The sequence below is a fragment of the Streptomyces sp. PA03-5A genome (genome assembly GCF_033792725.1).
Lineage (GTDB): Bacteria > Actinomycetota > Actinomycetes > Streptomycetales > Streptomycetaceae > Actinacidiphila.
In genome coordinates this window covers 229,383-285,692 of record NZ_JARAVL010000004.1, presented here as the reverse complement: position 1 = coordinate 285,692, position 56,310 = coordinate 229,383, and the positions used below count along the sequence as shown (strand labels likewise).

Here is a 56,310-nt window from a genome sequence, read left to right as displayed (position 1 = left end):
GCGGCGGTCGAAGTCCGGCCAGAGGACGTCCTGGAAGACCATCTCGGCGTAGGCGGACTGCCAGATCAGGAAGTTGGAGGTGCGCTGCTCGCCGGAGGGGCGGACGAACAGGTCCACGTCCGGCATGTCCGGGTGGTACAGGTACTTGGCGAGGGTCTTCTCGTTGACCTTGGAGGGATCGAGGCGACCCGCCTTTATGTCCTCGGCCAGGCGCGCCGCCGCGTCGGCGATCTCGGCGCGACCGCCGTAGTTGACGCACATGTACAGCGTCATGGCGTCGTTGTCGCGGGTCATCTCCTCCGCGACCTGGAGCTCCTTCACGACCGACTTCCACAGCCGGGGCATGCGCCCGGCCCAGCGGATGCGGATGCCCATCTCGTGCATCTCGTCGCGGCGGCGGTGGATGACGTCCCGGTTGAAGTTCATCAGGAAGCGGACCTCGTCGGGCGAGCGCTTCCAGTTCTCCGTCGAGAAGGCGTACAGGGAGAGGTTCTTGACCCCCAGCTCCAGGCAGCCCTTGAGGACGTCCAGCACGACGGTCTCGCCGACCTTGTGCCCCTCGGTGCGGGGCAGGCCGCGCTCCTTGGCCCAGCGGCCGTTGCCGTCCATCACGATGGCCACGTGCTGGGGGACCAGCTCACCTGGGATCTTCGGGGGCTGCGCGCCGGACGGGTGCGGGTCGGGAGCCCGGTACTCGCGCCGGGGACGGCTCAGAATCCCGCGTACTGCCATGACCTTGCTCTCCACTTCCTGTGCCTCACGAGTTGGTGCTGCCGGGGGCCCGCCGGGTACCGCTACTTCTCGATGAAACGCAGACTGCGCAAGCCGCGCTCCAGATGCCACTGCAGATACGCCGCGACCAGTCCGCTGCCCTCCCGGCAGTGGCGCGGTTCGCACGCGTCGGCGGTCTCCCAGTCCCCTCCGAGCAACGCGCCGAGGAGTTCCAGTGACTCCAGTGAGGGTACGACGCTTCCGGCCGGGCGGCACTCGCCGCATACGACTCCTCCCGCGCCGACCGAAAAGAACCGATTCGGGCCCGGCATCCCGCACTTCGCGCAGTCCCCGAAGCTGGGCGCGTAGCCGTTGACCGCCAGCGAGCGCAGCAGGAAGGCGTCGAGCACCAGCCGCGGGTCGTGCTCACCGTCGGCGAGCGTGCGCAGGCCGCCGACCAGCAGCAGGTACTGCTGCACCGCCGGTTCGCCCTCGTGGTCGGTGAAGCGCTCGGCGGTCTCCAGCATCGCCGTGCCCGCGGTGTAGCGGGCGTAGTCGGTGACGATGCGGCTGCCGTAGGGGGCGATCGTCTCACCCTGGGTGCACAGCGGCAGGCCGCGGCCGATCAGCTCGCCCCCGCGCGCGAAGAGCTGCACGTCCACGTGGGAGAACGGTTCCAGCCGCGCCCCGAACTTGGACTTCGTCCGCCGCACGCCGCGGGCCACCGCCCGGACCCGGCCGTGCCGTCGGGTGAGCAGGGTGATGATCCGGTCCGCCTCGCCCAGCTTCTGGGTGCGCAGCACGATGCCGTCGTCGCGGAACAGACTCATGCGCCCATTGTTCCGTACGCGGCGACCGGACCGGCCCGGGTCGTACGCTACGGCCCATGTCGATCACAGCGACCGTCGCCGTGCTGCTCATAGCGGCCCTCCACCTCTACATCCTGGTCCTGGAGATGTTCCTGTGGACCACCCCCCGCGCCAGGGGAGCCTTCGGGACCACCGCGGAGTTCGCGCAGGCGAGCAAGGCACTCGCGGCCAACCAGGGGCTCTACAACGGTTTCCTCGCCGCCGGGCTGGTGTGGGGCGCCGTGGCCGCCGACCCGGTGGGCTTCCAGGCCACGGTGTTCTTCCTCATCTGCGTGGCGGTCGCCGGGCTGTACGGCGCCGCGACCGCGAGCCGCCGCATCCTCTTCGTGCAGACCGTGCCGGCCCTCGTCGCCCTTGCCCTGGTTCTGGTGGCCCGCTGATGGACTCCGTCACCCACCACATCACCGCGACCGGCCCCGACGGCACCGCCCTGGAAGTGCTGTACGGCTACGCGGACCGCGGGCGGCGGATGCTCGAGTGCCGGCACTGCGCGTGGCGCGAGCAGATCACCGGGGGCGGCGCCAGGGGCAAGGCGCTGGCCCACCTGTCGCAGGCCCACGGAGCCGGCGGGGCGCCGGCGATGGCCGCGGACACACGGACGCTGGGCGCGACGGTGTGGACCGTGCTCGCCTGCTTCGGCGTCGCCGCCGCGATCCTGCTGTGGGCGGTCAGCCGCTGAGCCCCGCCGTCCCGCCGGGCGCGACCAGCCCCGACTCGTAGGCCGCGATCACCAGCTGGGCGCGGTCGCGGGCGCCGAGCTTGCCCATGATCCGGCTGACGTGCGTCTTGGCGGTGAGCGGGCTGAGGCCCAGCGCCTCGGCGACCTCCGTGTTGTTCAGGCCCCGCGCGACGAGGGTGAGCACCTGCCGCTCCCGTGCGGACAGCGCGGCGAGGCGTTCCGGGGCCGGCCCGCCCGGCGGCGGGCCCTCCGGGAGGCGCAGCACCCGGGCGATGAGCCGCGCGGTCGGCCCCGGCGAGAGCAGCGCCTCGCCCGCGGCGACCGTGCGGATGGCGTCGAGGAGTTCGGCGGGGCGGGTGTCCTTGACGAGGAAGCCGCTGGCCCCGGCGCGCAGCGCGGGGACGACGTGGTCGTCGCTGTCGTACGTGGTGAGCACCAGCACCCGGACCCCGGCCAGGTCATCGTCGGCGGCGATCAGCCGGGTGGCCTCGATGCCGTCGAGGTCCGGCATGCGGATGTCCATGATCACCACGTCGGCACGGCCGGCGCGGGCCGCCGCCACGGCTTCCCGCCCGGTGGCCGCGTGCCCGACGACCTGCATGTCGGGGGCGGACTCGACGAGCATCGCGAAGGCCTCACGGACCAGGGTCTGGTCGTCGGCGAGCAGCACGCGGATCACGCCGGGCCCCCCGCGAACGGCAGAACGGCGGCCACCTGGAAACCGCCCTCGGGCCGGGGTCCGGCGGTCAGCGTGCCGCCGACGCTGCGGGCGCGCTCGCGCATGCCGATGAGGCCGTAGCCGGCGGCGGGTACGGTCTCCGCCGGGCCGGCGTCCGCGGGGGGCCTCGGGGGTGCCACGGCACGCCAGGGCCGCCATCGGGCGTCGGGGCGGTCCGGTTCGTGCTCGGCCTCCGTCCCCGGGCAGGGGCCGTCGTCGGTGACGGCGATCCGCAGGGCGGTGCCGCGGTCCGGGTCGGTGCCGAGTTCCACCCCGACCCGGACCGAGGTGCCCCCGGCGTGCCGTACGGCGTTGGTGAGGGCCTCCTGCACGATGCGGTAGGCGGCCGCCCCGATCGCCGGGGGCACCCCGTCGGCGCCGGCCGCGACGGCCAGCTCCACCCGGGCGCCGGCGGCCTCGGCGGAGCGGGCCAGGTCGGCCACGGCCGCCAGGCCCGGCAGCGGGCCGCGCTCGTCGTCGCCGCGCAGCACCTGGAGGGTGGCGCGCAGTTCGGCGCGGGCGTCGCGGCAGGTGCCGGCGATGCTGTCGAGGGCGCCGGCGACGGCCGTGCGGTCCAGCCGCTCGGGGTCGGCGAGCAGGACGTGCGCCGCGACCGAGGTCTGCACGCCGATGAGGGTGATGCTGTGGGCGAGCAGGTCGTGCAGGTCGCGGGCGATCCGCAGCCGCTCCTCGGCGACGCGCCGGGCCGCCTCCTCCTCGCGGGTGCGTTCGGCGCGTTCGGCGCGCCCGACGATGGCGGCCACGTACTTGCGGTGGATGCGGACCGCCTCGCCGGTCAGTGCCACCGCCACCACCCAGCCGCCGCTGCGCAGCATGTCGGTCGCCGCGTGCCGGTCGGGTGTCGCCGACATCACCCCGACCATGATCGCGACGACCGCCGCCACGGTGAGGTACGTCCGCGGCGGCGGCCCGGCGACCGCGAGCGAGTAGATCGCCACCATGCTGGCCGGAACCACGGCCAGGTGGAGGTTGTCCATGGCGTGGTACGGGGCGACGGCCGCGACCGTGACGAGCATCACGGTCATCGGCCACCGCCGCCGGGCGGCCAGCACCAGCGCGGTGACCACCAGCAGCGCCCAGCCCGCCGCGTCCGGGCGGTGCCCCTGTCCGGACGGCAGGAGGGCGCCCATGGCGCTCTGGAGCGCGAGCACGCCCAGGGCGAGGGCGGCGTCCTTGTGCGCGCGGACGGCGGGCGGGAGGGGCGGCGGCTTCGGCACGGGTCCATCTTCCGTTACGGGGTCGGCGGCGTGACAGACCGGTTCGCGGGCCGGTTCACGGGCCCGTACGCGGCCGGCTCAGCCGGCCCGGCCACCAGACCCGCTCGCGCAGCGCCACGCTCGCGGAGGTGACCAGGTAGGTGCGGACGAGGAAGGTGTCCAGCAGGACGCCCACGGCGATGACGAAGCCCATCTCGACCAGCGACACCAACGGCATGTTGACCAGGACCGAGAAGGTGGCCGCCAGCACCAGCCCGGCCGAGGCGATCACCCCGCCCGTGGTCCGCAGCGCGGTGACGGCCGCGGCGGCCGGCGCGGCCCCCGCCAGCGACTCCTCGCGCATCCGGTGCATGAGGAAGATGCCGTAGTCGACGCCGAGCGCCACGAGGAAGACGAAGGACAGCAGCGGCAGCCCCGGGTCCGTGCCCTCGAAGCCGAACAGCGGCCCGAAGACCAGCCCGCCGATGCCCAGCGCGGCGCCCCACACCGCGATCACGGCCACCACGAGCAGCAGCGGCGCGACCAGGCTGCGCAGCAGCGCGACGAGGATCAGCAGCACGGCGGCCAGGACGAGCGGCACGACGACCCGGCGGTCGCGGGAACTGGTGCCGGCCAGGTCGGCCTGCTGGGCACTGGGCCCGCCGACGTGGGCGCCGTAGGGGCCGTCCAGCTCCGCGCGCAGGGCGTGGATGGTCGCGGTCTCGCCGGGCGACTCGGGCGGCGCCTTGGCGGTCACCGACACCTCCGTCCAGCCGCCGCCGCTGCGCCCGCGTTCGGCGGACGCGACGCCTTCGGTGCCCCGGACCGCGGCCAGCACCTCACCGGCCCGTCCGGTGGGCGCCATGACGGTGATCGGCTGGGCGGAGCGGCCGGGGTCGGCCTCGGCGAGGATGCGCATCGCGGCGACCGACTCCGGCGCGCTGGTGAAGGCGTCGTCGTTCTTCAGGCTGCCGGGCAGGGCCAGGGTCCCGAGCGCCAGCGCCCCGAGCAGCACCGCGCCACCCGCGAGCACGGCCGGCGGACGGCGTGCGGCCGAGCCGCCCATCGCCGCGAACAGGCCGCGCGGACGCGGCACTTCGCTGCCGTACGCCGGGACCAGCGGCCAGAAGACCCGGCGGCCCAGCAGCACCAGCAGCGCGGGCAGCAGGGTCGTCATGGCGACCAGCGCGCACAGCACGCCGACCGCGGCGATCGGGCCCATGCCCCGGCTGCTGTTGAGGTCGGCGGCGAGCAGGCACAGCAGGCCTGCGGCCACCGTCGCGGAGGAGGCCAGGATCGCGGGCCCGCAGCCGCGCAGCGCGGCGCGCATGGCGTCGTACGGGCGCGGCACGCGCCGGAGTTCCTCGCGGTAGCGGGAGACGAGCAGCAGCGCGTAGTCGGTGCCGGCGCCGAAGACCAGGATGGTCATCACGCCCTGGCTCTGGCCGGTGACGGTGATGCCGAAGGCCTGGTGGAGTCCGTAGACCCCGGCCATCGCGGCGGCGTCGGCCACGCCCGCGACGAGCAGGGGCAGCAACCACAGCAGCGGGCTGCGGTAGATGAGGATCAGCAGGACGGCGACGACGGCCACCGTGGTCCACAGCAACGGCCCGTCGAGGGAGGAGTAGACCTCCTTCATGTCGGTGTTGAGCGCGCCGGGGCCGCCCACGTGGGCGGTCAGCCCGTCGCCGCCCTCGGCCCGGTCGCGGACGTCGGTGACGAAGGCGTTCCTGGCCGCGTCGTCCTGGCCGGGCTCGGTGCTCGCCACGGGGTACATCAGTGTGTCGCCGTGCGACAGGACGGCGTGCGGCGTGCCGCCGGTGAGCCGGTGCGCCCGCGCGATGCCGGCGATCTGGGCGGCGGCCTTGTCGCGGTCGGCAGCGGTCAGCCCGCCGTCGCGGTGGTAGACGACCACGAGTTCGGTGGCCTCGCCGCCGGGCAGCGCGTCCTGGAGCCGGGCGACCTGCGTGGAGTCGGCGCTCACCGGGAGGTAGTCCACGGCGCGGTTCTGCTGCGCGTCGGCGAGCTTGCCGGCCAGCGGGCCGGCCAGCGCCAGCACGGCGATCCACAGCGCGAGCACCGCCCACGGGATCGCGCGGGCGCCCCGGTTCCTCCCCCGTCCTCGGGTCGGCGGCGGCGCGGCGGCCGGTGTGGTCTCAGTGGTCGGGGCCCCCATCATGGGCCTCCCTCCGGGCCGGTGGTCTGGTCCTGCCCAGACTTCCGGTGCGGGGGCGCCTTTTCGTCGGGCCCGGGACCGAGGCCGGCGTTACTGCCCGGGGTGCGGTGCGGGCCCCGTTACTCCCCGGGGAGTACGCCCGGCGGTGGCGATCAGGGGCGGCCCGTCAGGACGGCGTGCGGGCCGCGGCCTCCAGGATGCGTTCGGTGTCCTCGCCGACGAGGCCGAGGCAGCGGCCGACGGCGCCGAGGACCTCCCGCTCGGCGGGCAGGTAGGGGCCGTCGGCGAGGGCGATGAGGGCGCCCTGGACCAGGATGTGCTCACGGCCCTGGGGGGCGAGGTGGCGGGAGAGGGGGCCCAGGGCCTCGTGGAGCTCGATGGACAGCCAGCTGCCGCAGCCGTCGAGGGCGTCCGCGAGCCCGTCGGCGTCCGGGGCGTCGGAGGCGCCGGGGAAGCGGCCCTCGTCGGCGACGATCGCCGCGAGCAGGCCGAGCAGCTGGTCCTCGGTGCAGTCGGTGAACCCGGCCGAGCGGACCGCGCCGACGGCGGCCTCGCGGGCGCCGCGCCCCATGGCGCCGCCCGCGGTGAGCACGGCGAGGGCGACGGTGTGGACGGCATCGCGGAGCATGGCGGAGAAGACGGTGGTGGTGGGCTGCTCCAGGACCTCGGGGCCGCGGTGGGCGCGGCACACCACGCACTCCACGACCGTGCCGGCCGAGCCGCGCGGCAGGAGGGGCAGGCCCAGCAGGGTCAGCCGCCGGGTGCCGGTGCGCCGCCGGTAGCCGCGGTCGCCACCGCAGCCGGCGCAGAAGAACTCCCCGTCACCTTCGGTGTGCCAGACCGTCCGCACGCCCAAGATGCACAAGCCCTTGATGTGGAGCACTTCGCACCCTCCGGCCGCCATCCCGATTACCCCGGTTCGTCCCTTTACGCGCCGTACGCGTGGGTAACGCTCCGGCAACGGCGCCGTAATGACGTGATGTTAGCCACATGGGCGGCGCGTAGTCAGTACCACGTGAGGGCCGAATACGAGAACCGGCCACGGCGCCCGCTCGGGCGCCGTGGCCGGTTCACCGTGCGTGGTGACTAGCGGGCCGCGCGGTTGACGGCGGAGACGACCGCCTTCAGCGAGGCGCGCGTGGTGTTGGCGTCGATGCCGATGCCCCACAGGACCTGGCCGTCGATGGCGCACTCGATGTACGAGGCGGCCTGCGCGCTGGCGCCCTCGCTCATGGTGTGCTCGGTGTAGTCCAGCAGGCGGGCGTCGACCCCGACCGAGGCCAGCGCGTCGAAGAACGCGGAGATCGGGCCGTTGCCGGTGCCGGTCAGGACCGTCTCGGCGCCGTCCACGACCGCTTCGACGGTCAGGGTGTCGGTGCCGTCGCTGCTGGTCGAGGTCTGCGCCGACCGCAGGGCGACCCGGCCCCAGGCGTTCTCCGGGGTGGGCAGGTACTCGTCCTCGAAGATCGCCCAGATCTCCTTCGGCGTGACCTCGCCGCCCTCGGCGTCGGTCTTCGCCTGGATGATCTTCGAGAACTCGATCTGCATGCGGCGCGGCAGGTCCAGCTTGTGGTCGTTCTTCAGGACGTACGCGACGCCGCCCTTGCCGGACTGCGAGTTCACACGGATGACGGCCTCGTAGGAGCGGCCGACGTCCTTGGGGTCGATCGGCAGGTACGGGACCGCCCACTCGATGTCGTCGACGGTCCGGCCCTGGGCGGCCGCGTCGGCCTCCATGGCGTCGAACCCCTTCTTGATGGCGTCCTGGTGGGAGCCGGAGAAGGACGTGTAGACCAGGTCGCCCACGTACGGGTGGCGCGGGTGGACCTCCATCTGGTTGCAGTACTCGGCGGTGCGGCGGACCTCGTCGATCTGGGAGAAGTCGATCATCGGGTCCACGCCCTGGCTGAACAGGTTCATGCCCAGGGTGACCAGGTCGACGTTGCCGGTGCGCTCGCCCTGGCCGAACAGGCAGCCCTCGATGCGGTCGGCGCCGGCCATCAGCGCCAGCTCGGCGGCGGCCACGGCCGTGCCGCGGTCGTTGTGCGGGTGGACCGACAGGCACACGTACTCGCGGCGCGACAGGTTCCGCGACATCCACTCGAAGCGGTCCGCGTGCGTGGAGGGCGTGGAGCGCTCCACGGTCGCGGGCAGGTTCAGGATGATCTCGCGGCCCTCCTCGGGCTGCCAGACGTCCATCACCGACTCGCAGACCTCCAGCGCGAAGTCCAGCTCGGTGTCGGTGAAGATCTCCGGGCTGTACTGGTAGCCGAAGACGGTCTCGTCGCCCAGGATCTTGTCCGCGTACTCCATGACCAGCCGCGTGCCGTCCACGGCGATCTGCCGGATCTGCTCCTTGGAGCCGCGGAAGACCACCCGGCGGAAGGTCGGGGCGGTCGCGTTGTACAGGTGCACGGTCGCACGCGCCGCGCCGCGCAGGGACTCCACGGTCCGCTCGATCAGTTCCTCGCGGGCCTGGGTCAGTACGGAGATGGTGACGTCGTCGGGGATCGCGCCCTCTTCGATGATGGAGCGCACGAAGGCGAAGTCGGTCTCGCCCGAGGCGGGGAAGCCGACCTCGATCTCCTTGTAGCCCATCTTCACCAGCAGGTCGAACATCGCGCGCTTGCGGGCCGGCGACATCGGGTCGATCAGCGCCTGGTTGCCGTCCCGCAGGTCGGTCGACAGCCAGCGGGGGGCCTTGGTGATCCGCCGGTCCGGCCAGGTGCGGTCCGGGATCTCCACGGCCTCGTACGGCTTGTACTTGTGGACCGGCATCGCGGTCGGGCGCTGGCGCACCGTCGCGGCGGTGATGGGCGTGGGGCGGCCGACGGCGTTCGGGGTGGACATCTGCGGGGGTGCTCCTCGGTTGCGGCTGTGGAGGCGGCCGACCGGCGCTGGTGCAACGCCAAACCCCGCGGGGAGGGAGTCGACCTGGACTACAGGCCCTCGCCGCGGCAGCTAAGAAGAAGCAGCCCGAAACGCATGATGCTGTCGACCATAACCGAGCCCCCGGGGACCCTGCAGCCGCTGCGGCGTTCTTCTCAGTATGCAAGACCGCCCGTGATGACATGAAAAACGTACAACTTCCCCCCTTTTCGTGGATCATGGTCACACCTAGTGACAGACAGTGAGCACCGTGCCACATTGCCCTGCATGGAGCAGACACCTGTTTTCTGCACGATCGTGCCGCCGCACGTCCTCGACAAGGTCGCCCGCAACGAGGACCGCGCACTCGCCGAGCCCGCCCGCCGCACCCTGGAACGCGACGCCGCGGAGCGCACCCGCCGCCGGCTGACCACCGTCATCGGCGCCCTCCCGGTGATCGGGGCGGAGCCGTCGGACCGGCCGCACCGCACGATCAGCGACGCGCAGCACCGCACGGACCTGCCGGGGCGGAAGGTCCGCGGCGAGGGCGACCCCGCACCGGCCGACGACACCGTCAACCGGGCCTACGACGGACTGGGGGCGACCTTCGAGCTCTTCCTGACGGCGTACGGCCGCCACTCCATCGACGACGCCGGGCTGCCGCTGGACGCCACCGTCCACTACGACCGCGACTACAACAACGCCTTCTGGAACGGCGAGCAGATGGTCTTCGGGGACGGCGACGGGGAGATCTTCCTCGACTTCACGCTCCCCCTCGACGTCATCGGCCACGAACTCAGCCACGGCGTCACCCAGTACACCGCCAACCTCGACTACTTCGGCCAGTCCGGCGCCCTCAACGAGTCGATGTCGGACGTCTTCGGTTCCCTCATCAAGCAGCACGCGCTCGGCCAGACCGCCGAGGAGGCCGACTGGCTGATCGGCGCCGGACTGCTCGCCCCGCGCGTCACGGGCGTGGCGCTGCGCTCCATGAAGGCCCCCGGCACGGCCTACGACGACGACGTCCTCGGCAAGGACCCGCAGCCCGGCCACATGGACGCCTACGTCCGCACCTCGCGGGACAACGGGGGCGTGCACATCAACTCCGGCATCCCCAACCGGGCGTTCCACCTGCTGGCCGTCGCCCTGGGCGGCAACGCCTGGGAGCGGGCCGGGCTGATCTGGTACGACGTGCTGACCGGCGGCGCGCTGTCGCCCAGGGCGACGTTCGCCGAGTTCGCCCAGGCGACGGTCGCCTCGGCCGCCGGGCGCTTCGGTGAGGGCGAGGAACACGCGGCGGTGGTGAAGGCGTGGTCGGAGGTCGGCATCCCGACCGCCGTGAACGGTACCGACGTGCCGCGCCAGTCGCCGGTCCCGGAAGGTGCGCGACCGCCCGCACAGGGGTAGACGTCCGCCATGCGCATACAGGTGATCCGCTCCGGCGGTTTCGCGGGGATCGAGCGCCGGGCCGTGCTGGACACCGCCGGCCGCCCCGACGCCTTCCGTCTGCACGCCCTGGCCCGCGACGTGCTCGCCGCGGGCCCGGCCGCGCCCCCGCAGGGCGTACCGGACGGTTTCCGGTACGAGATCACGGTGGACGGCCGCACGGTGCACTGCGCCGACCCGCGGCTGACGGAGGAGCAGCGCGAACTGGTCCAACTGGTGCTGAAGGAGGGCGCGTAGCCGATGAGCGGGCACACGACCGGGCTGCGCAGCCTGACCGACGAGGTGACCGTCCCCGAACTGCCGGTACGGGGACGGCTGCCGCGGTGGCTCGACGGGGTCCTGCTGCGCAACGGCCCCGCCCTCTTCGAGGCCGGGGAGCGCCGCTACCGGCACTGGTTCGACGGCCAGGCGATGCTCCACCGGTTCGCGATCGAGGACGGCCGGGTCTCCTACGCCAACCGCTTCCTGGACGTCCCGAGCAGCCGTACCGCCCGGCACGAGGGCCGCATCGGCTACCAGGAGTTCGCCACCGACCCCTGCCGCTCGCTCTTCGCCCGGGTGCTCACCCCGTTCCTCCGCAAGCCCTCGGGGAACGCCAACGTCAGCGTCGCCCGCTTCGGCGAACGCTTCGTCGCGCTGACCGAGACCCCGATGCCGGTGGAGTTCGACCCGAGGACGCTGGAGACGGTCGGCGTCGTCGGCTACGAGGACGCGCTGGCCGGTCAGTGGACCACGGCGCACCCGCACCAGGACCCGGTCACCGGCGAACTGGTCAACTTCGTGGCGCACTTCGCGCGGCGCAGCGAGTACCGCGTCTACCGCCAGTCCTCCGACGGCACGGCCCGCCGCAGGCTCCTGGGCAGCCTGCCCGTCACCCGGCCCGGCTACATGCACAGCTTCGCGATCACCGACCGCCATGTGGTGCTCGTGGAGTTCCCGCTCGTCGTCAACCCGCCGGCACTGCTGCTCAGCGGCCGGCCCTTCATCGAGAACTACCGCTGGCGCCCGGAGCGCGGCACCCGCTTCATCGTCATGGACCGCAGGGACGGCACCGTCCGCCGCGTCGCCAAGGGCCCGGCCTTCTTCGCCTTCCACCACGTCAACGCCTTCGAGGACGGCGACGCGCTGGTGCTGGACCTGTGCGCCTACGAGGACCCGTCCGTCATCGACGCCCTCTACCTCGACCGGCTGCGCGACGGCGGCGGCGTCCCGCAGGCCCGGCCCACCCGGTACCGGATCGGCGGGGACGGCGCGGTGACGTCCGAGCGGCTCGGTGAGGAGCCGATGGAGCTCCCCCGCATCGACTACGGGCGGTGCAACGGCCGCCCCTACCGCTTCGCGTACGGCGTCGGCAGCCGCGACGGCCGGGGCGAGCACTTCACCGACCAGCTGGTGCGGCTCGACACGGCCGACGGCGGCACCGTGACCTGGTCGCAGGAGGACTGCTACCCCGGGGAGCCCGTCTTCGTCGCGGCCCCGGAGGCCGGGGCGGAGGGCGAGGGCGTGGTGCTCTCCGTCGTCCTCGACGCCACGGCCGGCTCGTCCTTCCTGCTGGTGCTGGACGCCGTCACGTTCCGCGAGCTGGCCCGCGCCGAGGTCCCGCACGCGGTGCCGTTCGGCTTCCACGGGATCTTCAGCGGCGGGGCCGCCGGGGGTGCGACGGCCTAGGCCCGGCCGCCTGGGCCGTGTCGTCCTAGAAGCCGAGCTTGCGCAGCTGCTTGGGGTCGCGCTGCCAGTCCTTGGCGACCTTCACGTGCAGGTCGAGGAAGACCGGCGTCCCGAGCAGCGCCTCGATGTGGCGGCGGGACTTGGTGCCGACCTCCTTCAGGCGGGAGCCCTTGGGGCCGATGATGATGCCCTTCTGGCTGGGGCGCTCGATGTAGATGTTGGCGTGCACGTCCAGCAGCGGCTTCTCCGCCGGGCGGCCCTCGCGCGGCAGCATCTCCTCGACCACGACGGCGATGGAGTGCGGCAGCTCGTCCCGTACGCCCTCGAGCGCCGCCTCGCGGATCAGCTCGGCGACCATGACCTGCTCGGGCTCGTCGGTGAGGTCGCCCTCCGGGTAGAGGGCCGGACCCTCCGGGAGCAGCGGGACGAGGAGGTCGGCCAGGAGCGAGACCTGCTTGTCACCGACGGCGGAGACCGGGACGATCTCGGCCCACTCGATGCCCAGTTCGGCGCCGAGCAGGTCGATGGCGACCAACTGCTCGGCGAGGCGCTTGGAGTCCACCAGGTCGGTCTTGGTGACGATGGCGACCTTGGGGGTCTTGCGGACCTCGGCCAGCTCCTTGGCGATGTAGCGGTCGCCGGGGCCGAGCTTCTGGTCGGCGGGCAGGCAGAAGCCGATCACGTCGACCTCGGCCCAGGTGGTGCGGACGACGTCGTTGAGCCGCTCGCCGAGCAGGGTGCGCGGCTTGTGCAGACCCGGGGTGTCGACCAGGACCAGCTGGGCGTCCGGGCGGTGCACGATGCCGCGCACGGTGTGCCGGGTGGTCTGCGGCCGGTTGGAGGTGATGGCCACCTTCGTGCCGACCAGAGCGTTGGTCAGGGTGGACTTGCCCGCGTTGGGGCGGCCCACGAAGCAGGCGAAGCCGGCCCGGTGGGCGGGGGCGGGGGTCGTCTCGGTGCGAACGCTCATGGCGACCATTGTCCCTGATCCACCGGGCCCCGCTGACGCCCCCGGGCGGCGCCGCCGCCCGGGGGACCGGAGCGGCCGTTCCCCCGGGTGTCGCCCGGTGTTCCCCCGAGGGCACGGCGCAGGCCACGATCCGCTGCTATAACCGATGGATATGGACGTCCACGTGCGTGACCTCCGCTACTTCGTCACGGTCGCGGACGAACTGCACTTCACCCGGGCCGCCGAGCGGCTGCGCATCTCCCAGCCCGCGCTCTCCAAGCAGATCCGCGCCCTGGAACGGCAGCTCGGCTTCCGCCTCTTCGACCGCGGGCCCCGCGGCGTCGGCCTCACCGTGCAGGGCGAGGCGCTGCTGCCCGCCGCACGCCCCCTGGTCGGCGACTGGGAGCACGCCCTGCGCGCGGCCCGTTCTGCAGGGCCCGGCGGCTGAGCCGGCGCCGGCTCAGCCCGCTTCGACCCTCGCCCGGACGACTCCGTCGGGGCCGGCCAGCAGCACCGGCGTGCCCGCGCCGCCCAGGTCGCGCACGGCCGCACGGTCCTCGTCCGGCACCACGTCCGCCTCGGACACCACGGCCGCCGCCTCCAGGGACGTGGCACCGCTGGCGACCGCCATGGCCACCGCCGTCCGCAGCGCGCTGAGCGACAACGACCGAAGGGCCACGGTCCCCGCCACGTAGGTGCGCCCCGTCTCGTCGCGCACGGCCGCCCCCTCGGCGACGCCGTTGCGGGCGCGGGCGGAGCGGGCCAGGGTGATGATCTTGCGGTCTTCCGGCTGCAGCTCGTCGCTCATGCGGTCAGCGTATCCGTCCCCGAGGGTTCCCCTCGGGGACGGGGCATTGTCATGATCTCGGCATGGATGACGACGCGAAGCCGGCTTACGAGGCGCGCTACGGCTTCGACCGCCGAACCGTCGCCGTGCTGCTGGGGGCGGTCGTTTTCACCGCGGTCCTGGTGATGCCGGGCATGGGCTTCCCCCTGCGGATCGCGGGAGGCGTCCTCTTCGGCGGCGGCGGGCTGCTCATCGCCGCGAACTCGCTGACCCGCAGGGTCGCCCTGCGCGTCGACGCGACGGGCGTGCTCCTCGGCGGGGTGCCCCTGCGCTACCGGGCCACCACCGCGCACGTGCCGTGGGAGGACGTCACCGCCGTGGTGCTGTGGAAGCAGCCGGTCCCGTACGGCCACCGGGTGCCCTGGATCGGGGTGCAGCGCCGCGAGGGCGCTCCGCCCCTGCCCGGCCCCGGGCAGGGCGCGCTGGCACGCGCCGTCGCGGGGGCCCTGGTCCCCGTACCGTTCGACCTGGTCATAGCGTCCCGCCAGGTGAACGGCTGGCGGCTCGACCGACGACGCCTGGCCGCCGCGCTGGAACACTTCGCCCCCGGCGTCCCGCTCGTCGACCAGGGCTGACCGGCGCTACCCGCCGTGCATCGCCCCGTCCGGCTCCGGGCCCGAGGGGTCCTCCGCGACGACCGGGACCGGCTCGACGAGGACCGCCCCGATGCGGTTGCGGCGGCCCGACGGGGCCTCCGCGGTGAGCCGGAGCGCGGCGGGGGCGTGCGGGGCCGAGGCGGTCTCGGGGAGCCCGACGACGGCGGAGGCACCGGGGATCGGCACCCGGCCGAGGGTCTTGGCGAGCAGGCCGCCGACGGTCTCGACGTCCTCGTCGTCCAGGTCCACGCCGTAGAGCTCGCCCAGGTCTCCGAGGTCGAGGCGGGAGGTGACGCGGTAACGGCCCCCGCCCAGCTCCTCCACGGGCGGCACCTCGCGGTCGTACTCGTCGGTGATCTCGCCGACGATCTCCTCCAGGATGTCCTCGATGGTGACGACGCCGGCCGTGCCGCCGTACTCGTCGATGACGACGGCGACGTGGTTGCGCTCGCGCTGCATCTCGCGCAGCAGGTCGCCGGCGTTCTTGGTGTCGGGGACGAAGAAGGCCGGGCGCATCAGCGAGGAGACCGGGTCGGTCTCGGCGTCCCGGTTGATGTGCACGCGGCGGGCGAGGTCCTTGAGGTAGACGATGCCGACGATGTCGTCCTCGCTCTCGCCCGTGACCGGGATGCGCGAGAAACCGCTGCGCAGCGCCAGGGTCATGGCCTGCCGGATCGTCTTGAAGCGTTCGATGGCCACCAGTTCGGTGCGCGGCACCATCACCTCGCGCACCAGGGTGTCGCCGAGCTCGAAGACGGAGTGCACCATGCGGCGCTCCTCGTCCTCGATGAGGGACTCGCTCTCCGCGAGGTCGACCAGCGCGCGCAGCTCCGCCTCGGAGGCGAACGGGCCCTGGCGGAAGCCCTTGCCGGGGGTGAGCGCGTTGCCGAGCAGGATCAGCAGCGCCGGGACCGGGCCCATGACGCGGGCCAGCGGCAGCAGCACGTAAGCCGCCGCGGTGGCCGTGTTCAGCGGGTGCTGGCGGCCGATCGTGCGGGGCGAGACGCCCACCGCGACGTACGAGACGACGATCATGACGGCGACCGCCACCAGGACCGCCTGCCAGGTCTCCTCGAAGTGCCGGACGCAGACGACGGTGACGAGCACCGCCGCCGCCATCTCGCAGGCCACCCGGACCAGCAGCGCGACGTTGAGGTAGCGGGTGGGATCCGAGGAGACCGCCAGCAGCTTGTCCGCCCCGCGCCGGCCGGCCCGCACCGCCGCCTCCGCCCGGAAGCGGGAGGTGCGGGCGATGCCGGCCTCGGCGCAGGCGGCCAGCCAGGCGACGACGACCAGCAGGACGGCGAAGACCACCATCGCGATCAGTGGGTGGTCGTCGGGGCCGGCGACGGCCCCTGGATGCCGCGCTCGGCGCGCCAGCCGTCGAGGATGGCCTTCTGCAGACCGAACATCTCGGCCTTCTCGTCGGCCTCCTCGTGGTCGTAACCGAGCAGGTGCAGCACCCCGTGGACGGTGAGCAGCTGCAGCTCCTCGTCCATGGAGTGCTTGGTCACGGCCTCGTCGCCCTGCTTCTTGGCGACCTCGGGACAGAGCACGATGTCCCCGAGCAGTCCCTGCGGGGGCTCCTCGTCCTCCTTCCCGGGACGCAGCTCGTCCATCGGGAAGGACATGACGTCGGTGGGCCCCGGTTCGTCCATCCACTGGACGTGCAGCTGCTCCATGGCGTCGGCGTCGACCGCGATGACGGAGAGCTCGGACAGGGGGTGGATACGCATGTGCTGCAGGGCGTAGCGGCTGATGTCGAGCACCGCCGCCTCGTCGAAGTCCCAGCCGGATTCGTTGTTGACGTCGATCGCCATAGTGCTTCGGTGGCTACTTTCGGTTGCCGTTGAGGTCGTCGTAGCGCTCGTATGCGTCCACGATGCGCCCGACCAGCTTATGGCGTACGACATCCGTGCTCGTCAGGCGCGAGAAGTGCACGTCCTCGACGCCGTCCAGGATGTCCACGACCTGGCGCAGTCCGCTCTTCGTGCCACCGGGGAGGTCGACCTGGGTGACGTCACCGGTGATGACGATCTTGGAGTCGAAGCCGAGCCGGGTGAGGAACATCTTCATCTGCTCGGCGCTGGTGTTCTGCGCCTCGTCGAGGATGATGAAGGCGTCGTTGAGCGTGCGGCCGCGCATGTACGCCAGAGGAGCGACCTCGATCGTCCCGCTCGCCATGAGGCGCGGGATCGAGTCGGGGTCGATCATGTCGTGCAGCGCGTCGTACAGCGGACGCAGGTACGGGTCGATCTTCTCGTAGAGCGTGCCCGGCAGGAAGCCGAGCCGCTCGCCCGCCTCGACGGCGGGGCGGGTCAGGATGATCCGGTTGACCTGCTTGGACTGCAGCGCCTGGACGGCCTTGGCCATGGCCAGGTAGGTCTTGCCGGTACCGGCGGGGCCGATGCCGAACACGATCGTGTGCTTGTCGATCGCATCGACGTAGCGCTTCTGGTTGAGGGTCTTGGGGCGGATGGTGCGGCCCCGGCTGGAAAGGATGTTCTGGGTGAGCACCTGGGAGGGGGTCTCCTCCAGGCCGTCGGCTCCGCTGTCCTGGCGGAGCATGGCGATCGACCGCTCCACTGCGTCCTCCGTCATCGGCTGGCCTGTGCGCAGTACCAGCATCATCTCGTCGAAGAGGCGCTGGACCAGCGCGACGTCCGCGGATTCACCGCTCGCGCTGACCTCATTGCCTCGTACATGGATGTCGACGGCCGGGAACGCCTGCTCTATCACGCGCAGGAGCGAGTCACCGGACCCCAGGACCGTCACCATGGGGTGCTTGGCCGGTACGACGAAGTGGGCGCTCGCCTGCGGTTGCTGCGTTGTCGGTGTCTGAGTCATGGGCCAGGCTCGACGGCCTGCTCATCCCGCCTTCTGCTGTTCGACATGCCACTGGGCTTGGGGTTCAAGGGTACGTCGGTGCGGCTGGGGTGCCGAGGGGTTTTACGCTGCGTCACGCGCCGGGTAGAACTGCGGGATGGAGATCCGCACCGGAGGACCCGAGGACCTGCCCGCGACGCTCGCCCTGCTGGACGGAGCCGTCGCCTGGCTGACCGCCCGCGGCCACACCGGCCAGTGGGGCACCCGCCCCTGGTCCTCCCGGCCCCCGGCGGTGGAGCGCGTGGCCCGGTACGCGAAGGAGTACCTGCTGCGCGCGGCCGTGGCCGACGGCCGGGTGGTGGGCGTGTGCGTGCTGGCCGAGGAGAAGCCCGACTACGCCCCGCCCGTGGACGGGCGCGAGCTGTACCTGCGGCTGCTCGTCACCGACCGGGCGCTGTCCGGCAGCGGCATCGGCGCGGCCCTGGTGGACGACGCCGTCGCCGAGACGCGGCGCCGCGGCATCCCGCTGCTGCGGGTCGACTGCTACGCGGGCGGCGAGGGCCGGCTCGTCCGGCAGTACGAGGCCCTGGGCTTCACCCTCGCCCAGCCCTTCACCGTGCCCCAGGCCGAGGGCGCCCCCTGGCCGGGCCGGATCCTGGAGCGCCGGGTCTGACGCCAGCATGCGAAACGCATGCAAGCATGCGTTTCGCATGTTAGCGTGACGGCATGGCGAACATCCAGATCAAGGACGTCCCCGACGACGTGCACCGCACCCTCAAGCACCGCGCGATCGAGGCGCACCAGTCCCTGAACGAGTACCTGCGCCAGAGGCTGATCGAACAGGCGAGAACACCGACGGTCGACGACATACTGGCCAGCGCCCGGAAGGCAGCGACAGCCGACTACACCGTGGCGGACCTGCTCGGACACATCGACGAGGGGCGCCGCGAGTGATCGTCGTCGACGCGTCCGCACTCGTCCTCGCCCTCACCCACGCCGGCCCACTGGGCGATCTCGCGCGCAAACGGATGGCCGGCGAGACCCTGCACGCGCCGGCCCTCATCGAGTTCGAGGCGGCCCATGCGATCCGCGGCCTGTCGCTCGGAGGGAAGCTGGGGCAGGCCTCGGCGGAGACGGCGATCACCCTGCTGTCCGCCCTGCCGATCCAGCGCATGCCGGGATACGCCCTGCTCGATCGCATCTGGGAGCTGCGCGCCAACCTCTCCGCGTACGACGCTTCGTACGCAGCGCTCGCCGAACACCTGGGGTGCACCTTGGTCACGGGCGACGCCCGCATCGAGCGCGCGAAGGCGGCCCGCTGCCCCGTCGACGTGATCGCCTGACGCCGGCTCCGCCACCGCGTCAGCGGAAGGGCGGCGGACGGAAGCCGATCGTCGGCACGGCGCGGCGCAGGGGCCAGCGGCGGGTGCCGGTGGGCAGCAGGTCGTCCAGGAAGGCGTAGCGGCGCAGCGCCGAGCGGTCCTGGTCGTCGTAGGCCTTGGCGTGCTGCCACCAGGCCGCGATCTCGATCCAGCCGGGCGCCGAGAGCGAGCCCCCGAACTCCTGCACCGACAGCGCGGCCGTGAGGCACGCGAAGGCCAGCCGGTCGGCGAGCGACCAGCCGGCCAGGGTGCCGGTCAGGAAGCCCGCGACGAAGACGTCCCCGGCGCCCGTGGGGTCCAGCGCCTCCACCGACAGCGCCGGCACCTCGGCGGCCTGGCCGGCGGCGGAGTCGACCGCGTACGCGCCCTCGGCGCCGAGCGTCACCACCGCCAGCGGGACCAGCTCGGCGAGCTTGCGGGCGGCGGCCCGGGGGCAGTCGGTGCGGGTGTAGCGCATGGCCTCGGCGGCGTTCGGCAGGAAGGCCTCGCAGTGCGCCAGGTCCGCCAGGTCCGCGCTGTCCCAGCGGCCGCTGTCGTCCCAGCCGACGTCGGCGAAGATCCGGCTGCCCCGCCCGGCGGCGGTGCCGATCCACTCCTGCTGCGGGACCCCGGGCACCAGCGAGGCCACGCACGCCCGGCTCGGCGGCGGGCAGAGCGGCGCGGGCTCCTCGGGCGGCGGCGCCTCGTGGCCGTGGCTGACCATGGTGCGCTCGCCCTCGTACGCCATGGAGACCGTGACCGGCGAGTGCCAGCCGGGGATCTTGCGGGACAGCTCCAGCTCGATGCCCTCCCCCACCGCGAGGGCGTCCCAGCAGTAGTCCCCGTACACGTCGTCGCCGAAGGCGGCCGCGAGCGAGGTGCGCAGCCCCAGCCGGGCGAGGGCGGTCGCCATGTTGGCCACGCCGCCGGGACTCGATCCCATGCCGCGCGCCCAGGACTCGGTGCCGCGCACGGGCGCGCTGTCGAGACCGGTGAAGATGATGTCCAGGAAGACCGTGCCGGTCAGGTACACATCGGTCTCCGGGTCGTCCGGCCCGCGCACCGCCGCGAGCGGGTCGAGGACGGGCTGGTCTTCCACCCGGGCTCCTCCCGACCTGGTGTCGTTCCGACCGATCGTACGCGCGCCCGGGGCCGTGACCAGCGTTTGTCCGCACGGAGACGCGGACGGATCCTGAGGGAAAGCGGATGACCCCCAGGGGCTGGAGATGCCCGGACACTCGGCCGCACCGCCACAACTGATCGTGACCACGGGGCCGGACACCGGACGGGCCTACCCCGTACCGGCCGGCTACTGCGAGATCGGCAGGCTCGCCGGCAGCGGGATCCGGCTCGACGAGGAGGGCGTGAGCCGGCGGCACGCCGCGATGAACCGCGCCGGGAGCCACGTGGTGCTCAGCGACCTCGGCTCGACCAACGGCACCTACCTCAACGGGACCCTGCTCGACGCACCGCGCCCCCTCCACGACGGTGACCTGCTCCGTATCGGCCACGTCGAGCTGCGGCTGTCGGTGGAGTCGGCCCGGCAGGCGGACCCCGGGGACGAGGCGGACCGCCCGGAAGCCGGAGAGGCCGCGGAAACCGCGGATGGCCCGGGTGGCACTCCCTCGCCGCTGACCGTGCTCCACGACCTCGGGGACACCCGGGGCCGGTCCGGGCCCGGCCCCACCCGCCGCTACCCGTCCGGGCGCGCGCAGTACCTCGCCGGGCGCCGGCACTACGGGGCCGGCGGCGACGGGCGGGAGGCGGACGACCCCGGGGCCGCCGAGGAGGCCTGCACCGGGCTGTTCCGGGTGCGCGGGCCGGGCCGGGTGCTCATGGCCGCCGGGGTGCTGGTGGCGCTTGCCGGGTTCGCCGTCTGGGTGTCCCTGATCCTCAGCCTGCTGGGCGGCGTGGGCAGTGCGCAGGCCCCGCCGGACCCCTTCGCGGAGACCCTGTGGGGACTGCCGAAGGCACCGCTGGGCTTCACCGCGTTCGCGGTGGGCGTCGTGCTCTTCGCGGGCGGCGCGGCTCTGTCGAGGGCCACCCGCAGGAGGGGCGCCGCACCGGGGCGGCGGCGCCCGGGACGGCACCGCCACTGACCCTCGGGCGGGTACGGGCACGGCGGCGCGGGGCCCGGCCGCGGCGGCATACCAAAGCTTTGCCGGTCCTTTCCGCACGTGGCGACCTGGGCTGATCCGTCCTCGGGCGGCGATTGGGGGTCATCGCGCGTAGACAGCCCTTGACCAGCATGATCGGGGCCCCTAGCGTCGCCGCGTCAACGAGCCCCGCAGGGCCGGGCGTTCCCCCGAAGCGCGTGGGCCCGGCCGTGCGTGCCCTCCGGCCGGATCGAAGGAGCCCCCCAGATGCCCGCAGCCAGACCGTCCGTGTTCACCCGCGGGCGCACCCGCACCCTCGCCGCCGCCGTCGCCGCGGTGGCGGCGGCCGCCACTCTCTACGGGGTCGGCGCGGCGACCGCGGACACCTCCGTGCCGCGCAGCGACAAGCAGATCCCCAACCTGACCGACGTGGTCAACGACATCAAGGCGTACTACGGCGACACCGTCGACGCCTCCGGTGAGCACCAGGCCGCGACCGACGGCAACTACGCCAAGCAGGTCGCCGGCATCGAGAAGAAGGCCCAGGACTACCTGCGGGACGCCCTCGCGAAGTCCGCGCACCACCGCCACGGCAAGCCCGCGATCGTCCTGGACGTCGACGACACGTCCCTGCTGACGTACAACTACGAGCTGGAGGTGGGCTTCAACTACACGCCGGCCTCGAACGACGCCTACATCCAGAACAAGGACATGGCCCCGGTCTTCGGCATGCCCCAGCTGGCCAACTGGGCCGCCGACCACGGCGTGACGGTCTTCTGGATCACCGGCCGCCCGGAGACGCAGCGCGCCGCGAGCGTCCGCAACCTCGGGACCGCCGGCTACACCTCCAGCGCCGACCCGGCGCACTTCTTCCTCAAGAACAAGGTCGCGACCGACTACCTGCCCTGCTCCGCCCCGACGTGGACCTGCTCCACCGTCGACTACAAGGCGGGCACCCGGGCCCACATCGAGGCGCAGGGGTACGACATCGTCGCCAACTTCGGCGACCAGTACAGCGACCTGAACGGCGGGCACGCCGACAAGTCGTTCAAGCTCCCCAACCCGATGTACTACGTGCCCTGACCGGCGGCGGGCCGCCAGCCCGCGGTGCCCGTCCCCCCGCGCGGGGGGCGGGTGCCGCGGCGCCGCGCGCGGGCCAGCCACAGGCCCCGGCCCAGCGACCACAGCACCAGCCCGGCGACCACCGGGCCGCCGAGCAGGATCGCCAGCCCGGCGCCGATGTTGGCGCCGATGACCCCGGCGGTCACCGTCCGCCAGATCGCTCCGGCCAGCAGCCCCGCCGCGAGCAGCGGCCCGATGACCTCCCACCACCGGCCGTCGAAGCGGTCCGGCCCGGGACGGGAGGCCCGGCCCAGCAGCACGGCCGCGCCGGCGGCCAGCACGGCCGCGGCCACGCCGATCGCGGTCTCCGCCCCCTCCGGGATGGCGAAGGGCCGTACCAGGTAGTCCAGTTCGGCGGGTTCGAAGCCGGCCGCGTCCTGCCGGCCCATGAGCCCCCAGGTGGCGACGGGCGTGGTCACGATCAGCGTGACGGCCGCTGCGGGCCGTATCAGGTGCCTTCGCATGACTCCATGCTCCGCCCGCGCGGTGCGGCCCGCATGAGTGCGCGTACTCATGCCGGCACGCGCGCACGCACTCAGAGCGGGCTCAGAACGTGTGGGCGTCCACCTCGGCGAGGTACCGGGCGCGCAGTTCCTCGTCGTCGTCGAGGAAGGCGGCCAGGAAGGAGTTGCGGGCGAGCCGGCGCAGGGCGTCCTCGCCGAGCGGGAGCGCACCGGCCACGGCGTCGAAGGTGTCGCCCGCGTAGCCGCCGAAGTAGGCGGGGTCGTCGGAGTTCAGGGTGACCAGTAGCCCCGCGTCGAGCATGGCGGGCAGCGGATGGTCGGCGAGGGTGTCCACGCAGCGCAGCCGCACGTTGGACAGCGGGCAGACGGTCAGCGGCACCTGGTCGCGGACCAGCCGGGCCACCAGCTCCGGGTCCTCCATGCTGCGGATGCCGTGGTCGATCCGTTCGACGCCGAGCACGTCCAGCGCCTCCCACACGTACGCCGGCGGGCCCTCCTCACCCGCGTGCGCGACCCGGCGCAGGCCCGCCGCGGCAGCGGCCTCGTAGACCGCGCGGAACTTCGACGGCGGGTGGCCGACCTCGGCGGAGTCCAGGCCGACGGCGCTGATCCGGTGCAGGTGGGGCCGGGCGGCCTCGAAGGTCTCCAGCGCGGACTCGGCCGGCTCGTCCCGCAGGAAGCACATGATCAGCCGCGTGCTGACGCCGTGCCGCTCCCGGCTGCCGTCCAGCGCCCGCGCCAGGCCCTCGACGACGGTGCCGATCGGGACGCCGCGCGCGGTGTGCGCCTGCGGGTCGAAGAAGACCTCGGCGTGCCGCACGCCCTGCGCGGCGGCCCGGGCGAGATAGGCGTCTGCGAGGTCCGCGAAGTCCTGCTCGGTGCGGAGCACGGCCATGAGCGCGTAGTACAGGTCCAGGAAGGACTGCAGGTCGCTGAAGGAGTAGGCCTGTCGCAGCTCCTCGGTCGAGGCGTAGGGCAGGTCGACCCCGCCCCGCTCGGCGAGGGTGAAGGCGAGTTCGGGTTCGAGGGTGCCTTCGATGTGCAGGTGGAGTTCGGCCTTCGGGATGCTCACCTCGCAACCGTACAGGTCACAGGGGTGCGGACGGCTCCGGCTAGGCCTGGCGGCGCTTCGGCACGGCGACCCGGCCGAGGTCCTGGGCGACCGTCAGCTCGCCCTGGAAACCCGCGTCCCGGGCCTGGCGCTCGAAGTCCGCCGGGTCGGTGTAGCGCTGCGAGAAGTGCGTGAGCACCAGGTGTCGTACGCCCGATTCGGCCGCCACCCGGGCTGCCTGGCCGGCCGTCAGGTGGCCGTGCTCCTCGGCGAGCGCGGCGTCCTCGTCCAGGAAGGTCGACTCGATGACGAGCAGGTCGCAGCCGTCGGCGAGGGCGTACACCGCGTCGCACAGCCGGGTGTCCATCACGAAGGCGAAGCGCTGGCCCGGGCGCGTCTCGCTTACCTCGGCGAGCGTCACCCCGTCCACCTCGCCCTCGCGCTGCAGCCGGCCCACCGCCGGGCCGGTGATGCCGTGCGCGGCCAGACGCTCCGGCAGCATGCGGCGCCCGTCGGGCTCGACCAGCCGGTAGCCGTACGCCTCCACCGGGTGCGACAGCCGGCGCGCCTCCAGCAGGAAGGCCTCGGAGTCGACCAGCACCGCGGCCTCGCCCGCCACCGGTTCCTCGCGCAGCCGCACGGTCTCGCGGTAGGCGGTGGCGTACCGCAGCCGGTCGAAGAACCGCCTGCCCGACTCGGGGTAGTGGGCGGTGATCGGGTGGGGCACCCGGTCCAGGTTGATCCGCTGGATCACCCCGGCCAGGCCCAGGCTGTGGTCCCCGTGGAAGTGGCTCACGCACAGCCTGGTGAGGTCGTGCGCCGCCACACCGGCCCGCAGCATCTGACGCTGGGTGCCCTCCCCCGGGTCGAAGAGGATGCCCTCGGCGTCCCAGCGCAGGAAGTAGCCGTTGTGGTTGCGGTGCCGGGTCGGGACCTGGCTGGCCGTGCCGAGCACGACCAATTCACGTGCGGACACCGGTGGTTATCCGGGAGGCCACTCGAGGCCACGGCCGCCCAGCACGTGGGCGTGCGCGTGGAAGACGGTCTGGCCCGCCCCCGCGCCGGTGTTGAAGACGACCCGGTAGCCGGTGCCGTCCACCTTGTCCCCGGCCGCGACCTCGCCCGCCTCCCGCAGCACGTCCGCGGCGAGCTGGGGCGCCTGGGCGGCCAGTGCGGCGGCGTCCGGGTAGTGCGCCTTGGGGATGACCAGGACGTGCGTCGGCGCCTGGGGGTTTATGTCGCGGAACGCGACCGTCGTCTCGGTCTCCCGCACGACGGTCGCGGGGATGCTCCCCGCGACGATCTTGCAGAACAGGCAGTCCGCCTGCGGTTCTCCCGCCACCTGACGCCTCCGTCCAGGGGTTGATCAGTACGTCCCGCATGCTACCGGTGCCCCTCGCGGCGGCGCGCCGGCGCGGGGCCCGGGTCGCACCGGGCCCCGCCCCGCCCACGCCGCTAGGGCAACGGGGGCGCGGTACGGGCCGGATTGGCCTCCAGCGCCTCCAGGGCGATGCGCACGGCCTCGTCCAGCTGCGGGTCGCGCCCGGCGGCCCAGTCCTGCGGGGTGTGGACGACCTCCACGTCCGGGTCGACACCGTGGTTCTCCACGTCCCAGCCCACGCCCTCCAGCCACGTGGCGTACTTCGGCTGGGTGACCAGCGTCCCGTCGACCAGGTGGTAGCGGGAGTCGATGCCGATGACGCCGCCCCAGGTCCTGGTGCCCACCACGGGCCCGATCCCCAGCGCCTTGATCGCCGCGTTGACGATGTCGCCGTCCGAGCCGGAGAACTCGTTCGCGACGGCCACGACGGGCCCGCGCGGAGCGTCCAGCGGGTAGCTGAAGGCGGGCAGCCCGCGCGGCAGGTCCCAGCCCACGATCCGCCGCGCCAGCTTCTCCACGACCAGTTGGGAGGTGTGGCCGCCGCGGTTCTCCCGCACGTCCACGACCAGACCCTCCCGGGTGACCTCCACGCGCAGGTCGCGGTGGATCTGGGCCCAGCCGGAGCCGACCATGTCGGGCACGTGCAGGTACCCCAGCCGTCCGCCGGACAGCTCGCGCACGTACGCCCGGCGCCCGGCCACCCAGTCGTGGTAGCGCAGCGGCTCCTCGTCCCCGATGGGCACGACGACGACATGGCGCACCGCCCCGCCGTCGGCCGGGCCGACGGTGAGCTCCACGGGCTTGCGCACGGTGCCGAGCAGCAGCGGGCCGGGGCCGGCCAGCGGCTCCACGGGCCGTCCGTCCACCGCGAGGATCGCGTCGCCGGCGCGGACCGCGACGCCCGGCGCGGCCAGCGGGGACCCGGCCCGGGGGTCGGAGGTCTCCGAGGGCAGCACGCGCTCCACCCGCCACACGCCGTCCGCGTCGCGGGCGAGGTCCGCGCCGAGCAGGCCCTGGCGGTTCAGCGCGTCACCGCGGCCGCCGGGCGGGGTGACGTAGGCGTGCGAGGTGCCGAGCTCGCCCGCCACCTCCCAGAGCAGGTCGACGAGGTCGTCGTGGGTGGCGACCCGGTCCAGGACGGGCCGGTAGCGCTCGCGCACGCCGTCCCAGTCGACGCCGCCCATGTCGGCGCGCCAGAAGTTGTCCCGCATCAGCCGGTGCGACTCGTCGTACATCTGACGCCACTCGGCCTGCGGGTCCACGGTGACGCGGACCCGGGAGAGGTCGACGGTCACGTTGCTGTCGGTCTCGTCGTCGGACGGTGCCGACTTGTGGTCGGCCGCCGCCACCCGCAGCCGGTGACCGGACGTCACCAGCACCTTGTTGCCGTCCCCGCTGACGGCGTAGTCGTCGGCGTCGTCGGCGATGTCCTCCACGCGCAGCTGCTTGAGGTCGTACCGCTCCAGCGCGGTGGACGGCGGCTCGGCCTCGGGCGAGGCCAGGCTCGCCCCCAGGACGCCGCGCACGGGGTGCCGGAGCCACAGGACGCCGTCCTTGGCCGCGCGCAGCGTGGAGTAGCGGGCAGCCTCCACCGGGAAGGGCACGATGCGGTCGGCCAGGCCCTCGGCGTCCACCTTGGTGACGGGGGTGCGGTGCCGGTCCTCGCCGTCCTCCTTGCGGGAGTCCTTCTTGCCCTCGTCCTGGCCGCGGTCGTCGCCGTCCTTGTCCTCGGACGAGGAGTCGACCGGCCGCCCGTGGCGCTGCGGGCCGAAGGGCGAGGGCGTGGTGGCGGCGAGCGTGATCAGGTGCGGGCGGCAGGAACCGAGGAAGGCGAGGTCGAAGACGTGCTCGTCGTAGACCGGGTCGAAGGAGCGCTCGGACAGGAACGCCAGGTGCTTGCCGTCGGCGGTGAAGGCGGGCGAGAAGTCCCGGAAGCGCAGCGGGGTCGCGTCGACGACGGTGAGGTCGGCGGTCGAGGCGAGCTTGAGCTGGCGCAGCGGGTCGGGACCGGCGTGCGACCACGCGAGCCAGGCCGAGTCGGGCGAGAAGGCGAGGCCGCTCGCGGGGCCGTGCTCGCCCTCGACGACGGTGCGGACCTCACCGGTCTGGGCCTCGACGAGCAGCACCCGGCCGTCGTGCGAGGCGACGGCGATCCGGTGGCCGTCCGGGGAGACGCTCATGGACAGGACCCGGCCGAGCCGCCCCGCGGCCAGCCTGCGGGGCGCGGCAGTGCCGGAGCCCGCCGCGGGGGCGATCTCCAGCGCGTCCTCGCCCTCGGCGTCGGTGACCCAGACGACCTGCTGGTCGCCCTCGCCGCCGAACACCCGCGGCAGCCGCGTGCGCACCCCCGGCTCGGCGGACAACGCCCGCGCCGGGCCGCCGCGGTGGGTGACCCAGTGCGTGGTGCCGCGGATCTCCACCGCGCTGCCACGGCCGGTGTGGTCGGGCCGGGCGTCGCCGAGGTGGTGGGCCGCGTGGACCGGGTGCGGCTGCAGGTCGGCACGCTGGCCGCCGAGGCGTACCTCGACCGGGCGGGCCTGCGCGCCGGCGAGGTCGTCCAGCAGGAACAACCGGCCGGTGCTGGTGTAGACGACGCGGGTGCCGTCGGTGGCGGCCTGCCGCGCGTAGAAGCCGCCGTCCTCCACGGCGGTGTGCCGGCGCAGGTCGCCGCCGTCGGGGAGGCTGGAGTAGAGCGCGCCGACGCCCTCGTGGTCGGAGAGGAAGGCGATCCTGTCCCCCACCCACATCGCGCACTCCAGGTTGCCGTCCAGGCCGGCGTGGATCCGCTCGAACTCCCCGTCGCCGGTGCGGTCGATCCACAGCTTGCCCGCGGTGCCGCCCCGGTAGCGCTTCCAGGCCGCGGCCTCGCGGCCCATCGTGGCCGACAGCAGCAGCACGGCCCCGTCCGGCCCGTGGGCGACGTCGCCGACCGGCCCGTACGGCAGCGTCGACGCGGGACCGCCGTCGACCGGGATCGCCCGCGCCCAGGTGCGGCGCAGCGACGCCTGCCCGGACGTGCTGATGGCCAGTACGTCGCCGCCGGGCGTCCAGCCGCGCACGGAGGTGCGGCCGCTGCCCCAGTACGTCAGGCGTTTCGACGGCCCGCCGTCGGTGGCCGCGACGTGCACCTCGGGTGCGCCGTCCCGCGTGGAGGTCCACGCGATGAGCGCCCCGTCGGGGGAGAACCGCGGATGGCCGACGGGCATGTTGTCCGCGCTGACCCGCCAGGCCCGGCCGGCGCCGTCCAGCGGGGCGGCCCAGACGTCGTCCTCGGCGGTGAAGGTGATCAGGTCACCGTGCAGGTGCGGGAAGCGGAGGTACGCGGGGTGCGAAGGCTGCGGCTGCGTCACGTCGTCACACTAACCACCCGGCGCCCTGCTGGTCAGGGGTTTTCGATCTCATTGCCCGCCGGGGGGATTCCGGCCCGGCGGCCGCCTCAGCCCCAGCGCCCGGTGCGGCCGAGCAGGAGGGCGGTCGCGGCGACGCCGGCGGTGGAGGTGCGCAGGACACTGGCGCCGAGTCGGTACGGCTTGGCACCGGCCGCGGCGAAGGCGTCGAGCTCCTCCGGGGAGACCCCGCCCTCGGGGCCGACGACGAGCACGAGGTCACCCTCGGGCGGCAGCGGGGCCACGGCGAGCGGCTCGGAGCCCTCCTCGTGGAGGACCGCGGCGAATGCCGCACCGGACAGCAGCCCGGCGACCTGACGGGTCGTCATCATCTCGGCGACCTCGGGGAACCTCAGGCGCCGGGCCTGCTTGGCGGCCTCGCGGGCGGTGGAACGCCACTTGGACAGGGACTTGGCGCCGCGCTCGCCCTTCCACTGGGTGATGCAGCGCGCGGCGGCCCACGGCACGACCGCGTCGACGCCGACCTCGGTCATGGTCTCGACGGCGAGTTCCCCGCGGTCGCCCTTGGGCAGCGCCTGGACGACGGTGATCCGCGGGCGGGGCTCGGCCTCCTCGCGGACGTCGGCGACGGCGACCTCGAGCGTGTCCTTGCCGTCGACGGCCGCCACCGTGCCGTACGCGCCGCGTCCCAGGCCGTCGGTGAGCACGATCTCCTCGCCGACCCGCAGCCGGCGCACGGACACCGCGTGCCGCCCTTCGGGGCCGGAGAGGGTGATGCGGTCCGGGCCCAGCGCTCCGGGTTCGACGACGAAGACGGGTGCGGTCACGGCGCGGTCCTCGGGGAGCGGTGGGTCAGGGCGGCCATGCGGCCATGCGGCCATCGTTTCACGGCACGCGTCGGCCCGCGGTCCAGGGTGTCCACCCCGGACCGCGGGCCGGTGGGCGGCCGGGCCCCGTCGGCCCGGCCGTGTCGTGCTAACGCCCGTTGAACGCGTCCTTCAGGCGGGAGAACAGGCCCTGCTGGCCCGGCTGGAACTGCCCCATGGGCCGTTCCTCGCCGCGCAGCTTCGCCAGGCGGCGCACCAGCTCCTCCTGCTCCGGGTCGAGCTTGCCCGGGGTCTGGACCTCGACGTGCACGATGAGGTCGCCCCGGCCGCCGCCCCGCAGGTGGGTGATGCCGCGCTGGTGGAGCGGGATCGACTGGCCGGACTGCGTCCCGGGCCTGATGTCGATCTCCTCCAGCCCGTCCAGGGTCTCCAGCGGGACCTTCGTGCCCAGCGCCGCGGCCGTCATCGGGATGGTGACGGTGCAGTGCAGGTCGTCGCCGCGCCGCTGGAAGACCTGGTGCGGCAGCTCGCGGATCTCGACGTACAGGTCGCCGGCGGGGCCGCCGCCGGGGCCGACCTCGCCCTCGCCCGCGAGCTGGATGCGGGTGCCGTTGTCGACACCGGCCGGGATCTTGACCGTGAGCGTGCGCCGCGACCGGATCCGGCCGTCGCCCGCGCACTCCGGGCACGGGGTGGGGACGACGGTGCCGAAGCCCTGGCACTGGGGGCACGGCCGGGAGGTCATGACCTGGCCCAGGAAGGACCGCGTGACCTGCGAGACCTCACCGCGGCCGCGGCACATGTCACACGTCTGCGCGGTCGTGCCCGGGGCCGCGCCCTCGCCGTGGCAGGTGTTGCAGATGATGGCCGTGTCGACCTGGATGTCCTTGGTCGTGCCGAAGGCCGCCTCGTCCAGCTCGATCTCCAGCCGGATCATCGCGTCCTGGCCGCGCCGCGTGCGCGAGCGCGGACCGCGCTGGGACGCCGTCCCGAAGAAGGCGTCCATGATGTCGCTGAAGTTGCCGAAGCCCTGGCCGAAGCCCGCGCCTGCGCCCGCGCCGCCGCCGTTGGCCGACAGCGGGTCGCCGCCGAGGTCGTAGACCTGCTTCTTCTGCGGGTCCGAGAGCACCTCGTAGGCGGCGTTGATCTCCTTGAACCGCTCCTGGGTCTTCGGGTCCGGATTGACGTCCGGGTGCAGCTCGCGCGCAAGACGGCGGAAGGCCTTCTTGATCTCGTCCGGGCTTGCGTCGCGGCGTACGCCGAGCACGGCGTAATAGTCCGTGGCCACTACGACTCCGCCAGGATCTGTCCGACGTAACGTGCCACTGCGCGTACCGCTCCCATCGTTCCGGGGTAGTCCATGCGGGTCGGTCCGACCACGCCGAGTTTCGCCACCGCCTCGTCGCCCGAACCGTAGCCGACGGAGACGACCGATGTGGAGTTCAGGCCCTCATGGAAGTTCTCGTGACCAATTCTCACCGTCACGCCCGAGTCCTTGGCCTCGCCCAGCAGCTTGAGGAGCACCACCTGCTCCTCGAGCGCCTCCAGCACCGGGCGGATCGTCAGCGGGAAGTCGTGCCCGAAGCGGGTCAGGTTGGCCGTGCCGCCGAGCATGATCCGCTCCTCGGTCTCCTCGACCAGGGTCTCCAGCAGTGTGGCGAGGACCACCTGGACGGAGGGCCGGTCGTCGGGCTCGAAGCCCTCGGGGAGCTCCTGCACCAGCGGCGGGACGTCGCTGAACCGGCGTCCCACCACCATGCTGTTCAGCCGGGCGCGCAGGTCGGCCAGGACGGTCTCGCCGACCGGCGCCGGGGCGTCCACCAGCCGCTGCTCCACCCGTCCGGTGTCCGTGATCAGCACGAGCATGATCCGGGCCGGGGCGAGCGCGAGCAGTTCGACGTGGCGCACGGTCGAGCGGGTGAGCGACGGGTACTGGACGATCGCGACCTGCCGGGTCAGCTGCGCCAGCAGCCGGACCGTGCGGGCCACCACGTCGTCGAGGTCGACGGCGCCGTCCAGGAAGTTCTGGATGGCCCGGCGCTCGGCGCCGGACAAGGGCTTGACGCTGGTGAGCCGGTCGACGAAGAGCCGGTAGCCCTTGTCGGTCGGCACGCGGCCCGCGCTGGTGTGGGGCTGCTGGATGTAGCCCTCGTCCTCCAGCACGGCCATGTCGTTGCGGACGGTGGCCGGGGAGACGCCGAGGGCGTGCCGCTCGGTGAGCGCCTTCGAGCCGACCGGCTCCTCGGTGCCCACGTAGTCCTGGACGATGGCACGCAGCACTTCGAGCCGTCGTTCGCTGAGCATCGCGCACCTCCAGTCGCTCGGTCACCGTGCGGGTCGTGTCGCCCCCGTGGCCTGGCACTCCTCTTCCCTGAGTGCCAGTTTTCCCCAAGTCAGTGTACGGCGGGGTGGCAAGACCTCGGCAAGGGCCGTCCACGGGTCCGGCCCGGGGGCGTCCTTGACCGGCCACCGTAGCGGGCGCGAGGCGTCCCGCGGGGATACCGTCGCGTTGTGGAGACCACACCGACCGCACCGGACTCCCCCGGCGGCTGGGAGCAGCTCGCACCGGGGGTGGCGCGGCGGCGGCTGCCCTTCCTCGACGTGACCGTCGGGGTCGTCGTCGGCGACGAAGGCGTGCTGCTGGTCGACACGGGATCCTCGGTCCCCGAGGGTGCCGGACTGCGCCGGGAGGTGCGCGAACTGACCGGACGGGACGTGACGCACATCGCATTCACCCACGGCCACTTCGACCACGTCTTCGGCGCCGCCGCCTTCGAGGGCGTCCAGGTCTTCGGGGAGATGACCCTCGACGCCTACCTCGACCGCGAGCGCTTCTCGCTGGGCCTGGACGCGGTCGAGCACGGCGCCGGCGAGGCCGAGTCCGCACGGGCCGCGGACGCCCTCGTACGCCCCGGCCACCTCGTGGACGGCTCCTACGAGCTCGACCTCGGCGGCGACCGCCAGGTCCTCCTGGTCCACCCGGGTGAGGGCCACACCACCCACGACCTGGTGGTGGTCGTGCCGGGCACGCCGGCCGTGGTCTTCTGCGGGGACCTCGTCGAGGAGTCCGGCGAGCCCCAGGCCGGGCCCGACGCCGCCCCGCACTCCTGGCCCGCGACCCTGGACCGGCTGCTGCGGCTGGGCGGCGAGACCGCGCTGTACGTGCCGGGCCACGGCGCCGTCGTCGACGCCCGCTTCGTCCGCGCCCAACGGGACGCGCTCTCCGCCCGGTTCGGATCCGTCTGAGCGGTGCGCCGCGCGGATACGATCCCTGGCATGCGCAGCCGCAACTACGACCCCGACCTCACCCCGCCGTGGAAGCGTCCCGCCACGCCCGCACCCGAGGTCGCGGCCGAACGGGACCTGGTGGTGGAGGAGGTGTCCACCGGCTACTGCGGCGCGGTCGTCCGCTGCGAGAAGACCGCCGAGGGCCCCACGGTCACCCTGGAGGACCGCTTCGGCAAGCACCGCGTGTTCCCGATGACGCCCCGCGGCTTCCTCCTGGAGGGCCGCGTGGTCACCCTCGTACGCCCCTCCGCCGCCGCCCCCGCGGCCGGCCCCCGGCTGACCGCCTCCGGCTCCCTCGCGGTCCCCGGCGCCCGCGCCCGGGTCGCCCGCGCCGGCCGGATCTACGTCGAGGGCCGCCACGACGCGGAACTGGTCGAACGCGTCTGGGGTGATGACCTGCGCGTCGAGGGCGTCGTCGTCGAGTACCTGGACGGCGTCGACGACCTCCCGGCCATCGTCGCCTCCTTCGCCCCCGGCCCGGACGCCCGCCTCGGCGTCCTCGTGGACCACCTCGTCCCGGGCAGCAAGGAGTCCCGCATCGCCGCGGAGGTCACCGGCGAGCACGTCCTGGTCGCCGGCCACCCCTACATCGACGTCTGGGAGGCCGTGAAGCCCTCCTCCGTCGGCATCCCCGCCTGGCCGGCCGTCCCCCGCGGCCAGGACTGGAAGACCGGCGTGTGCCGCGCCCTGGGCTGGCCGGAGAACACCGGCGCCGCCTGGCAGCGCATCCTGGGCGCCGTCCACTCCTACCGGGACCTGCAGCCGGAACTGCTGGGCCGCGTGGAGGAACTGATCGACTTCGTCACGGCCCCTGGCTGAGTCAGTCGACCAGGTCCCTGACGACGGCGTCGGCGAGCAGGCGGCCGCGCAGGGTGAGGACGGCGCGGCCCTCGCGGTAAGGACCGGCCTCCAGGAGGCCGTCCCTCACGGCGAGCTCCGCGGCCCCGGCACCCGCCGGGGCCAGCAGGTCGAGCGGGCAGCCGTCGGACAGCCTCAGCTCCAGCAGGATCCGCTCCACACGGCGGTCCTCCGCCGCCAGCACCTCACGGCCCGCCCCGGGACTGCGGCCCTCCGCGAGCGCCGCCGCGTACGCCGCCGGGTGCTTGACGTTCCACCACCGCACCCCGCCCACGTGGCTGTGCGCGCCCGGCCCGGCGCCCCACCAGTCCGCGCCGGTCCAGTACAGCTCGTTGTGGCGGCACCGGGCCGCGTCCGAGGTCGCCCAGTTCGACACCTCGTACCAGCCGTAGCCGGCCGCCGCCAGGCGCTCCTCCGCGATCAGGTAGCGGTCCGCATGCACGTCGTCGTCCGTCATCGGCACCTCGCCGCGCCGGATCCTGCGCGCCAGCTGCGTACCCTCCTCCACGATCAGCGCGTACGCCGACACGTGGTCCGGCCCCGCGCCGATCGCGGCGTCCAGCGACGCCCGCCAGTCCTCGTCCGACTCCCCGGGCGTGCCGTAGATCAGGTCGAGGTTGACGTGCTCGAACCCCGCCGCCCGCGCCTCCGCCACGCACTGCTCCGGGCGGCCGGGCGTGTGCCGCCGGTCCAGCACCTGCAGCACGTGCGGCCGGGCGCTCTGCATCCCGAACGAGACCCGCGTGTACCCCCCGGCCCGCAGTTCCTCCAGGTACGCCGGGTCCACGGACTCCGGGTTCGCCTCCGTCGTGACCTCCGCGCCCTCCGCCAGGCCGAACTCGTCACGGATGGCCCCCAGCATCCGGGCCAGGTCCGCGGCCGGCAACAGGGTGGGGGTCCCGCCGCCCACGAACACGGTCTCCACGCGGCGGGGGTCGTCGCCCAGCACCTTGCGGGCCAGCCGGATCTCGTCGACCAGGGTGTCCGCGTAGTTCTCCCGGGAGGCGAGCACGCCGCCGGTGCCGCGCAGCTCGGCGGCGGTGTAGGTGTTGAAGTCGCAGTAGCCGCAGCGGGTCGCGCAGTACGGGACGTGCAGGTAGAACCCCAGCGGGCGGGACTCCGCGCCGCGCAGGGCGGTCGGCGGGAGCGCGCCGTCCTCAGGCATGGGCTCCCCGTCGGGCAGTACGGATGGCATGCGTCCCATTGTCCGCCATTCCCTCCGAGGGCGGTTCCGGTCCCCTCGTGTGCGGCCCGGTGGACGTGTGCGGGTGCGTCGTGGTTGCGGTTCGGGGTTTCCCCGCCGCCCGCCCTCCCCCAGCCTTCGGCCGGGGGGGGGACCCCCATCCGGCGCGGTCAGTGCGGGCCTGCGCATCGTGTGCCTGGGTCGGGGCCGCGCCGGCGCACGTCCTCAGCGCTCGCGGTTTACGTCCGCATCATTCGGCGCCCGGGTCCGCCGCTCGTCGCTTCCGGGCGCACCCCGCCACACCCCCTCCGGTTGTCGGGGCGCATAGCGGCCGGTGGGGATTCAGAAGGGCACTTGCGGCAACCCCGGACCGCCTCCTCACCCCATCCGGCCGTTAGTCGCCCAAGCCGGCAGGAGGGTGTGTGGCGGGGTGCCCCCATGGGGGCACCCCGGCCGAAGGCTGGGGGAGGGCGGGAGGGTGGGGGAGAAACCGCAACCGCAACCACAACGGCGCCGCACACAACAACGGGCCGCAAGGGGCACCCCCCGCACACAGCGAACGCACCCTCACTGGGCCTGAAGCACAAGCACCGCGAGATCATCATCCGGCGGCGCCACGTCGTACTCGTGCACCGCCCGCCGGACCCGCTCCGCCACCCCCGCCGCCCCCAGCCCGGCGCACGCCGCGAGCACGGCCGCGAGCCCGTCGTCGTCGTCGAACTGACGGCTCCCGTTGCGCCGCTCCGTCACCCCGTCCGTGACGCACAGCAGCGTGTCCCCGGGGGCCAGCCGGAACGATTCGCTGCGGTACCGCGCGTCGTCCGTGATCCCGAGCAGTATCTGCGGCGCCGCCGCGGGCCGTACCGCGCCGCTTCCCGTGAGGAGCAGCGGAAGGGGGTGCCCGGCGCTGGCCAACGTGCACAAGGCACCGCCACCCGCCGCGCCCTCCCCCGCCCCCTGCGGCCCGTCCGGACCCTCCGGGACGATCTCCCCGTACAGCAGGGACAGGAAGCGCGGCCCCGCGTCCCACCCCGGCCCGAGCGCGTCGCCGAGCGTGGCGGCCGCGGCCTCGTCCGACAGCGCGCGGTTGAGCCGGTCGAGGACCTCGGCGACGCCGTACCCCTCGCGCGCGAGGAGCCGCATGACGGGCCGGGCGAGGCCGGTGACCGCGGCGGCCTCGGGGCCGTGGCCCTGGACGTCGCCGAGGGCGAAGCACCAGCGGCCGCCGCCCGCGGGGAAGAGGTCGTAGAAGTCGCCGCCGACGACGTCGGCACGCGTGGGCTCGTAGACGACGGCCGTGTCGACGCCCGGCACCGCGCCGAGCCCCGCGGGCAGCAGGCCGCGCTGCAGGACCCGGCTGATCATGGCCTGCCGCGTGTACTGGCGGGCGGTGCCCACCGCGAGGGCGACGCGGCGCGCGAAGTCCTCGATGAGACCGATGACCTCGTCGGGGAAGCGCATCAGCCCCGTGCGTCCGAGGAGCAGCGTGCCGTGCCGGCGGCCCCCGGTGACCAGGGGGCAGGCGAGGGCCGCGCCGACCGCTTCCGCGCCGTGGGCGACGGCGGGCCACGGCCAGGGCACTGCGCCGGGGCGGGAGCCGGGCGGCGGCGGTTCCTTCTCCAGCACCATGCGGAGCGCGTCGATGCGGCCCTCCGCCGCGTGCCAGACGCGCGCCAGGCGCGGCTCGGAGCCCTCGGGCCCGTCCCCGGTGAGCCAGACGGCGCACCAGTCGGCGAGCCGGGGCACCAGCAGCTGCCCGGCGAGGGAGGCGACCATGTCCTCGTCGAGCTGCCCGGCCAGCAGGTCGGAGGCCTCGGCGAGGAAGGAGAGCGAACCACGGTTGATCCACTCGCTGTCGTACCGCCGCGGGAGGCGGTGCGCCATGGGCGCGAGGATCTCGGTGGCGCGCAGTCCGCGCAGCAGGGCTCCCTCGGCCTCGGGCGCCGGCGGCAGCGTCTCCCCGGGTCCGCGGGCGGCGGCCAGCCGGCACCAGATGGTCTTGAGGTCGCGCCGGTAGGTGATGCCCCACTCCTCGGAGAGCGCGGAGACGAGCTGCAGGCCGCGCCCGCCGTCGCGGCCCTCGCGGGCGAGTTCGGCCCGGTCGCGGACGACCCGGGCGGGGTGGTGGTCGGAGACCTCGACGACGAGGCCGCCGTCCTCGCGTGCGCCGGGTGCCGCGCTCTCCAGCCGGCAGAGCAGCTCGACCGTGGTGCCGGCGTGGATGACCGCGTTCGTCACGAGTTCGCTCACGAGCAGCACCGCGTCGTCCACGAGGTGGTCACCGATGCTCTCGGCCGGCCAGGGCTCCTCGGTGGTCCACTCGGCCAGCGCGGCGCGGACGAACTTCCGTGCCGCGGAGGCCGCCAGCTGGTTGCCGGGCAGGCTGGTACGGGAAACGAACTCCCGTGGCATGGAATCTGGCCCCACTGTGCGGCTCCCGAGCAGATCCGGCATTGCGCCCTTAACGGCACGCACAGCGTGACAGACTGAGCGCGCTCATAAGCGCCGAGTCACCGAAGAAGGCCGTCATGGCTCTTAAATCGGCTGTTCCCGCCCCGAAAACCGCGACTCCTGCGCGTCCGCGTGTCGTCGACCCGCCGCCGGACGGTGAGTGGATACGCGCGGCGGAACTGCGGCCGCTGCTCACGGCGATGCGCTCCCTGTGCGACGGCGACTTCCGGGTGCGGCTGGGTGACGGTGCCGAAGGGGCGCTGGCCGAACTCGCCGGAACGTTCAACCGGATCGTCGCGCGGGAGCAGCACTTCTCCGCCGAACTGGGCCGGGTCAAGCGGGAGGTCGTACGCCGGGGCAGGCTGGACGAGCGGCTCGCGGACAGCCCGGGCCAGGGGTCCTGGGCGATGAGCGTGCAGGCGGCGAACTCCCTGATCGACGCGCTGGTCATCCCGGCGGCGAACGCCACCCGGGTGCTGGACGCCGTGGCGGACAGCGACTTGACGCAGCGGGTGGACCTGCACGACGGCAGCCGGCCGCTCCGCGGGGACCTGCGCAGGCTCGGCCGGGCGGTCAACCGCATGGTGGACCAGCTCTCGCTGTTCACCGGTGAGGTGACCCGGGTCGCCCGCGAGGTCGGCACCGATGGCCGGCTCGGCGGCCGCGCCCAGGTCCGCGGCGTCTCCGGCGTCTGGAAGGACCTCACCGACAACGTCAACTTCATGGCCGACAACCTGACCTCCCAGGTCAGGAACATCGCCCAGGTCGCCACCGCCGTCGCCCAGGGCGACCTGTCGAAGAAGATCGACGTGGACGCGCGCGGCGAGATCCTGGAGCTGAAGACGACCATCAACACGATGGCGGACACGCTGTCGTCCTTCTCCTCCGAGGTGACCCGGGTCGCCCGTGAGGTCGGCAGCGAGGGCCAGCTGGGCGGCCAAGCCCGGGTGGAGGGCGTGTACGGCACGTGGAAGCGCCTGACGACGGATGTGAACGAGCTGGCGTCCAACCTGACCACCCAGGTGCGGGCCATCGCCGAGGTGGCCTCCGCGGTCGCCCAGGGCGACATGTCGCGCAGCATCGCGGTCGAGGCGCAGGGCGAGGTCGCCGAGCTGAAGAACAACGTCAACCTGATGGTGGCCAACCTCCGCGAGACCACCCGCGCCAAGGACTGGCTGGAGTCCAACCTGGCCCGCCTGGCCGGCCTGATGCAGGGGCACCGTGACCTGATGGAGGTCGCGGACCTCATCCTGCGCGAGCTGACCCCGCTGGTGAACGCCCAGTACGGGGCGTTCTTCCTGGCCCAGACCGACGCCGGCCGGAGCGGCACCGCCCAGCCCCGGGCGCCGCGCGGGCTGGCCTTCATCGCCGGGTACGGCTCGGCGCAGGGCGCCACGGTGGACACCCCGGGCATGCCAGGACACGGGCTGGTGCGGCAGGCGGCGCTGGAGAAGAAACGCATCCTCGTGGAGGAGGCGCCAACCGACTACATCACCATCACCTCGGGTCTCGGCGAGGCCGCCCCGACCAGTGTCGTGATCATCCCCATCCTCTTCGAGGACGAACTGCTCGGCGTCATCGAACTGGCCTCCTTCTCCCGCTTCTCCGACGTCCACCTGGCCTTCTTCGACCAGTTCGTCAGCACCATCGGCGTGGCGATCAACACGATCATCGCCAACTCCCGCACGGAGTCCCTGCTGTCGGAGTCCCAGCGGCTCGCCCAGCAGTTGCAGGAGCGGTCGGACGAACTCCAGCGGCAGCAGGCCGAGCTGCAGCGCTCCAACGCCGAACTGGAGGAGAAGGCGGCCCTGCTGGCCACCTCCTCGCAGTACAAGTTGGAATTCCTGGCCAACATGTCGCACGAGCTGCGCACCCCGCTCAACTCGCTGCTGATCCTGGCCCGGCTGCTCGCGGACAACCCCGACGGCCATCTGTCGGAGCAGGAGGTGCACTTCCACCGCTCCGGCTCGGACCTGCTGCAGCTGATCAACGACATCCTGGACCTGTCGAAGATCGAGGCGGGCCGCATGGACGTCCGTCCCAAGAAGCTGCCGCTGATCAAGCTGCTGGACTACGTGCACGCCACCTTCCGCCCGGTCACCCTCGACCGCGGGCTCACCTTCGACGTCGCCGTGGGCGAGGACGTGCCCCGCGAGATGTTCTCGGACGAGCAGCGGCTGCAGCAGGTGCTGCGCAACCTGCTCTCCAACGCGATCAAGTTCACCTCCCAGGGCCGGGTGGAACTGCGGGTGGCGCGCTGCGAGGGCGCCGACGACCTGATCGCCTTCGCCGTGCGGGACACCGGCATCGGCATCCCCGGCGAGAAGCTCCCGGTGATCTTCGAGGCCTTCCAGCAGGCCGACGGCACCACCAACCGCAAGTACGGCGGCACCGGGCTGGGGCTGTCCATCAGCCGGGAGATCGCCGGGCTGCTCGGCGGCCGCATCGTCGCCGAGAGCGAGCCCGGCCGGGGCAGCACCTTCACGCTGTACGTCCCGGCGGTGTACGCGGGCCACGGCGGCGCCGGCGAGCCCGAGCCGCAGCACGGCCCCGCGGGCGGCGGAGCGGAGGCAGGAGGCGGCCCGGTGCCCGTGGCCGCCGCGTACGACGCCGAGCGCCGGACGTCCGGCCCGGTCGCGCCGGGGGACACCTGGCCCACCTCGAACCGGATCGACGAGTGGCGGGACGGCCGCACCGGCCGGGTCCTGGCCGGCAACCGCGTGCTCATCGTCGACGACGACATCCGCAACGTCTTCGCCCTCACCCACGTCCTGGGCCGGATCGGGATGCCCGTCCTGTACGCGGAGAACGGCCGCGAGGGGATCGAGACCCTGGAGCGGAACCCCGACGTCGCCCTCGTGCTGATGGACATCATGATGCCCGAGATGGACGGATACGAGACGATCGAGGCCATCCGCCGCACCCCGCGCTTCGCCGAGCTGCCGATCATCGCCCTCACGGCGAAGGCGATGCCGGGCGACCGGGAGCGCTCGATCGCCTGCGGCGCCAACGACTACGTGCCCAAACCGGTCGACGTGGACCGGCTGCTGCACGCGGCGCACCTGCTGCTCGACCCCGACGCGGGCCGGGACGGCGAACGGTCCTGCCCCGGCGGCCCCGACGGCCCCACGAGGCCCACCTCGTGACCCCGGGCGGCACCGCCACGGTCACGGGGAAGGCCGGCATCCTCCTCGTGGACGACATGGAGGACAACCTGATCGCCCTGGAGGCCATCCTCGGCACGCTCGACCAGCCGCTGGTGCGCGCCCGTTCCGGGGAGGAGGCGATGAAGGCGCTGCTGCGCCAGGAGTTCGCGGTGGTGCTGCTCGACGTCCTGATGCCGGGCATGGACGGCTTCGAGACCGCCGCGAACATCAAGCGCCTCGACCAGACCAAGGACATCCCGATCATCTTCCTGACCGGGAACGACCTGGACACCACCTTCGCCTTCCGCGGCTACGCCACCGGCGCGGCGGACTACCTCACCAAGCCCTTCGACCCCTGGGTGCTGCGCGCCAAGGTGACCGTCTTCCTGGAACTCCACCACAAGACCCGCCAGTTGCGGGGCCTTCTGGAGCGCGACCGGGACCGGCTGGAGGCGATCGAGCAGCGCCTCGCGGCCGTCGAGCGGCAGCTCGCCGCCGACGGCCGTCCGGACGTCACCGCGCTCGCCCGCCGCGTGGCCCGGCTGGAACACACGCTGCGCGACGTGGACCTGCCGGGCCCCCGGGTGGGTGACTGAGACGCTCAGTCCTCCCGCGTGCCGGCGTACATGTCCTCGATCAGGTCCTTGAACTCCCGCTCCACGACCGGCCGCTTGAGCTTCAGGCTCGGGGTGAGGTCACCGTGCTCGACGTCCAGGTCGCGCGGCAGCACGCGGAAGGTCTTGATCTGCTGCCAGCGCTGCAGGTCCGCGTTGACCCGCTGCACGTAGCCGTCCATCAAGGCCCGCACCTGCTCGGAGCCGACGACCTCCGCGTAGGGCTTGCCCTCCAGGCCGTTCTCCTTCGCCCAGCCGAGGATCGTGGGCTCGTCGAGGGCGAACAGCGCGGTGCAGAAGTTGCGGTCGGCGCCGATCACCAGGACGTTGCTGATGAACGGACAGGCGGCCTTGAACTGGCCCTCGACCGCGGCCGGCGCGATGTACTTGCCGTTGGAGTTCTTGATGATGTCCTTCTTGCGGTCGGTGATCGTGAGGTAGCCGTCCGCGGAGAGCTCCCCGATGTCACCGGTGTGGAACCAGCCGTCCGACTCCAGCACTTCGGCCGTCTTCTCGGGCAGCCCGTGGTAGCCCTGCATGATGCCGGGGCCGCGCAGCAGGATCTCGCCGTCCTCCGCGATGCGGACCTCGGTGCCGGGCAGCGGCTTGCCGACGGTGCCGGTCCGGTAGGCCTCGCCGGGGTTGACGAAGCTGGCGGCGCTGGACTCGGTCAGGCCGTAGCCCTCCAGGATGTGGATGCCGGCGCCGGAGAAGAAGTAGCCGATCTCCGGGGAGAGGGCGGCCGAGCCGGAGACGCAGGCGCGCAGCTTGCCGCCGAAGGCGTCGCGGAGCTTGGCGTACACCAGGCGGTCGGCGACGGCGTGCTTGGCGGAGAGCCCGAAGGGCGCGCCGGCGTTGCCGGTGCGACGGCGGTTGTCCTGGGTGACCTTGGCGTACTCGCGGGCGACCTCGACGGCCCACTTGAAGATCCGGTACTTCGCCGCGCCGCCTGCGCGGGCCTTGGCGGCGACACCGTTGTAGACCTTCTCGAAGATGCGCGGGACGGCGGCCATGTAGGTGGGCTGCACGACCGGCAGGTTCTCGATGATCTTGTCGACGCGGCCGTCGACCGCGGTCACGTGGCCGATGGTGATGTGCCCGGCGGTCAGCACCTTGCCGAAGACGTGCGCCAGCGGCAGCCAGAGGTACTGGACGTCGTCCGCCTCCAGCAGGCCGTTCGCCTGGATCGCGCGGGCCATGTACGCCCAGCAGTCGTGCGGCAGCCGCACGCCCTTGGGGCGGCCGGTGGTGCCGGAGGTGTAGATGAGGGTGGCCAGCTGGTCCTTGGTGATGTCGCCCACGGTCTTGCGGACGGCCTCGGGGTTCTTCTCCAGGTAGACCTTGCCGCGCTGCTCCAGCTGGGCCAGCGAGAGCGCCCACCCGTCCTCCCCGAGGTCGGCGTCCTCGGCGTCCACGACCACGACGTGGGCCAGTTCGGGCAGCTCGGCACGGCGCTCGACGGCCTTGGCCAGCTGCACGGCGTTCTCGGCGATCAGCACCCGGCTGCCGGAGTCGGCCAGGATGAAGGCCGTCTCGTCGGCGTTGGTGCTCGGGTAGACGGTGGTGGTCGCGGCGCCGGCGCAGAGCACGCCGAGGTCGGCCAGGATCCACTCGACCCGGGTGGCGGAGGCGATGGCCACCCGCTCCTCGGGGCGCACCCCCAGGTCCATCAGGCCCGCGGCGATGGCATGGACCCGGTCCGCGGCCTGCTTCCAGGTGAGCGACCTCCATTCTTCCGGACCGCCGTCGGCCGACGGCACCGGGAAGCGGTACGCCTCGGCATCGGGCGTCGCCTCGACGCGCTCCAGGAACAGGTTCGCCACGGAGGGCGGCCGGTTCTCGATCAAAGTCTGCGTGTCGGTCACGACAACCTCCGGGGGCCCGCCTCTTTGCTGGGTGACTCGCGAGTAACTAACGAGTGGTGATCAGAGTAGGGAATCGGCGCCCGCTTGGTAAGGGGCCGCGGCCACCGCGATGCAACCGTGACGACCAGATACATGGTACGTACACATAACGGCGGGCCCGCCCGGAATCCGGGGAGCCCGCCTTCCGGCCACCGCTCCGGCCACCCGTCGGCGGCACCGCGGGATGTACGGCGCTCAGCCGCCGATGGGCAGACCACCGATCATGCCCTTGGTGCCCCCCGTCTTGCCGGCACCGCCGAGCAGCTCGTTCGTCTTGCCCGTGACCGCCTTCAGACCGGTCTTGGCGACCTCGTCCTTGGCGTCCAGGATCTTCATCGGCCCGTTGCCGAGCGGGAGGGCCTCCCCGGCGAAGGCGGGGGACGCGGCGGCACCGGCGGCGCCCAGCGCGATCACGGAACCGGCTACGACGGCCGCGGCCTTCGAGTACTTCACTTCACATTCCCCTTCCGCAGCGACGCCTTTCGCCGCTGTCACGATGAGTAACGCCCTCGATCCCCGGCAGAAACCGCGCGGCCCGGGGTTTTTGCCAATCACCCGAATGCCGGTCCGCTCATACGAAAGGGCGCCTGCCCGGTCATCGGACAAGCGCCCTTCCTGTGCGGTGCGTCGGACCGCGCCGGCGAGCCGCGCCGGCTACTTCTTCTTGGCCGCGCCCTCGTCGCTGGAGAGCACCGCGATGAAGGCCTCCTGCGGCACCTCCACGGAACCGACCATCTTCATCCGCTTCTTGCCCTCCTTCTGCTTCTCCAGCAGCTTCCGCTTACGGGAGATGTCACCGCCGTAGCACTTGGCGAGGACGTCCTTGCGGATGGCGCGGATGGTCTCGCGGGCGATGACCCGCGAGCCGATGGCGGCCTGGATCGGCACCTCGAAGGCCTGCCGCGGGATGAGCTCGCGCAGCTTGGCGACCAGGCGCACCCCGTACGCGTACGCCGCGTCCTTGTGCGTGATCGCCGAGAAGGCGTCCACCTTGTCTCCGTGCAGCAGGATGTCGACCTTGACCAGGCTGGAGGTCTGCTCGCCGGTGGGCTCGTAGTCCAGCGAGGCGTAGCCGCGGGTCTTGGACTTCAGCTGGTCGAAGAAGTCGAAGACGATCTCGGCGAGCGGGAGGGTGTAGCGGATCTCCACCCGGTCCTCGGAGAGGTAGTCCATGCCGAGCAGCGAGCCGCGCCGGGTCTGGCAGAGCTCCATGATCGCGCCGATGAACTCCGTGGGCGCCAGGATCGTGGCCCGCACCACCGGCTCGTACACCTCGGCGATCTTGCCCTCGGGGAACTCGCTGGGGTTGGTGACGACGTGTTCGGCGCCGTCCTCCATCACCACCCGGTAGACCACGTTGGGCGCGGTGGCGATCAGGTCGAGCCCGAACTCGCGCTCCAGCCGCTCGCGGATCACGTCGAGGTGCAGCAGGCCGAGGAAACCCACGCGGAAACCGAAGCCGAGGGCCGCGGAGGTCTCCGGCTCGTAGACCAGCGCGGCGTCGTTGAGCTGCAGCTTGTCCAGCGCGTCGCGCAGCTCCGGGTAGTCGGAGCCGTCCAGCGGGTACAGGCCGGAGAACACCATGGGCTTGGGGTCCTTGTAGCCGCCCAGTGCCTCGGTGGCGCCCTTGGACTGCTGGGTGATCGTGTCGCCCACCTTGGACTGGCGGACGTCCTTCACACCCGTGATCAGGTAGCCCACCTCACCGACGCCGAGGCCGTCGGCCGACAGCATCTCGGGCGAGTTGGTGCCGATCTCCAGCAGCTCGTGGGTCGCGCCGGTGGACATCATCCTGATGCGCTCGCGCTTGTTGAGCTGACCGTCGACGACCCGGACGTAGGTGACGACACCGCGGTAGGAGTCGTACACGGAGTCGAAGATCATCGCACGGGCGGGCGCGTCGGCGACACCGACCGGGGCCGGGACGGTCTCCACCACGCGGTCCAGCAGCGCCTCGACGCCGAGTCCGGTCTTGGCGGAGACCCGCAGCACCTCGGAGGGGTCGCAGCCGATGAGGTTGGCCAGCTCCTCGGCGAACTTCTCGGGCTGCGCGGCCGGCAGGTCGATCTTGTTCAGCACCGGGACGATGGTGAGGTCGTTCTCCATCGCCAGGTAGAGGTTGGCCAGTGTCTGCGCCTCGATGCCCTGGGCGGCGTCGACCAGCAGGATGGTGCCCTCACAGGCCGCGAGCGACCGGGAGACCTCATAGGTGAAGTCCACGTGCCCCGGGGTGTCGATCATGTTCAGGATGTGGGTCTTCCCCTCATCGGCGCCCGCGGTGGGCGCCCAGGGCAGACGGACCGCCTGGGACTTGATCGTGATGCCGCGCTCGCGCTCGATGTCCATGCGGTCGAGGTATTGGGCGCGCATCTGCCGCTGATCCACCACACCGGTCAGCTGGAGCATCCGGTCGGCAAGGGTCGACTTGCCGTGGTCGATGTGCGCGATGATGCAGAAATTGCGGATCAGCGCCGGGTCGGTACGGCTCGGCTCCGGCACGTTCGAAGGGGTCGCGGGCACGCAGGGTCCTGTCTCTTGAGGCGCCTGTCGCCTCTGGTCGGATCGATACGTATGGCTCCCATAGTCCCATGGCCGGGGCCCACGGCCGTGCCGGGCGGTGCGGGAGGAGCCGCGGGACCCGCCACGGGCCACCGGTTTGGGCGGCGCGGCGGCCGACTGCTAACCTGGGCAGTCGCGCCTCGTGCCCTCTTACCCGAGGCGCGGACCCCATCAGACCAAACCTGAAAAGGCTCTTTCGTGGCGAACATCAAGTCCCAGATCAAGCGCAACAAGACCAACGAGAAGGCGCGCCTGCGCAACAAGGCCGTCAAGTCCGAGCTCAAGACCGCCATCCGTCGCACCCGTGAGGCCGTGGCCACCGGCGACGTCGAGAAGGCGACCGAGGCCGCGCGTCTCGCCTCCAAGAAGCTCGACAAGGCCGTGAGCAAGGGCGTCATCCACAAGAACCAGGCCGCCAACAAGAAGTCGGCGCTGGCTCTCAAGGTCGCCGGCCTCCAGGGCTGAGCCTTCCCGCAGCAGTACCCGCCGGTGACGGACACAGCGGTCCCTCTCACCCGCTCCTCCACCGGCACCCTTGATGTTCCGGCCGCACGCGGCCTGCGTTCGCCACGCGGGTGCGGCCCCCGAAGGGCCCCGTACCTCCCGGTACGGGGCCTTTCGGCACGTCCGGTTCCGGCTGCGGCCCTCAGCGGGCCCGCGCGGCCCGGGCCACGGCGACGACCGCCTTCTCCAGGGCGTAGGCCGGGTCCGCACCGCCGCCCTTGACCGCGGCGTCGGCCTCGGCGACCGCGCGCAGGGCGGCGGAGACACCGTCCCCTGACCAGCCGCGCATCTGCTGCCGGACGCGGTCGATCTTCCACGGCGGCATGCCCAGCTCCCGCGCCAGGTCCGCGGGGCGCGCCCCGCGCGGGGCGGAGGCGAGCTTGCCGATGGCCCGGACGCCCGAGGCGAGCGCGAACGTGATGCCGGGCAGCGGCTGGCCGACCGCGATCGCCCAGCGCAGCCGCTCCAGTGCCTCGGCGGCGCGGCCGGTCACCGCGAGGTCGGCGACCTCGAAGCCGGTGGCCTCGGCACGGCCCGTGTAGTAGCGGGCGACCACGGCCGCGTCGATCGCGCCTTCCACGTCGGCGGCGAGCTGGGCGCAGGCGCTCGCCAACTCCCGCAGGTCGCTGCCGATGGCGTCCACCAGGGCCTGGCAGGCCTCGGGGGTCGCGGACCGCCCCAGCGCGCGGAACTCCTGCCGGACGAAGGCCAGCCGGTCGGCCGGCTTGGTCATCTTCGGGCAGGCCACCTCGCGCGCCCCGGCCTTGCGGGCCGCGTCGAGCAGACCCTTGCCCTTGGCGCCGCCCGCGTGCAGCAGGACGAGCGTGATCTCCTCGGCGGGGGCGTCCAGATAGGCCTTGACGTCCTTGATGGTGTCCGCGGACAGGTCGTGCGCGTTCCGTACGACCACGACCTTGCGCTCGGCGAAGAGCGAGGGGCTGGTGAGCTCCGCCAGCGTGCCCGGCTGGAGCGCGTCCGGGGTGAGGTCGCGCACATCGGTGTCGGCGTCGGCGGCCCGCGCCGCCAGCACGACCTCCCGTACCGCGCGGTCGAGGAGCAGGTCCTCCTGCCCCACCGCGATCGTCACGGGGGCGAGCGGGCTGTCTGTCGTACTGTTCCTGGCCATCGCCGTCCAGCATCCCACGCGGGTCCGACACAATGTCCCGGTGACCGACGTCAGACATGTGCTCGTCCTCCCCGACCGCGATGCCGCGGAGGAGGCCGCCGACGAAGCCACCGAGCGCTTCGACCTGCCCGCCCGCCCCCAGCTCCTCCGTGACGCCCTCGCCGGCGAGGACGACGCCGAGGACGCCCAGTGGCTCCTGCTCATCAACGACGAGGACGAGGAACTCGACCCCGCCGCGCTGAACGAACTGGCGGAGGAGTTCGAGGGCTGGCTGGAGGAGGACTAGGCCGTGCCGCTGCGCGTTCCCGCCCAGCGCCGTCGCCCGCAGGAACCGGGGGCGGAGCGCCCCGGGGTGGCCGGGGCGCTCCCCGCGGTCCCGTTCAACCAGCGCGTACGTCTCCTGGTCGAGGCCGTCGACGAGCCCGACGAGCTCGCCCTCGCCCAGGGACTGATGGAGGCGCGGGGGTGGGCGGTGCGCCGCGCGGGCCGTGAGGACGCCCCCGCCACCGCGGGCGGCAGCCGCGTCGCGCTCGTCGTCGAGGTACGGCTGAACGGCTCCCGCTGGCGGGCCGAGAAGGCGGCGTGCGGGGCCGTGGAACGCCTGGCGAGGACCCATCAGCTCGGCCTGTGGGTCCGGGACGCGGCGCTGCTGCTGCGGCCGGACGATCCGCGGACCGAGTACCGCGTGATCCGCCGTCCCGGCGCGGGCGGCGGAGGGCGCGACCGGCTCGCACGGTGGTGGGCGGCATGCGGCGGGCGCGGCGCGCACCGGCTGCTGCGGCTGCCGTCCGGGCTCACCCGGGAGGCCGTCGAGCGGGAGCTCGCGGAACGTCCTCTCGGTGGAAGCGCGTTCACACCGGACACCCACGAACTGCGGCCCGCACCGCCCGAGACGGACGTCCCGGCGGCCACCGGGACGCACCGTACCGCGCTCCGGGTGCGGACGCTGCCCGGCGTGGCCGCCGCCGCCGCGGCGGCGCTGCTGGGCTGGACGGCCTCCGGGGCGGACGCGGAACTCCCGTGGTGGCCCGTGGCGGCGGTGGCCCTCCTGTGCGCGCCGGGGGTCCACTTCGCCCTGCGCGACTCGTGGTTCTCACGGAACGCGGTCTGGCTGGTGCCGCTCGCCCTGCCCGTGGGGTGGTCGCTGGTGACCTGGCTCGGGCGGCTGATGCAGGCGTTCTACCTCGACCGGTTCGGCATCCCGTCCGGCTCGGTCCGCTCCACCGGGGACCTGTGGCCGTACGCGGCAGCCGCCGAACCGCTGGGCCTCGCCCTGGTCACCGTGACCGTGCTCCTGTCGGCCGCCTTCGCGGCCACCACGCTCGTCGCCGGCGCCCACGACGCGGACCGGGCCGCCCGCGATGCGGCGTCCGCCGCCGGGCGGGGGCACGTCCCGGCGACGTACTTCGGGCTGCACGGCACCCTGATGTGCGTGGTGCCCGTCGGCGAGGGCCCCGTCCCCGTGGAGAACGGCCCGGTTCCGGCCGGCCACGCCGTCCTGTCCTTCGGCGCCTCCGGGGACTGGATCTGGCTGTGGGACCCGCGCCGTTCGCAGGCCCTGTCGGTGCGCCGGGAGGACGTGCAACTGCTCCCCGCGACCGCGGTCAGCGGCGGGAGTCCCCGAACAGGATGCGGTAGATGATCAGGAGGGCGAGCGCGCCGCCTATGGCCGCGCCCCACGTGGGCAGGTCGTAGAAGTCCTTGGTGATGGGGTGGTCGAGGAACTTCGCCGAGATCCAGCCGCCCACCACCGCGCCCGCGATGCCGATCAGCGTCGTCCCGACCAGTCCGCCCGGGTCCTTCCCGGGCAGCAGTATCTTCGCGATGGCGCCCGCGATCAGGCCCAGTACGATCCAGCCGATGATGGTCATGCCGTCAACCTGCCACGGCCCCCGCCCCTTCATGCGCACCGAGACGGAGCCATGGGCAAGCCGTGACACGGCGGTTGCACTTCTCAGCGAACTCTCGGCCCGGCGGCGGGCGGATGCCACCGGGTGCGGGAAAACCGGGTGACGTCCGTGCCCGCGGCTCTGCAGGATCGCGGGGTCAGCCGCTCCCAGCCAGGAGGTCCCGTGGTGCACCGCATGATCGTCCCGACCTTGTTCCCGCCGCCCGGTTACGCGCACGCCGCGGTCGTCGAGGCCGGGCAGCGGCTCGCCTTCATGGCGGGCTCCGTACCGCTCGACGCGGAGGGCACCCTGGTGGGGCCCGGCGATCCCGTCGCCCAGGCGCGCCAGGTCGTCGCCAATCTCGACGAGGCGCTGCGGGCCGTGGGCAGCGGCCTGGAGCACGTGGTCGCCTCCACCGTGTACGTCGTGGGCACCGAACCCGCCGAACTGTCGCGGGTCTGGGAGGTCGTCCGGGCCTCGGGGCTGGGCGAGGGGCCCCACACGTCGACGCTGCTCGGGGTCGGCTGCCTCGGGTACGCCGGCCAGCTGGTGGAGGTCACCGCGACGGCGGTGGTGCCCTGAGCCGCGGCGGACGGTTCAGCCGCGCCAGGCGCGGACCAGGTCCTCGGGGCCCCAGTGGGCGGCCAGGGGGAGGCCGGGGGTGACACCGCTGCGCGAGACGGCGACGAGGGGGGTGGCGGGGGTCGCGCCGGGGACTGCGGTCACGTCGCGGACGAGGGCTTCGTATTCGTGGCGGCCGAAGGGGTGGGTGTCGAACCACTTGACGGAGCCCACGAAGTGGACCTGCGTGGCCACCGGTTCGCGGTCGGCGCCGACGAGGTCGACCTCGGGGTTGTTCTGGCGGTTCCACCAGCCGCCGACGGCCTCGGTGCGGGGCCAGGCCTCGTCGGGGAGCAGCCTGAGCAGGGACGCGCGGACGACGGGCTCGACCGCGCGGCCGCGCCAGGTGGACCAGGACCGCTCGAAGCGTTCCAGGGCGAGGTCGCCCCGGCCGCGTTCGATCAGGGGGAGGGCGCGGTCCACGAAGGCGAGCCAGAAGCGCAGGTAGGGGTCGGCGATGCGGTAGCGCTTGTTCTTGGTGTCGGCCTTGGCCGACAGGGGGAGGTCGGCGGCGAGCACGCGCTTGGTCAGGAGGGTGCCGAGCAGGGGCGACAGGGTGCCCGAGGGGAGCGGGTGGGCGCCCCCGGTGCGGGCCGCGATGGAGGAGAAGGTGCGTTCGCCGCTGCCGACGGCCTCCAGGACGGCACGGGAGTGGGAGGCCTCGGGGAACTCGCCGAGCAGGGAGAGCTCCCCCGCGACGAGGAGCGGGGAGAGCGGGGTGGAGAAGGCCCCGCGCAGGAACGCGGTGCGGGAGGTGCCGGGCCGCCACGACTGGACGATCTCCGGGAAGCCGCCGGTGATCAGGAGGGCGTCCACCGCATCGGCGGCGCCGAGACCGGTCATGGACTGCACGTCGGCGAGGTGGAGCGGGCGGACGGTCATCTTGGTGCCGCGGCCGTAGAAGGGGCGGCCGTAGGTCTGGAGCGCCTCCATCACCGACATGTCGCTGCCGACCAGCACCAGCAGGACGGGCTTGGCGGACAGGTGGCGGTCCCAGACGGTCTGCAGGGCCCCCTCGAACTCGGGGTCCTGCTCCACCAGCCAGGGCACCTCGTCGATCACGGCGATGCTCGGCGTGGTGTCGGGGACGGCGAGGGCGAGCGAGCGCAGCGCCTGGTTCCAGTCGCCGGTCCGGAGGCCGGCGACGAGGTCGGCGCCGGGCAGGCCGGAGTGGGCGAGGGCCGTGGCGAAGTCCGCCCGTTCGGCCGCGGGGTTCCGGCCGCGGGTGGCCTGGAAGACGACGTACGGCACCCCGGAGCGGTCGCAGAACTCCTGGATCAGGCGGGACTTCCCCACCCGGCGCCGGCCCGTCACGATCACGGCTTGGCCGCGGGTGGCGGCCGTACCGTCGGTGACCCGGCGCAGCAGGTCGGTGAGGTGCTCGAGGTCGGCTGTGCGGCCGGTGAACTCCATCGGCGTCGGCCCCCGTGGCTGGCTGGGAAGGCGGGTGGAAAGGTAGACCCGATCTTACGTAGATTGAGTCTTACTTTACCTCGGGAACCCGGTCCAGGACGAGGCCGAAGCGCTCGCGGTAGGCGGCGAGGACGGCGGCGTCGCCGTCCAGGGCCTCTTCCCGGCGGATGCCGTCCGGAGCGGTGGTGATGAGCGTGCGGCCGGAGAGGGTCAGCCTCCCGCCGTCCTCGGTCAGACGGGAGCAGACCAGGGACCGCGTGAAGTGGGAGTGCGGCGAGGTCTGCTGGTACCAGGAGCCGACCTCGAAGTCGGCGAGTTCCCGGGGGCGGGGTTCGAGGCGGAAGACCGGCTCGCCGTCGTGGTGGAGGTCTAGGTCGCCGTACGGGGCCGGGGTGAAGCGGAAGACGCCGCCGGGGTCCTTCTGGTCGACGCCGGGGGTGAGGTCGAGGGGGAGGTGCGCATGGCGACCGAAGCCGACGTCCGCGAGGAGGGTGAGACCGTCACAGGTGCGGACGCGGAGCGCCATGTGGTCGAAGGGGATGCCGAGGCGCGGGCCGTTGACGGAACGGGCTGCGTAGAGCGTGACGTCGTAGCCCAGGGCGGCGAGCAGGGCGCCGAAGGCGCCGTTGACCTCGTAGCAGAAGCCGCCGCGGCGAGCGGTCACGATCTTGTCGTGGAGGACCTCGGGGTCCAGATAGACGCCTTCCCCGAGGTGGATGGAGAGGTTCTCGAAGGGCACGGCGACGAGATGGCGCACGTGCAGCTCGCGCAGAGCCGCCGCGTCGGGGCGTTCGGGGCGCGCGGCGCCGATGCGGCGGAGGTAGGCGTCGGCCTGGGAAGCGTCCATGGCGTCAGTCTTGGGGAACCGGCGACGATCACGCCAGACCCGGCTGGCTTCACGGCATGACGCGAACACTGCGCGAGCGGCACGCCGCGGCGATGGGCCGGCTCAGGGACGGCGGCGACGTGTGGGTGGCGACGGCGGACGCGCGCGAGGTGCCGTGCCTCGTCCCTCTGTCGTTCTGGTGGGACGGGGAGGAGTTGTGGCTCGCCACGCGCAGGACGAATCCCACCGGGAGGAGCCTGGAGTCCTCGGGACGGGTGCGGCTGAGCCTGGGTCACACCAGGGATCTGGTGCTCATCGACGGCACGGCACGGGTCGTGGACTTCGCACGGCTGCCGGACGGTGTCGCTGACTCCTTCGCGGCGAAGGCCGAGTGGGATCCCCGCGGTGACGGACCTTCGTACGCGTTCTACGCGATCCGGCCGCAATGGGTGCAGGCCTGGGGACGCTGCCGGAGATGCGGGACCGGGACCTGATGAAGGAAGGGGCGTGGCTATTCTGATCACCAATCGGCGATATACACAGTGACAGGCCTTAAGTTGCCGGTTTTACGTCGGACATGGGCTGGTTGATCTTCGGATTTCGTTGTCCGGAGACTCTTGACGGGGGCTTGACGCGCGCGGTTTCATCCTCGGAAGCGGAGATGAATATTCCGTTTCATGTTTCCCTGGACCGGAGGCGGTAGCCCCCTCGAGCCCGACCCGATCGGATGCGCGCATGACCGACACGCTCCACCCGCCGACGGCCCCGCACTCGCCGCTGGCCCCGCCCATCGAGGCCCCGAAGTCGCTCAAGAGGTCGATCGGCGTGGTCGGCGGAACGCTTCTGACGCTGTCGTGCCTGACCCCGGCCTCCTCGCTGTTCGTCATCGTGCCCCCGCTCTTCGCCGACCTGGGAACCGGGACGGCGCTGACCATCGTGATCGCGGCGGTCCTCTGCATCGCGGTGGCCTTCTGCTATTCGGAGCTCGGGACGCTGATACCGAGCGCGGGCGGCGAGTACGCGATGGTCGGCACGCTCATCGGGCGGCTGGCCGGGTGGATCGTGTTCGTGCTGTCCCTGATCGTCGTGATGATCGTGCCGCCGATCATCGCGCTCGGCACGGGCGAGTACCTGGCGCCGATCATGCAGATCGACCCGAAGATCGCGGGCGCCGCCGTCATGCTGCTGGCCACCGTCATGGGCCTGCTGGACCTGCGGGCCAATGCCTGGATCACCGGCATCTTCCTGGTCCTGGAGGTCGTCGCGGCGGCGGTCGTGGCCTTCCTCGGGTTCTCCCACAGCTCGCGGTCGGCCTCGGTGCTGATCCACCCGGTGACGGAGGCCGGGCACGGGGTGGGGTCGGCGGTCACGGCGGGGACGATCATCGCGGGGCTGGCGATCGCGCTCTTCGTGCTGCAGGGCTTCAGCACGGCCGTGTACCTGTCCGAGGAGATGGAGAACCCGCGGCGCACGGTCTCCCGGACCGTGCTGTGGACGCTCGGCATCGGCGCCCTGGTGGTGATCGTGCCGACGATCGCGATCACGCTGGGCGCGCCCGACATGAACTCCCTGATGGCGGGCGACCTCTCGGCGCTCGTGCGGGGCTGGAGCAACTCGGCGGTCGGCACCTTCATCAGCCTCTGCATCGCGCTGGCCATCATCAACGCGGGCATCGTGATGGTCATCCAGAACTCCCGGGTGCTGTACGCCTCCGCGCGGGACCGCGCCTGGCCGGCCCCGGTCAACAAGGCCTTCGGCACGCTGAGCAAGCGGTTCGGCGCCCCGTGGATCGCCACGCTCGCGGTGGGCGTGCCGGGCGCGGTGCTGTGCTTCGTGCCGGTGGAGACGCTGAGCGGCGTCACCGGCGTGGCGGTCGCCGCGATGTACGTCGTCGTCGCTCTCGCGGCCCTCGGCTCGCGCCGCGCCGGGCACAAGGAGCGTGCGGCCTGGCGCATGCCGCTGTGGCCCGCGATACCGCTGCTGCTGGTCGTCGTGCTGGCGTACGTGCTGACCCAGCAGACCGCGCAGGACCTGGTGATCACCGGTGTGATCGTCGCCGCCTCGCTGGCCTACTGGCTCTTCTACCTCCGGCCGCGGCAGAGCACCCGCTGGGTGATCTCCGTGCCCGAGGAGGAGATGGGCCTGGAGGACGCCTGAGCCGCCCGTCCCCGGCACCCGTGGGGCCCGTACCGGTCGTGCACCGGTGCGGGCCCTTCGCCGTCCCCGGACGGCCCGCGCCGCGGCGGGCGACGGACCGGTCGCGGCGGCCCGCAGGTCCTCCCGGTCGCCCAGGACGGCGACCGGGCCGTCCCGGTCGGTGCGCAAAACCGTGGTGCCCTGGGCGCGCAGCGCGGCGAGGGTCCGGGGCGACGGATGTCCGTACGGGTTCCCGGCCCCGCAGCTGACGAGCGCGAGACGGGGCCGGATGCGGACCAGCAGCGCCGGGTCCTGGTAGGCGGAACCGTGGTGGGCGACCTTCAGGACGTCGACGCGCGGGAGGTCCGGGGCAGCGGTCAGGAGCGCGTGCTGGGCCGCGGGCTCCAGGTCGCCGAGGAGGAGCACGGTGAGCCCTGCGGTGCGGACCAGCAGGGTGACGCTGGCGTCGTTGGGATTGGTGCCGCCCAGATCGGCACCCTCGGCGCCCGCGAGCAGGGAGGGCGCGGCGGGCCACAGCACACGCCAGTCGAGGGGGCCCAGGCGGCGGCGCTCCCCGGGTGTCGCGCGCAGCAGGGGAACGCGGGCGGCGGCCGCCTGACGGCGTACGAAGGCGGCCTGGTCGGAAGGTTCGTCGAGGGTGGTGGTCTCGATGGCGCCCACGGCACGGCCGCGCAGGACCCCGGGGAGGCCGGCGACATGGTCGGCGTGGAAGTGCGTGAGGACGAGCAGCGGGATCGCGGTGACCCCGAGCGAGCGCAGGCACCGGTCGACGAGGCGGGGCTCCGGGCCGGTGTCCACCACGACGGCGGCGCCGTCGCCCGCGGAGAGCACCAGCGCGTCGCCCTGGCCGACGTCGCAGGCCACCAGCCGCCAGGCCGGCGGCGGCCAGCCGGTCACCGAGCGGGGCAGCGGCGCGGGACGTACGACGGCCAGCACGAGCAGCAGCGCGGCGGCCGCGCACAGCCAGGGACGGCGCAGGATGCGGCGCCCCGCCGCGACCACCACCACGGTGACGGCCGCCAGCAGCAGGGCGCCCGCCCAGGTGCCGGGCCAGTCGAGCGTCGCCCCGGGCAGGGCGGCACCGCGCCGGGCCACCGCAGCGATCCAGCCGGCGGGCCAGCCCGCGACCCAGGCGAGTGCCTTGGCGACGGGCATGGCGAAGGGCGCCGCGGCCAGGGCGGCGAAGCCGAGGACGGTGGCGGGGCCCACCGCGAGTTCCGCCAGCAGGTTGCAGGGGACGGCGACCAGGCTGACGTGGGCGGCCAGCACCGCCACCACGGGGGCGCACACCGCCTGCGCGGCGGCCGCCGCGGCCAGGACCTCCGCGAGGCGCGGTGGCACCCGCCGGTGCCGCAGGGCGGTGCTCCAGCGCGGGGCGAGGACCAGGAGCGCGCCGGTGGCCAGCACGGACAGCGCGAAGCCGTACGAGCGGGCGAGCCAGGGATCGTGGAGGAGCAGCAGCAGGGCGGCCCCGCACAGCGCGGGCAGCAGGCTGCGGCGGCGGCCCGTGCCGATGGCCAGCAGGGTGATCAGCCCGCAGGCGGCCGCGCGCAGCACGCTCGGGTCCGGCCGGCACACGACGACGAAGGCCACGGTGAGCACTCCCCCGAGCACGGCCGTCACGCGGAGCGGAAGGGCCAGCCGCGGAGCCAGGCCGCCGCGCTCGGCGCGCAGCGCGAGACCGGGCGGACCGATCAGCAGGATCAGCACCAGCGAGAGGTTGGAACCGCTGACCGCGGTCAGATGGGTCAGGTCGGTGGCCTCGAACGCGTCGTGCAACTCCACCGGGATACGGGAGGTGTCCCCGACGACCAGCCCGGGAAGGAGGGCACGGGCGTCGGGCGGCAGGCCCTCGGTGGCCTCGCGCAGCCCCGCGCGGAGTCCGCCGGCCACACGTTGCGCACGGCCGGGCAGCCCCACGACGCGCGGCGGCCCTCGCACCGACAGCACCGCGGCGATCCGGTCGCCCGGCCCCGCCGCCGGGGCGAGCCGGGCCTCCGCCTCGACGCGCGTGCCGGGCAGCAACGTCAGCCACGTACGGGCGGGTTGCCGGGCGATGAGCAGGACCGGTGTACGGACAGCGGTCCTCGTGCCGCTCGCCGTCACGCGTACGGCCTCGGCCTCCACCAGCACCGCTTCCGGCGCCCGGACGGCCCCACGCACCTGCGGGCGGATCAGCCGGGGATCCGCCGTCAGCCTCAACTCCACCCTCGCATGCGCGTGTTCGGCCGCCAGGGCGGGCACCGGGCCACGGTGCAGGTCAGCGGAGTGCAGTCCCGCCACGGCCGCGGACGCCGCAGCGCAGAGCGCCACGGTGGCGACCGACGTCCACCGGCGTACGCACGACGCGAGCGCCACCAGGACGACCAGCGCGCACGCCCCCACCACGGCTCGCCCGGGCGCCGCGAGGGCGACGCCCGCGGCGAGCCAGGCCGCGAGGGCCGGGGCCACCAGACGGAGGTCCGGCGGGCCCTCCTGGCGCGGGTTCGACGCGCCCCGGGGTGAGGCGGCCGCCGCGTGCACCGCCGGGCGGGGCGCGCTCACGGGGTGAC

51 protein-coding genes and 3 pseudogenes (2 of these 54 running past the window's edge) are annotated in these 56,310 nt (G+C 73.2%); 22 read left to right on the top strand and 32 right to left on the bottom strand.

Annotated elements, in window-relative coordinates; all coding sequences use genetic code 11:
- Together PV410_RS07170 and recO are read right to left on the bottom strand one after the other, a co-directional pair.
- Positions 1–732 carry the 5' portion of an isoprenyl transferase gene (locus PV410_RS07170; protein WP_500323021.1) on the bottom strand. 108 nt of this gene lie to the left of the window's left edge, so the window shows 732 of its 840 coding nt (coding positions 1–732); it begins with the start codon at positions 730–732; the stop codon falls past the left edge of the window.
- A gap of 62 nt (positions 733–794) precedes the next feature.
- Positions 795–1,541, bottom strand: coding sequence for a DNA repair protein RecO (gene recO / locus PV410_RS07165; RefSeq protein ID WP_499511800.1), 747 nt, complete (start codon positions 1,539–1,541; stop codon positions 795–797).
- Positions 1,542–1,597: 56 nt separating this feature from the next.
- Between recO and PV410_RS07160 the strand changes: the two genes are divergently transcribed.
- Both PV410_RS07160 and PV410_RS07155 read left to right on the top strand, forming a co-directional pair.
- Positions 1,598–1,960, top strand: a complete 363-nt coding sequence (locus PV410_RS07160) for a DUF1304 domain-containing protein (protein ID WP_500323019.1) — start codon at positions 1,598–1,600, stop codon at positions 1,958–1,960.
- Positions 1,960–2,259, top strand: a complete 300-nt coding sequence (locus PV410_RS07155) for a hypothetical protein (RefSeq protein ID WP_500323018.1) — start codon at positions 1,960–1,962, stop codon at positions 2,257–2,259. Before PV410_RS07160 ends, PV410_RS07155 begins: the two co-directional genes overlap by 1 nt.
- Here PV410_RS07155 and PV410_RS07150 read toward each other — a convergent pair.
- The 5 genes from PV410_RS07150 to leuA form a co-directional block, all read right to left on the bottom strand.
- Positions 2,249–2,884, bottom strand: coding sequence for a response regulator (locus PV410_RS07150; RefSeq protein WP_500323063.1), 636 nt, complete (start codon positions 2,882–2,884; stop codon positions 2,249–2,251). The two genes, PV410_RS07155 and PV410_RS07150, sit on opposite strands and share 11 nt — an antisense overlap.
- Before the next feature lie 50 nt (positions 2,885–2,934).
- Complete coding sequence (locus tag PV410_RS07145) at positions 2,935–4,215, bottom strand: sensor histidine kinase (protein WP_500323017.1); 1,281 nt, start codon at positions 4,213–4,215, stop codon at positions 2,935–2,937.
- A 55-nt stretch (positions 4,216–4,270) separates the two neighbouring features.
- Complete coding sequence (locus PV410_RS07140; protein ID WP_500323061.1) at positions 4,271–6,370, bottom strand: MMPL family transporter; 2,100 nt, start codon at positions 6,368–6,370, stop codon at positions 4,271–4,273.
- Between the two features lie 166 nt (positions 6,371–6,536).
- Positions 6,537–7,274 carry a TerB family tellurite resistance protein gene (locus tag PV410_RS07135; RefSeq protein ID WP_500323016.1) on the bottom strand — a complete coding sequence of 246 codons (738 nt, stop codon included), beginning with the start codon at positions 7,272–7,274 and terminating at the stop codon, positions 6,537–6,539.
- A 182-nt stretch (positions 7,275–7,456) separates the two neighbouring features.
- Positions 7,457–9,220, bottom strand: coding sequence for a 2-isopropylmalate synthase (leuA, locus tag PV410_RS07130; protein ID WP_500323015.1), 1,764 nt, complete (start codon positions 9,218–9,220; stop codon positions 7,457–7,459).
- A gap of 306 nt (positions 9,221–9,526) precedes the next feature.
- Between leuA and PV410_RS07125 the strand changes: the two genes are divergently transcribed.
- From PV410_RS07125 to PV410_RS07115, 3 genes are read left to right on the top strand one after another with little or no spacing between them, the layout of a single operon-like run.
- A complete protein-coding gene (locus tag PV410_RS07125) occupies positions 9,527–10,645 on the top strand; it encodes a M4 family metallopeptidase (RefSeq protein WP_500323013.1) in 1,119 nt (372 codons plus the stop codon).
- A gap of 9 nt (positions 10,646–10,654) precedes the next feature.
- Positions 10,655–10,921 carry a protealysin inhibitor emfourin gene (locus PV410_RS07120; protein WP_500323011.1) on the top strand — a complete coding sequence of 89 codons (267 nt, stop codon included), beginning with the start codon at positions 10,655–10,657 and terminating at the stop codon, positions 10,919–10,921.
- Positions 10,922–10,924: 3 nt separating this feature from the next.
- Positions 10,925–12,352, top strand: a complete 1,428-nt coding sequence (locus tag PV410_RS07115) for a carotenoid oxygenase family protein (protein WP_500323010.1) — start codon at positions 10,925–10,927, stop codon at positions 12,350–12,352.
- A 25-nt stretch (positions 12,353–12,377) separates the two neighbouring features.
- Here PV410_RS07115 and era read toward each other — a convergent pair whose 3' ends face one another.
- Entirely contained in the window at positions 12,378–13,331 is a 954-nt protein-coding gene (gene era, locus PV410_RS07110) for a GTPase Era (RefSeq protein ID WP_500323009.1), read from the bottom strand.
- Between the two features lie 142 nt (positions 13,332–13,473).
- Between era and PV410_RS07105 the strand changes: the two are divergent.
- A pseudogene (locus tag PV410_RS07105) lies at positions 13,474–13,740 on the top strand (LysR family transcriptional regulator); the annotation flags it as partial.
- A 21-nt stretch (positions 13,741–13,761) separates the two neighbouring features.
- Here PV410_RS07105 and PV410_RS07100 read toward each other — a convergent pair.
- Positions 13,762–14,109, bottom strand: a complete 348-nt coding sequence (locus tag PV410_RS07100; RefSeq protein WP_500323008.1) for a cytidine deaminase-like protein — start codon at positions 14,107–14,109, stop codon at positions 13,762–13,764.
- Between the two features lie 62 nt (positions 14,110–14,171).
- On the opposite strand from PV410_RS07100, the gene PV410_RS07095 reads away from it, so the two are divergent.
- Complete coding sequence (locus PV410_RS07095; RefSeq protein WP_500323007.1) at positions 14,172–14,723, top strand: hypothetical protein; 552 nt, start codon at positions 14,172–14,174, stop codon at positions 14,721–14,723.
- Positions 14,724–14,729: 6 nt separating this feature from the next.
- On the opposite strand, the gene PV410_RS07090 is transcribed toward PV410_RS07095, so the two are convergent.
- Genes PV410_RS07090 through PV410_RS07080 form a run of 3 tightly spaced genes read right to left on the bottom strand, consistent with a single transcriptional unit; the run spans position 14,730 to position 17,591 of the window.
- The gene (locus PV410_RS07090) at positions 14,730–16,061 is read right to left on the bottom strand and encodes a hemolysin family protein (protein ID WP_500323006.1); all 1,332 of its coding nucleotides are present in this window, start codon (positions 16,059–16,061) and stop codon (positions 14,730–14,732) included.
- Positions 16,062–16,066: 5 nt separating this feature from the next.
- Complete coding sequence (ybeY, locus tag PV410_RS07085; protein ID WP_500323005.1) at positions 16,067–16,564, bottom strand: rRNA maturation RNase YbeY; 498 nt, start codon at positions 16,562–16,564, stop codon at positions 16,067–16,069.
- 13 nt (positions 16,565–16,577) lie between these two features.
- The gene (locus tag PV410_RS07080; RefSeq protein ID WP_499511815.1) at positions 16,578–17,591 is read right to left on the bottom strand and encodes a PhoH family protein; all 1,014 of its coding nucleotides are present in this window, start codon (positions 17,589–17,591) and stop codon (positions 16,578–16,580) included.
- 136 nt (positions 17,592–17,727) lie between these two features.
- Here PV410_RS07080 and PV410_RS07075 point away from each other — a divergent pair, with 136 nt between their 5' ends.
- Genes PV410_RS07075 through PV410_RS07065 form a run of 3 tightly spaced genes read left to right on the top strand, consistent with a single transcriptional unit; the run spans position 17,728 to position 18,913 of the window.
- Positions 17,728–18,243, top strand: coding sequence for a GNAT family N-acetyltransferase (locus tag PV410_RS07075; protein WP_499511816.1), 516 nt, complete (start codon positions 17,728–17,730; stop codon positions 18,241–18,243).
- Between the two features lie 53 nt (positions 18,244–18,296).
- Positions 18,297–18,524 carry a FitA-like ribbon-helix-helix domain-containing protein gene (locus tag PV410_RS07070; protein ID WP_500323003.1) on the top strand — a complete coding sequence of 76 codons (228 nt, stop codon included), beginning with the start codon at positions 18,297–18,299 and terminating at the stop codon, positions 18,522–18,524.
- Positions 18,521–18,913, top strand: coding sequence for a type II toxin-antitoxin system VapC family toxin (locus tag PV410_RS07065; protein ID WP_500323002.1), 393 nt, complete (start codon positions 18,521–18,523; stop codon positions 18,911–18,913). The genes PV410_RS07070 and PV410_RS07065 overlap by 4 nt, the downstream gene beginning before the upstream one ends.
- A 19-nt stretch (positions 18,914–18,932) precedes the next feature.
- Here the strand turns inward: PV410_RS07065 and PV410_RS07060 are convergent, their stop codons facing one another.
- Positions 18,933–20,030 (bottom strand): carbohydrate kinase family protein, encoded by a 1,098-nt coding sequence (locus tag PV410_RS07060; protein ID WP_500323001.1) that lies wholly within the window; start codon positions 20,028–20,030, stop codon positions 18,933–18,935.
- A gap of 127 nt (positions 20,031–20,157) precedes the next feature.
- Here PV410_RS07060 and PV410_RS07055 point away from each other — a divergent pair, with 127 nt between their 5' ends.
- Both PV410_RS07055 and PV410_RS07050 read left to right on the top strand, forming a co-directional pair.
- A complete protein-coding gene (locus PV410_RS07055) occupies positions 20,158–21,030 on the top strand; it encodes an FHA domain-containing protein (protein WP_500323000.1) in 873 nt (290 codons plus the stop codon).
- 264 nt (positions 21,031–21,294) lie between these two features.
- Positions 21,295–22,110, top strand: a complete 816-nt coding sequence (locus tag PV410_RS07050) for an HAD family acid phosphatase (protein ID WP_500322999.1) — start codon at positions 21,295–21,297, stop codon at positions 22,108–22,110.
- Here the strand turns inward: PV410_RS07050 and PV410_RS07045 are convergent.
- From PV410_RS07045 to hrcA, 8 genes are all read right to left on the bottom strand, one after another.
- The gene (locus PV410_RS07045) at positions 22,098–22,613 is read right to left on the bottom strand and encodes a hypothetical protein (RefSeq protein ID WP_500322998.1); all 516 of its coding nucleotides are present in this window, start codon (positions 22,611–22,613) and stop codon (positions 22,098–22,100) included. The genes PV410_RS07050 and PV410_RS07045 overlap by 13 nt on opposite strands.
- Positions 22,614–22,695: 82 nt before the next feature.
- Entirely contained in the window at positions 22,696–23,685 is a 990-nt protein-coding gene (locus tag PV410_RS07040; RefSeq protein ID WP_500322997.1) for an adenosine deaminase, read from the bottom strand.
- Between the two features lie 40 nt (positions 23,686–23,725).
- Entirely contained in the window at positions 23,726–24,640 is a 915-nt protein-coding gene (locus PV410_RS07035) for a ribonuclease Z (protein ID WP_500322996.1), read from the bottom strand.
- Between the two features lie 6 nt (positions 24,641–24,646).
- A complete protein-coding gene (locus PV410_RS07030) occupies positions 24,647–25,006 on the bottom strand; it encodes a histidine triad nucleotide-binding protein (RefSeq protein WP_500322995.1) in 360 nt (119 codons plus the stop codon).
- Between the two features lie 113 nt (positions 25,007–25,119).
- Positions 25,120–28,395: a S41 family peptidase gene (locus PV410_RS07025; protein ID WP_500322993.1), complete on the bottom strand. Its 3,276-nt coding sequence runs from the start codon at positions 28,393–28,395 to the stop codon at positions 25,120–25,122.
- Positions 28,396–28,481: 86 nt separating this feature from the next.
- Positions 28,482–29,219 (bottom strand): 16S rRNA (uracil(1498)-N(3))-methyltransferase, encoded by a 738-nt coding sequence (locus PV410_RS07020; protein ID WP_500322992.1) that lies wholly within the window; start codon positions 29,217–29,219, stop codon positions 28,482–28,484.
- A gap of 148 nt (positions 29,220–29,367) precedes the next feature.
- Positions 29,368–30,507 carry a molecular chaperone DnaJ gene (dnaJ, locus tag PV410_RS07015; RefSeq protein WP_499511827.1) on the bottom strand — a complete coding sequence of 380 codons (1,140 nt, stop codon included), beginning with the start codon at positions 30,505–30,507 and terminating at the stop codon, positions 29,368–29,370.
- Positions 30,507–31,523, bottom strand: coding sequence for a heat-inducible transcriptional repressor HrcA (gene hrcA, locus PV410_RS07010; RefSeq protein WP_500322990.1), 1,017 nt, complete (start codon positions 31,521–31,523; stop codon positions 30,507–30,509). Before hrcA ends, dnaJ begins: the two co-directional genes overlap by 1 nt.
- A gap of 207 nt (positions 31,524–31,730) precedes the next feature.
- On the opposite strand from hrcA, the gene PV410_RS07005 reads away from it, so the two are divergent.
- On the top strand, positions 31,731–32,465 hold the full coding sequence (locus PV410_RS07005; protein WP_500322989.1) for an MBL fold metallo-hydrolase: 735 nt from the start codon (positions 31,731–31,733) through the stop codon (positions 32,463–32,465).
- A 30-nt stretch (positions 32,466–32,495) separates the two neighbouring features.
- Positions 32,496–33,326 carry a DUF3097 domain-containing protein gene (locus PV410_RS07000; RefSeq protein WP_500322988.1) on the top strand — a complete coding sequence of 277 codons (831 nt, stop codon included), beginning with the start codon at positions 32,496–32,498 and terminating at the stop codon, positions 33,324–33,326.
- Position 33,327: 1 nt separating this feature from the next.
- Here the strand turns inward: PV410_RS07000 and hemW are convergent, their stop codons facing one another.
- Both hemW and PV410_RS06990 read right to left on the bottom strand, forming a co-directional pair.
- The gene (gene hemW, locus PV410_RS06995; RefSeq protein WP_500322986.1) at positions 33,328–34,560 is read right to left on the bottom strand and encodes a radical SAM family heme chaperone HemW; all 1,233 of its coding nucleotides are present in this window, start codon (positions 34,558–34,560) and stop codon (positions 33,328–33,330) included.
- Between the two features lie 555 nt (positions 34,561–35,115).
- Positions 35,116–36,960, bottom strand: a complete 1,845-nt coding sequence (locus tag PV410_RS06990) for a SpoIIE family protein phosphatase (protein ID WP_500322985.1) — start codon at positions 36,958–36,960, stop codon at positions 35,116–35,118.
- 605 nt (positions 36,961–37,565) lie between these two features.
- Between PV410_RS06990 and PV410_RS06985 the strand changes: the two are divergent.
- Positions 37,566–40,145: pseudogene (locus tag PV410_RS06985) on the top strand (hybrid sensor histidine kinase/response regulator); the annotation flags it as partial.
- Between the two features lie 56 nt (positions 40,146–40,201).
- Entirely contained in the window at positions 40,202–40,741 is a 540-nt protein-coding gene (locus PV410_RS06980) for a response regulator (RefSeq protein ID WP_500323060.1), read from the top strand.
- A 5-nt stretch (positions 40,742–40,746) separates the two neighbouring features.
- Here the strand turns inward: PV410_RS06980 and PV410_RS06975 are convergent, their stop codons facing one another.
- The 3 genes from PV410_RS06975 to lepA all read right to left on the bottom strand — a co-directional run bounded on the left by PV410_RS06975 (position 40,747) and on the right by lepA (position 45,183).
- Positions 40,747–42,624, bottom strand: coding sequence for an AMP-dependent synthetase/ligase (locus PV410_RS06975; protein ID WP_500322983.1), 1,878 nt, complete (start codon positions 42,622–42,624; stop codon positions 40,747–40,749).
- 234 nt (positions 42,625–42,858) lie between these two features.
- On the bottom strand, positions 42,859–43,116 hold the full coding sequence (locus PV410_RS06970; protein WP_361797151.1) for a hypothetical protein: 258 nt from the start codon (positions 43,114–43,116) through the stop codon (positions 42,859–42,861).
- A gap of 201 nt (positions 43,117–43,317) precedes the next feature.
- Positions 43,318–45,183 (bottom strand): translation elongation factor 4, encoded by a 1,866-nt coding sequence (gene lepA / locus PV410_RS06965; protein WP_500322981.1) that lies wholly within the window; start codon positions 45,181–45,183, stop codon positions 43,318–43,320.
- A 237-nt stretch (positions 45,184–45,420) separates the two neighbouring features.
- On the opposite strand from lepA, the gene rpsT reads away from it, so the two are divergent.
- Positions 45,421–45,687 (top strand): 30S ribosomal protein S20, encoded by a 267-nt coding sequence (gene rpsT, locus PV410_RS06960; protein WP_018556617.1) that lies wholly within the window; start codon positions 45,421–45,423, stop codon positions 45,685–45,687.
- Between the two features lie 181 nt (positions 45,688–45,868).
- On the opposite strand, the gene holA is transcribed toward rpsT, so the two are convergent.
- Positions 45,869–46,852: a DNA polymerase III subunit delta gene (gene holA, locus PV410_RS06955; RefSeq protein ID WP_499511835.1), complete on the bottom strand. Its 984-nt coding sequence runs from the start codon at positions 46,850–46,852 to the stop codon at positions 45,869–45,871.
- A 40-nt stretch (positions 46,853–46,892) separates the two neighbouring features.
- Here holA and PV410_RS06950 point away from each other — a divergent pair, with 40 nt between their 5' ends.
- Positions 46,893–47,138, top strand: coding sequence for a hypothetical protein (locus PV410_RS06950; RefSeq protein WP_499511836.1), 246 nt, complete (start codon positions 46,893–46,895; stop codon positions 47,136–47,138).
- A 3-nt stretch (positions 47,139–47,141) separates the two neighbouring features.
- The gene (locus tag PV410_RS06945; protein ID WP_500322979.1) at positions 47,142–48,494 is read left to right on the top strand and encodes a hypothetical protein; all 1,353 of its coding nucleotides are present in this window, start codon (positions 47,142–47,144) and stop codon (positions 48,492–48,494) included.
- Here the strand turns inward: PV410_RS06945 and PV410_RS06940 are convergent.
- Positions 48,457–48,723 (bottom strand): GlsB/YeaQ/YmgE family stress response membrane protein, encoded by a 267-nt coding sequence (locus PV410_RS06940; protein ID WP_499511838.1) that lies wholly within the window; start codon positions 48,721–48,723, stop codon positions 48,457–48,459. The genes PV410_RS06945 and PV410_RS06940 overlap by 38 nt on opposite strands.
- A gap of 213 nt (positions 48,724–48,936) precedes the next feature.
- Between PV410_RS06940 and PV410_RS06935 the strand changes: the two genes are divergently transcribed.
- Positions 48,937–49,323: a RidA family protein gene (locus PV410_RS06935; protein WP_500322978.1), complete on the top strand. Its 387-nt coding sequence runs from the start codon at positions 48,937–48,939 to the stop codon at positions 49,321–49,323.
- Between the two features lie 15 nt (positions 49,324–49,338).
- On the opposite strand, the gene PV410_RS06930 is transcribed toward PV410_RS06935, so the two are convergent.
- Positions 49,339–50,775, bottom strand: coding sequence for an ATP-binding protein (locus PV410_RS06930; protein WP_500322976.1), 1,437 nt, complete (start codon positions 50,773–50,775; stop codon positions 49,339–49,341).
- A gap of 70 nt (positions 50,776–50,845) precedes the next feature.
- Positions 50,846–51,622 (bottom strand): arylamine N-acetyltransferase family protein, encoded by a 777-nt coding sequence (locus PV410_RS06925; RefSeq protein ID WP_500322975.1) that lies wholly within the window; start codon positions 51,620–51,622, stop codon positions 50,846–50,848.
- A gap of 56 nt (positions 51,623–51,678) precedes the next feature.
- Here PV410_RS06925 and PV410_RS06920 point away from each other — a divergent pair, with 56 nt between their 5' ends.
- Together PV410_RS06920 and PV410_RS06915 are read left to right on the top strand one after the other, a co-directional pair.
- The gene (locus tag PV410_RS06920) at positions 51,679–52,095 is read left to right on the top strand and encodes a pyridoxamine 5'-phosphate oxidase family protein (RefSeq protein WP_500322974.1); all 417 of its coding nucleotides are present in this window, start codon (positions 51,679–51,681) and stop codon (positions 52,093–52,095) included.
- Between the two features lie 241 nt (positions 52,096–52,336).
- Positions 52,337–53,758: an APC family permease gene (locus PV410_RS06915; RefSeq protein ID WP_500322972.1), complete on the top strand. Its 1,422-nt coding sequence runs from the start codon at positions 52,337–52,339 to the stop codon at positions 53,756–53,758.
- A gap of 105 nt (positions 53,759–53,863) precedes the next feature.
- Here PV410_RS06915 and PV410_RS06910 read toward each other — a convergent pair.
- Positions 53,864–56,302: pseudogene (locus PV410_RS06910) on the bottom strand (ComEC/Rec2 family competence protein); the annotation flags it as partial.
- On the bottom strand, positions 56,299–56,310 hold the final stretch of the coding sequence (locus PV410_RS06905; RefSeq protein WP_500322971.1) for a ComEA family DNA-binding protein. Its footprint extends 732 nt past the window's final position; the window shows 12 of its 744 coding nt (coding positions 733–744); its start codon lies beyond the right edge, outside the window; its stop codon occupies positions 56,299–56,301. The pseudogene PV410_RS06910 and the gene PV410_RS06905, both read right to left, overlap by 4 nt.

Coding starts and splice junctions, on each gene's coding strand:
- recO (WP_499511800.1), bottom strand. CDS start 1,541: ATGAGTCTGTTCCGCGACGACGGCATCGTGCTGCGCACCCAGAAGCTG.
- PV410_RS07160 (WP_500323019.1), top strand. CDS start 1,598: ATGTCGATCACAGCGACCGTCGCCGTGCTGCTCATAGCGGCCCTCCAC.
- PV410_RS07155 (WP_500323018.1), top strand. CDS start 1,960: ATGGACTCCGTCACCCACCACATCACCGCGACCGGCCCCGACGGCACC.
- PV410_RS07150 (WP_500323063.1), bottom strand. CDS start 2,884: ATGCTCGTCGAGTCCGCCCCCGACATGCAGGTCGTCGGGCACGCGGCC.
- PV410_RS07140 (WP_500323061.1), bottom strand. CDS start 6,370: ATGGGGGCCCCGACCACTGAGACCACACCGGCCGCCGCGCCGCCGCCG.
- PV410_RS07135 (WP_500323016.1), bottom strand. CDS start 7,274: ATGGCGGCCGGAGGGTGCGAAGTGCTCCACATCAAGGGCTTGTGCATC.
- leuA (WP_500323015.1), bottom strand. CDS start 9,220: ATGTCCACCCCGAACGCCGTCGGCCGCCCCACGCCCATCACCGCCGCG.
- PV410_RS07125 (WP_500323013.1), top strand. CDS start 9,527: ATGGAGCAGACACCTGTTTTCTGCACGATCGTGCCGCCGCACGTCCTC.
- PV410_RS07120 (WP_500323011.1), top strand. CDS start 10,655: ATGCGCATACAGGTGATCCGCTCCGGCGGTTTCGCGGGGATCGAGCGC.
- PV410_RS07115 (WP_500323010.1), top strand. CDS start 10,925: ATGAGCGGGCACACGACCGGGCTGCGCAGCCTGACCGACGAGGTGACC.
- era (WP_500323009.1), bottom strand. CDS start 13,331: ATGGTCGCCATGAGCGTTCGCACCGAGACGACCCCCGCCCCCGCCCAC.
- PV410_RS07100 (WP_500323008.1), bottom strand. CDS start 14,109: ATGAGCGACGAGCTGCAGCCGGAAGACCGCAAGATCATCACCCTGGCC.
- PV410_RS07095 (WP_500323007.1), top strand. CDS start 14,172: ATGGATGACGACGCGAAGCCGGCTTACGAGGCGCGCTACGGCTTCGAC.
- PV410_RS07090 (WP_500323006.1), bottom strand. CDS start 16,061: ATGGTGGTCTTCGCCGTCCTGCTGGTCGTCGTCGCCTGGCTGGCCGCC.
- ybeY (WP_500323005.1), bottom strand. CDS start 16,564: ATGGCGATCGACGTCAACAACGAATCCGGCTGGGACTTCGACGAGGCG.
- PV410_RS07080 (WP_499511815.1), bottom strand. CDS start 17,591: ATGACTCAGACACCGACAACGCAGCAACCGCAGGCGAGCGCCCACTTC.
- PV410_RS07075 (WP_499511816.1), top strand. CDS start 17,728: ATGGAGATCCGCACCGGAGGACCCGAGGACCTGCCCGCGACGCTCGCC.
- PV410_RS07070 (WP_500323003.1), top strand. CDS start 18,297: ATGGCGAACATCCAGATCAAGGACGTCCCCGACGACGTGCACCGCACC.
- PV410_RS07055 (WP_500323000.1), top strand. CDS start 20,158: ATGCCCGGACACTCGGCCGCACCGCCACAACTGATCGTGACCACGGGG.
- PV410_RS07050 (WP_500322999.1), top strand. CDS start 21,295: ATGCCCGCAGCCAGACCGTCCGTGTTCACCCGCGGGCGCACCCGCACC.
- PV410_RS07045 (WP_500322998.1), bottom strand. CDS start 22,613: ATGCGAAGGCACCTGATACGGCCCGCAGCGGCCGTCACGCTGATCGTG.
- hrcA (WP_500322990.1), bottom strand. CDS start 31,523: ATGCTCAGCGAACGACGGCTCGAAGTGCTGCGTGCCATCGTCCAGGAC.
- PV410_RS07000 (WP_500322988.1), top strand. CDS start 32,496: ATGCGCAGCCGCAACTACGACCCCGACCTCACCCCGCCGTGGAAGCGT.
- hemW (WP_500322986.1), bottom strand. CDS start 34,560: ATGCCATCCGTACTGCCCGACGGGGAGCCCATGCCTGAGGACGGCGCG.
- PV410_RS06990 (WP_500322985.1), bottom strand. CDS start 36,960: ATGCCACGGGAGTTCGTTTCCCGTACCAGCCTGCCCGGCAACCAGCTG.
- PV410_RS06980 (WP_500323060.1), top strand. CDS start 40,202: ATGGAGGACAACCTGATCGCCCTGGAGGCCATCCTCGGCACGCTCGAC.
- holA (WP_499511835.1), bottom strand. CDS start 46,852: ATGGCCAGGAACAGTACGACAGACAGCCCGCTCGCCCCCGTGACGATC.
- PV410_RS06940 (WP_499511838.1), bottom strand. CDS start 48,723: ATGACCATCATCGGCTGGATCGTACTGGGCCTGATCGCGGGCGCCATC.
- PV410_RS06935 (WP_500322978.1), top strand. CDS start 48,937: ATGATCGTCCCGACCTTGTTCCCGCCGCCCGGTTACGCGCACGCCGCG.
- PV410_RS06930 (WP_500322976.1), bottom strand. CDS start 50,775: ATGGAGTTCACCGGCCGCACAGCCGACCTCGAGCACCTCACCGACCTG.
- PV410_RS06925 (WP_500322975.1), bottom strand. CDS start 51,622: ATGGACGCTTCCCAGGCCGACGCCTACCTCCGCCGCATCGGCGCCGCG.
- PV410_RS06920 (WP_500322974.1), top strand. CDS start 51,679: ATGACGCGAACACTGCGCGAGCGGCACGCCGCGGCGATGGGCCGGCTC.
- PV410_RS06915 (WP_500322972.1), top strand. CDS start 52,337: ATGACCGACACGCTCCACCCGCCGACGGCCCCGCACTCGCCGCTGGCC.